The following is a 56,365-nucleotide window of genomic DNA, read 5'->3' on the forward strand; positions in this document are numbered from 1 at the left end:
ACAGGCACAAGGCGGCGCAGATTGTCTAGGAAACGTCCTGCAATTTAAAGCGACCCGGCTTGCTGGCCCTTTAAAAACCATGACCAAATGCCACTAACTCCAATGAAATGCGGTCCATGTGGGAGGGAGCTTGCTCCCGATGGCGGTGGTTCAGGCACTCATGCAGTGACTGACCCACCGCCATCGGGGGCAAGTCGAACCGTCGCACCGCCCCTCCCACATGGGAGAGTGGGGCTCACCGCCGACCCGCCCGCGTACTCACATCCACCCACACCGCCAGCACCAAAATGCTGCCCTTCACAATCATCTGCCAGTAACTGTCCACATCCAGCATCGACATGCCGTTATCCAGGCTGGTAATCACCAGCGCCCCGAGCAGCGCGCCATACACCGTGCCCGAGCCGCCGCGCATGGAGGTGCCGCCGATAAAGCAGGCGGCGATGGCGTCGAGTTCGCCCATGTTGCCCGCCGACGGTGAACCGGCGGCGAGGCGTGCGGTGTTGACCAGGCCGGCGAGGGCGCACATCACGCCCATGATGCCGAAGATCCACAGTTTGACGGCCTGCACGTTGATGCCCGACAGGCGCGTGGCTTCCATGTTGCTGCCCACCGCATACACGCGGCGGCCGAATACGGTCTGGCTGGTGACGTAGCTGAACACGCCGAGCAGCACCAGCAACAGCAGCACCGGCACCGGGATGCCGTCGTAGCTGTTGAGGATGGTGACGAACCCGGCCAGCACCGCGCCGATCACCGCCACGCGCAGCACGTCGCGCATCAATGAGTGTGCGGCCAAGCCATGCAGTGCGCGGTTGCGCCGTTGTTTCCAGGTCAAAAACAGGGTCAGGGCAAACAGCAAAATCCCGAGGCCGATGCCCACCGCATGCGGCAGATAGCCCTGGCCCACGTACACCAGCGACGGCGACACCGGCGCGATGGTGGTGCCGCCGGTGATGCCCAGCAGAATCCCGCGAAACGCCAGCATGCCGCCCAAACCGACGATAAACGACGGGATGCGCAGGTACGCGGTCATGTAGCCGTTGGCCAAACCGATCATCAGCCCGCACAGCGCCACCAGGCTCAGGTTGGCCAGCAGCGGCAGGTGATAGACCACGTCCAGAATCGCCGCGAGCCCGCCCAACAAGCCGAGCAACGAGCCCACCGACAAATCGATCTCGCCGCTGATGATCACCAGCACCATGCCGCACGCCAGAATCCCGGTGATCGACATCTGCCGCAGCAGGTTGGACAGGTTGCGCGGGGTGAGGAAACCGCCCTCGGTCTGCCAACTGAAAAACAACCAGATGAACGCGACGGCGATCACCAACGCGAGCATTTTGTAGCGGGTAAACAGCTGTTTGAGCTGATTCATCTAAGCGGTCTTCCGATCATTATTATTTTGGCTGAGCGCAGCGGCGAGGACCTGTTCCTGGGTGAGGCCTTCGTTGATGAAATCCCCACGCAACTGGCCGTCGCCGATTACCAGCACGCGGTTGGACACGCCGAGCACCTCGGCCAGTTCCGAGGAGACCATGATGATCGCCACGCCTTCGGCCGCCAGCGCGCCCATCAGTTTGTAGATCTCATACTTGGCGCCCACATCCACCCCACGCGTGGGTTCGTCGAGGATCAGCACCTTGGGCTTGGCCATGAGCATTTTCGCCAGCACGGCCTTTTGCTGATTGCCGCCGGACAGGCTGGTGATCGGCAAGAGCGGGCTGGCGGTCTTGAGGTGCATGCGCGCGATCTGCCGGTCGATGCTGCCCAGTTCGGCCTCGGCGTCGATGCGCGTCAGGTGCGCGTAGGTGTCGAGTACCGCCAGGGTGATGTTCTGGCCCACGTCCAAGTCGGGAATGATGCCCTGGCGCTTGCGGTCCTCGGGCACCATGCACAGCCCGGCGCGGATCGATTTGAGCGGCGTGCGCGTGTCGATCAGTTGGCCGTCCAGCCAGACTTGCGCGCTGTAGCGGCCGGGGTAGGCGCCGAACAAGGCCGAGACCAGCTCCGTGCGCCCGGCGCCGACCAGCCCGGCAATGCCGAGGATTTCCCCGCGCCTGAGTACGAAGGAGATGTCGTCCACGCGTTTGCGCTTGGGGTTGTCGACGTCGTAGCAGGTGACATGGCGCGCTTCGAACATCACCTCACCGATCTCATGCGGCTCGGTGGGGTAGAGGTTGCTCATTTCGCGCCCGACCATCTGCGTGATGATCCGGGGGATATCCATGTCGGCCATGGCGCTGGTCGCGATGTGCTGGCCGTCGCGGATCACCGTGATGGTGTCGCACACCGCCGCCACTTCATCGAGCTTGTGGGAGATGTACACGCAGGCCACGCCCTTGGCCTTGAGGCCCTTGATGATCTCCAGCAGCACCTCGATTTCCGAGCGGGTCAGGGCCGAGGAGGGCTCGTCGAGGATCAGCAGGCGCGCCTGTTTATTCAGGGCCTTGGCGATTTCCACCAGTTGCTGGTAGCCGCCGCCGTACTGCGACACCGGCAGCGCGACGTTCATGTCCGGCACCTTCAGCTCGCGCATCAACGCTTCGGCGCGGTGCAGCATCGCCGGGTAGTTCATGCGCCCGCCGGGCAGGGTCAGCTCGTGGCCCATGAAGATGTTCTCGGCCACCGACAGGTCCGGCACCAGGGTCAGTTCCTGGTGAATGATGACGATGCCGGCCGCCTCGGTTTCGCTGATCGACTGGGCCCTGAGCGGCTGGCCGTCCCAGAGGATTTCGCCGTCCCAGGTGCCATGGGGATAAACCGCCGACAGCACCTTCATCAAGGTGGATTTACCGGCACCGTTCTCGCCGCACAGGCCGACACATTCCCCCGGCCGCACCTTGATATCGATGCCGTTGAGCGCGTTGACACCGCCAAAGCGTTTGACGATGCCGTTCATTTGCAGCAGGTAGTGCGACATGGCGATGGCTCACACAAAAGGCCGAAGAAACGCGGTTTCCCGTAGGAGCGAGCTTGCTCGCGAAGAACCCTCAGGCAACGCGCACATCCAGGATGCCCGCGTTATCGTTGACGTTTTTCGCGGGCAAGCCCGCTCCTACAGGCCGATCTGCTCTTTGGTGTAGAAGCCGTCCTTCTCCAACAGGTCGATATTGGCCTTGGTCAGCGGGGTCGGGGTGAGCAGGATGGTGTCGACTTTCTTGCTGCCGTTGTCGTATTGCGAGCTGTAGGTGGGCTTCTCGTTGCGCGCCAGTTGCACCGAGAGCTTGGCGGCTTCGGTGGCGATCAGTTTGAGCGGCTTGTACACGGTCATGGTCTGGGTGCCGTCGATCACGCGCTTGACGGCGGCGAGGTCGGCGTCTTGCCCGGAGATCGGCACCTTGCCCGCCAGTTTCTGCGCGGCCAGGGCCTGGATCGCACCGCCAGCGGTGGCGTCGTTGGAGGCAACGATGGCATCGATCTTATTGTTGTTCCGGGTCAGGGCGTTTTCGACGATGCTCAGGGCTTCGGTCGGGTTCCATTCCTTGACCCACTGCTGGCCGACAATCTTGATGTCGCCCTTGTCGATGGCCGGTTGCAGCACTTTCATCTGGCCTTCGCGCAGGACCTTGGCATTGTTGTCGGTGGGCGCACCGCCGAGCAGGAAATAATTGCCCTTGGGCGCCGCCTGCAGCACGCCATTGGCCTGCATCTCGCCGACCTTTTCGTTATCGAAGGAGATGTAGGCGTCGATATCCGCGTTGAGGATCAGGCGGTCATACGACACCACCTTGATCCCGGCCTTCTTGGCTTCGGCGATGGCGTTGGTCAGCACGGTGGCATTGAACGGCACGATCACGATCACATCGACGCCGCGTGATATCAGGTTTTCGATCTGGGAAATCTGCTTTTGCTCGTTGGCATCGGCCGACTGCACAAACACCTTGGCATCGAGTTTTTCCGCCGCCGCGACGAAGTAGTCACGGTCGCGGGACCAGCGTTCCAGGCGCAGGTCGTCGATGGAAAAACCGATTTTCGGATGGGCCGGATCGGCCATGACCGGCAGGGCGAGCAAGGCCAGGGCAGAGGCGAGCAGGGTGCGTTTAAATGACTTCATGGTGGTGCGTCCTTTTATTGTTGTTGGAAAGACACAGCGTGATGCGGGTAGAACTGTAGAGCGTCCCTCGACGCTCTGTGCATAGATTTGTCGCGCAAATGTCACCGCCGCCCCCTGTGTAGGAGCGAGCTTGCTCGCGAAAAACGTCAACGATGACGCGTGATGCCTGGATAAACGTGTCGAGTTCACGTTTTTCGCGAGCAAGCTCGCTCCTACACAGAGGGCTGCGTGATCAGGTGTAGATAAACCGATTGACCACGCCTTCGAGCATCTCCTGCCGACCACTCACGGCCTGCGGGTTGAGTTCGTGGGCAAACGCATGTTCGGCCAGGGATTCCAGGCTGAATTCGCCCGCCAGTACCGCCTGGCCCAACGGTTGCTGCCAGCCGGCATAGCGCTGGTCCTTGAACTGCTGCAACCGATCGTTCTGCACCATCGCCGCCGCGCGTTCCAGCGCCAGAGCGAGCACATCCATGGCGGCGACGTGGCCGTGGAACAGGTCGATCTCGTCCAGGCTCTGGCGGCGCACCTTGGAATCGAAGTTGTAGCCGCCATTCTTGAAGCCGCCGGCCTTGAGGATTTCATACGTCGCGAGGGTCATCTCCTCGACGCTGTTGGGGAACTGGTCGGTGTCCCAGCCGTTCTGCGGGTCGCCGCGGTTGGCGTCGATGCTGCCGAAAATCCCGAGGGACACCGCGGTGGCGATCTCATGATGAAAGCTGTGCCCGGCCAGGGTCGCGTGGTTGGCCTCGATATTCACCTTGATCTCGTGTTCCAGGCCGTATTCATGCAGGAAGCCGAACACCGTGGCGCTGTCGTAATCGTATTGGTGCTTGGTCGGCTCCTGGGGCTTGGGTTCGATCAGCAGGTCGCCCTTGAAGCCGATCTTGTGCTTGTGCTCCACCACCATGTGCATAAAGCGCCCGAGCTGTTCGCGCTCGCGCTTGAGGTCGGTATTGAGTAGGGTTTCGTAACCTTCGCGGCCGCCCCACAGCACATAATTGGCGCCCTTGAGCCGCAGCGTGGCGTTCATCGCGCTGCACACCTGGGCGGCGGCGTAGGCGAACACCTCCGGGTCCGGGTTACTCGCGGCGCCGGCGGCAAAGCGCGGGTTGCTGAAGCAATTGGCGGTGCCCCACAGCAGTTTGACGCCGGTCTGTTCCTGGTGGCGTTCGAGGTGATCGACCATCTGCGCGAAGTGGTTACGGTATTCCTTGAGCGAGCTGCCTTCCGGCGCCACATCGGTGTCGTGAAAACTGTAGTAGTCGATGCCCAACTTGGAGAAAAACTCAAAGGCCGCCTCGGCCTTGCCGATCGCCACTTCCATCGGCTCGCCGCTGCGCTGCCACGGGCGCTTGAAGGTGCCCATGCCAAACATGTCCGCGCCGGGCCAGACGAAGGTGTGCCAATAACAGGCGGCCATGCGCAGGTGTTCGCGCATCGGTTTGCCGAGGATCAGTTTGTTGGCGTCGTAGTGGCGAAAGGCGAGGGGGGCGTCGCTGGCGGGGCCTTCGAAGCGAACCTTCTCGACACCGGGGAAGTACGTCATGGCGTGTTCCTTATTGTTCTTGGCGGTGTCTGGATACTAGCAACGGCACTGGGCCCGGCGATTATGAAAATCGTCAAGGTGTAGTGCGATTTTGAGTGGTGGGGTCTAACCTGTGGCGACCGGCCTCAGGACAAAAACAATGAAAACCCTACCGCCCGTCCACCGCATCGCCTTGCTGTTCAACGGCAGCAAAATCTATGACCGCGGCATCATCACCGGCATCGGCAATTACCTGAGCAGCACCCGCGCGTCCTGGGATTTGTTCCTGGAGGAAGATTTTTTGTGCCGCCTCAAAGGCATCGAGCGCTGGCAGGGCGACGGCATCATTGCCGACTTCGACGACCCGCTGATCGGCGAGGCACTGGCCGATATCAAGCTGCCGGTGGTGGCGGTGGGCGGTTCCTATGAGGATGCGCGTGCCTACCCCAGGGGCATCCCCTACGTGGCCACCGACAACCATGCGCTGATGAAGCTGGCGTATGAGCATTTGATCGAGGCCGGACTGACCCGGTTTGCCTGTTTCAGCCTGCCGCCAGCCCAGGCCAATCGCTGGGCCCAGGAGCGCGAAAAGGCCTTCAAGCACCTGCTGCAACGCGATGGTTTGCCGGTGGAGGTGTACCGCGGCCTGGGCACCAGCGCGCCGTTGTGGGACAGCGCGGTGGAGCAGCAGATCGCCTGGCTGCAAAGCCTGCCCAAGCCCATCGGCATCATCGCCGTCACCGACGCCCGCGCCCGGCAATTGCTGCAGGCCTGCCTCACTGCCGGTATCGCCGTGCCGGAGGAGGTGGCGTTGATCGGCATCGACAACGACCCGCTGACCCGCACCCTCACGCGGGTGCCGCTGAGTTCGGTGATCCAGGGCACGGAAACCATGGGCCGCACGGCCGCCGCGCTGCTGCATCAGATGCTGCACGGCAAACCCTGCACCGGCACGCAGATCCTGGTGCCACCGGATGCAATCAATGTGCAGGCTTCCAGCTTGCATCAGCCGTTGGGCAATCCGTATGTGATGCAGGCGCTGCTGTTCATCCGCCAGTACGCCTGCCAAGGCATCAAGACCGCCCAGGTCGCGGCGTATGTCGGTGTATCGCGTTCATCCCTGGAATCGCACTTTCGCAAGACACGCGGGTGCAGCGTGCATGACGAGATCCTGCGCTTCAAACTCGCCGCCGCCGCCAAGGGCCTGGAAAACCACGCCCTGGCGATTGCCGATGTGGCGCAGCAGTGCGGCTTCAAGTCGGCGCAGTACCTGCATACGGTGTTTCGCCGTGAGTTTGGCTGTACGCCGCGGGAATACCAGCAAGGCGCGGCCTAGAAAAAAGCCGCCTGCTCCGTGAAGAGGCAAGCGGCTTGGTCATTCACCGATCAACGAAACGCTGGCACGACCTGCTCGATAAACAGCGCCAGGGACTTTTTCTTCTCGGCATGGGGCAGGCTGTTGTCGCACCAGAAGCTGAACTCATCCACGCCCAGTTCCTGGTAGTACTTGATGCGCGGGATGATTTCTGCGGCGGTGCCGATCATCGCGGTCTTGTGCAGGCTGTCCAGCTCGAACTCCGGGCGGCCGGCGAATTTTTCTTCCGGGCTTGGCGCCAGGAAGCCATTGACCGGCACTTCCTTGTTGCCGAACCAGGCATCGAAGGTGCGATAGAACTTGGAGATCGCCTTGGCCCCGACTTTCCAGCCTTCCGGGTCGTCGGCGGCGTGTACGTGGGTGTGGCGCAGTACCATCAATTGCGGGCGCGGCACGCCGGGGTTGTTGTCGAGGGCGGTCTGGAATTTGTGTTTCAGGTCCAGGACTTCTTCGTCGCCTTTCATCAGCGGCGTGACCATCACGTTGCAGCCGTTGGCCACCGCGAAGTTGTGGGAGTCCGGGTCGCGGGCGGCGATCCACATCGGCGGGTTGGGCTTCTGTACGGGCTTGGGCACGCTGGTGGAGGTGGGGAATTTCCAGATATCGCCGTCGTGGGCGTAGTCGCCTTGCCACAACGCGCGCACCACCGGGACCATTTCGCGCAACGCCTGGCCGCCGCTGGCCGCGGGCATGCCGCCGGCCATGCGGTCGAACTCAACCTGGTAGGCGCCACGGGCCAGGCCGACTTCCATGCGGCCGTTGCTGATCACGTCGAGCAAGGCGCATTCACCCGCCACCCGCAGCGGGTGCCAGAACGGCGCGATGATGGTGCCGGCGCCTAGGTGAATGGTGGTGGTCTTGGCCGCGAGGTAAGCCAGCAACGGCATCGGGCTTGGCGAGATGGTGTATTCCATGGCGTGGTGTTCGCCAATCCATACGGTGCTGAAGCCACCGGCTTCGGCCATCAGGGTCAATTCGGTCAAGTCTTCGAACAACTGGCGGTGGCTGATGCTCTCGTCCCAACGTTCCATGTGTACGAACAGGGAAAACTTCATGACGCTTACCTCGGATCTATTGTGATCGGCCTGTCGACCGCGGGCCCTTAAGTGCTCTCGCCGTTGTAACGCTTGCCGGGGATAACGGCTGTTCGGCGGATTGATTGTTGGTATACCATAATATGGAATATCCACAAAACTTTTCTCTCCAACGGTTACACCCTCATCTCACAAGGAAGGCGAGCCCGATGAACATAAAACAAAAACTGATCCTGGCCTTTGCGGTGATTGCCAGCCTACCGGTGATTCTGGTGGCTGTGCTGATCATCCTCAACGTGCATGAGGTTCTTCACCGAGCCGACCATGATCGCGTGGTCTCACGCCACTGGGAGGGGCTGACACCCCGCAATCAAACTGTGGGAGGAGGCTTGCCCCCGATAGCGGTGGGTCAGCTACAGATAAGCTGGCTGTTCCTCCGCCATCGGGGGCAAGCCCCCTCCCACATGATTGGATGTGTGGCTTAAGCCGGCATGGGCAATGCGCCCATCTTGCCGTGGCAATACACCAGTGGTCCGGCGTTCTGTTGGGGCACGATGAGGTTCTCAAACTGTGGGAGGGGGCTTGCCCCCGATAGCGGTGGTTCAGCTACAGATAAGCTGGCTGTTCCTCCGCCATCGGGGGCAAGCCCCCTCCCACATGATTGGATGTGTGGCTTAAGCCGGCATGGGCAATGCGCCCATCTTGCCGTGGCAATACACCAGTGGCGCGGCGTTCTGTTGGGGCACGATGAGGTTCTCAAACTGTGGGAGGGGGCTTGCCCCCGATAGCGGTGGGTCAGCTACAGATAAGCTGGCTGTTCCTCCGCCATCGGGGGCAAGACCCCTCCCACATGATTGGATGTGTGGCTTAGGCCGGCATGGGCAATGCGCCCATCTTGCCGTGGCAATACACCAATGGCGCGGCGTTCTGCTGGGGCACGATGAGGTTCTTCACCGAGCCGACCATGATCGCGTGGTCACCGCCTTCGTACTCGCGCCACAGCTCGCATTCGATCACCGCCGTGGCATTCGCCAGGATCGGGTTGCCCCGCTCGCTGAGCGTCCATTCGAGGCCTTGGGCCTTGTCCTTGCCCTTGCGCGCAAAGGCATACGCTTCGGTTTGCTGGCCGCCGGAAAGCACGTGGATGGCAAAGCGTTTGTTCTTGATCAGCACCGGGTACGAGTCGGAGCTGTAGTTGGGGCAGAACAGCACCAGCGCCGGATCCATCGACAACGAGCTGAAAGCACTGGCGGTCAGCCCGACGATTTGCCCGTCGTCATCGAGCGTGGTGATCACGGTGACCCCGGACGGAAACGAACCCATCACTTGTTTGTAGATAGCGGCATCGATCATGGGACGGTCCTCGGCGGTGGAGCGGTTTTTATAAGCTTGTAGGTATGATGGTATACCGTAATACAAAGCATGCAACTGCTTTTTCAAGCGCCCGATGAACGTCAATTCTTGGTCTTGTATCCAATAAATACTGGGGTAAAGGCGATAAATGGCTATTGGCCATGCGGCACATTAGCAGATCAGATTAGCGCCAGAGCTACGGATCAGTCGTGTGAAAAACTGGGGGGCGTGTGGCGCTGTCGGGCGTGATCCTCATCGATTGCTGCCTGGCGACGCGACAGCACACGCAGGCGGTCAGGGCGGGGCGGTTGGGGTATACCGACTGAGCAGGTTTTTCTGGCGAGAGCGCGGTGTTAATCCTGGCTTACCGCGTCATCGTTAACGACCCTCGCGGGCAAGCTCCGCTCCTACGGTGACGGGGTCATCTGTAGGAGCGAGCTTGCTCGCGAAAAACCTGATGCCGCTGCGTTAATCCTGGCTTACCGCGTCATCGTTAACGACCCTCGCGGGCAAGCTCCGCTCCTACGGTGACGGGGTCATTTGTAGGAGCGAGCTTGCTCGCGAAAAACCCGAGAGCGCCGCGTTGACCCCGGTTTTACGCGCGATCGGCAAGCCCCACCCCGCCAAACTCCTCCAACGCATCCCGCAACGCGCCGTCGAAGTAGTCCTTCGAGGCGCGGTCCCAGAGGATGTGGAACGCTGGCGCGTCCACGCTTCCCGAGTGGATGACGATCACATTGATCCGTGCCGCCGCCGTCTGCGCCACCGCCCCCGGCTTGAACGCCGGAAAACTGAGATCGACGCCGCACAGCTTGGCCATCACCTGGGCAATCACCGCGCCGCTGAGCAGCACGCAAGCATGACTGCCCTGGCGCGGCAGCAGGTAGTGGGCGCGGTGGTCGAGTTCCCAGCGCGCTTCTTCATCGGCGATGCGCTGGCCCTGGTCCGCAGGGCTGCCCAGCAGCAGGTATTCGTTCTGTGACAGGCGCGCCACCCAGCTGCCGTCCGCCTGCGCGGTCGCTCGGTTGGGCGCGTCGGGCAGGGTGAAACCGCGGGCCGTGAGGTACTCGGCGCTGTGTGCGCCGCGAAAGCCGACCCGGGGCAGGTCGGTCTGGTCGATCAGGCGGCAGGGCGGCGTGAGCAATTCGTGGGCTTTCAGACTGGTCATGGCTTAACCCTCCTGGCGTTGGTTGGTGGGGTCGAAGAACGGTAGCTGCACCACTTCGGCCTGGACGACGATGCCGCCTTCGACGCGAATCGGAATGCATTGCCCCGGTGTGCTCTGGTCGATCCCTGCGTAGGCCAGGCCGATGATCCGGCCCAGGCTGGCGGAGTATTCACACGAGGTGACGTTGCCGCTGATGTCCGGGCCGTTGAGCACCAGGTGGCCTTCCAGCGGCTGCACGCTGCCCTTGGGCAAGCTGAAGCCGACCAGTTTGCGTTTCAGCGGCTGGGCTTCGAGGATGTCCACCGAGCGGCGGCCGACGAAGAACGGTTTGTTGCGACTGACCGCCCAGCCCATGTCGATTTCCGCCGGGTGGGTCATGCCATCGGTGTCCTGGCTGATGATCACATGGCCTTTTTCCAGGCGCAGCAGGCGCTGGGTTTCGACGCCGAAGGGGCGAATGTCGAAGGCTTTGCCGGCGGCCATCAACGCATCCCACAATGCCAGGCCATGACGTGCGGCAACGTGGATTTCATAACCCAGTTCGCCGACGAAACCGACCCGCAGCAGCCGCGCCTTGATCCCGGCCACCGTGCCCTGGCGCACGCCCAGGTAAGGGAAGGCCTCGGCGCTCAGGTCGAGGTCGCTGCACAGCTGTTCCAGCACTTTGCGCGAATCCGGCCCGGCCACGTTCACCGCACAGATCGCGGCGGTGACGTTGGCCACATCCACGTCCAGGCGCCATTGCGCGTTCCACTTGAGCATCTGCTGGTAGATGCGGTCGACGCCGCTGGTGGTGGCGGTGACGTAGAAGTGCTTGTCGGCCAGCCGCGCGCACACGCCGTCGTCGATCACCACCCCGTGTTCATTGGTCATCAGCGCATAACGCGAACGGCCCACCGGCTGCTTGAGAAATGCGAAGGTGTACATCCGGTTGAGCAGTTCGGCGGCATCCGGGCCGCGCACGTCCAGGCCGCCGAGGGTGGACACATCGATCAGCCCGACCTTGTTGCGCACATGCAGGGCTTCGGCCTGCATGCAGGCGTCGCGGTCCTCGGCCTTGCCGTAATAGGCCGGGCGCTGCCAGATGCCGGCGGGCATCATCTTCGCCCCGGCCTGCAGGTGCCGCGCATGCATCGGCGTTTGCCGGTAGGGGTCGAAGGCGCGCCCGGCGACGTGGGCGAGTTTCTCCGCCACGAACGGCGGCCGTGCGGTGGTGACCCCGGTTTCGCTGATATTGCGCTGGGTCGCCCAGGCCACCAGGCGCGCGGTCGGCAACGCCGAGTGGCGGCCCTGGGACGGGCCCATGCCGACGGTGGAGTAGCGTTTCACCAACTGCACATCGCGGTAGCCGATGCGGGTGGCGTTGACGATATCCGCCACTTGCAGGTCTTCGTCGAAGTCGACGAAATCCTTGCCCTTGGGGTGCGGGAAGATCGGCCAGTTGAAGTTGACCTGGGCTTCGCTGCGCAGCGGGGTACGCGCTGCGGCAGGGCTCAAGCCGAGGGCGAGGGCGATGTCGTGGGCGGCGTTGCTCGCGTCCGCCAGCACATTGTCCAGTTGGTGCCGACCGTGGACCGAACCGGCCACATTCAGGTTCTGCGGCAGGCCGCTGAGGCTGAACTCCGCACGCGAGTCCTCATAGGCCAATTTGCCGCCGGCCTGGCACAGCAGTTGGTACACCGGCATATAGCCGGCCGACATGCACAGCAGGTCGCAGTCGATCACCTGCCCCTTGTCGCTGACCTGGCCCTGGGCGGTGATCTGGCGCACATCAACACCCTTCACATGGCGCAGGCCTTTTTCATGCAAGGCCTCGAACACCGTGCTGTTAGTCAGGCAACGGATCTTGCGCTGCGCCAGCGCGCCGGCCAGGGCCTGGTCGGCGGGGGCGTGGCGCAGGTCGATCACGGCGGCGACGTCCACGCCCTGGTCATGCAGGTCGAGGGCAGCGAGGTAACCGTCATCGTTGCCGGTGAGCACCACCGCGCGTTTGCCGGGCTTGACGGCGTAGAGCTTGATCAGGCGTTGCGCGGCGCTGGTCAGCATCACCCCGGGCAGGTCGTTGTTGCGAAAGATCACCGGCTGGTCGAACGAGCCGCTGCACACCAGGCACTGCTGCGCGCGCACCTTGTACAGGCGCTTGCCCTGGATCACCGGCAGGTAGTTGTCGGTGAACCAGGCGTTGCAGGTGGCCTCGGTGAGCACCTGGATATTCGCGTGTTGCTGCACCGCGCTGAGCAATTCGCGGCGCAGGCTGTCGGCGCGGGTGCCGGCGATATCGAAGCGCGCATAAGTGAGCGAACCGCCGAGGATCGGCTGCTGCTCGATCAGCAGCACCTTCGCCCCGGCATCCGCGGCGGTCAGCGCCGCCTGCAAGCCGGCGGGGCCGGCGCCGATGACGGCGAGGTCGGTGAACAGGTAGGCCTTGTCGTAGTACTCGGGCTGGAAGTTCAGGTCGAGCACGCCCAGGCCGGCTTTTTTACGGATGATCGGCTCCCACACTTTCCACATGCCCTTGGGCTTGTAGAACGAGCGGTAGTAGAAACCCACCGGCATGAATTTGGAGAACTTGCCCATATAGGCATCGCGGTCGTGGTCCAGCGTGCCGTTGACGTTCTGCGCGGTCACCGCCAGGCCGTTGCTCAGCGCGTGGGCATCGGCCAGCACGTTGGGTTCCTGGGGCAATTGCACCAGGCTGTTGGCGTCCTGGCCGGCCATGCTCAGCGGCCCGCGTGGGCGGTGGTATTTGAACGAGCGCGACATCAGAAAGCGCCCGTTGGCGAGCAGGGCGCTGGCGATGCTGTCGCCCTGCAGGCCCTGGTAGGGGTGGCCGTCGAAACTGAAATCGAGTGGCTGATCGCGTTGGATCAGCAGGCCCATGGGGGCGGGGAGGCGGTTCATCCGGCGATCTCCTGGGGGGTGTTGAAGTCGACGCGGTGGGTGAACAGTTCCTTGGGATCGAAGGTGCGCAGGATCTCGTCGGTGACGGTGTGGCGCTCGGCGAGGAACCAGTAGCTGGACGGCGTGTGCATCCACCATTCACGCACTACACCGGCGAGGTTGTCGGTGTTGAACACGTAGTCGGCCCATTCGGCGTCGCTGCAGTTGACCGGATCGGGCATGGGCTTGAACTCGCCGCCGTAGGTGAACTCGCTGATATTGCGCGGCCCGTTGAGCGGGCACATCATGATTTTCATAGTCCGCTCTCCATCAGTGACTGGCCGCCGTGGCGCCCATCTCATTGACTTGCTGGAAGGTCGAGAAACGTTCGAGGCCAAAGGGTTTGATCAGCTCCGGCACCTTGCCGCCGCTGGCGACCAACTCGGCCATGGTCTTGCCGCAGATCGGCGTGGCCTTGAAACCCCAGGTGCCCCAACCGGCGTCGAGGTAGTAATTCTTCACCGGCGACAGGCCCATGATCGGGCTGTAGTCCGGGGTCATGTCGGTGATCCCGGCCCACTGGCGCATCAACTTGGCGTTGGCCAGGAACGGGAACATCTCGATGGCATGGGCCAGCAGGCTTTCCTTGAGGTCCAGGGTCGAGCGTGTGTTGAACAGCGGGTAGGGGTCGGAACCGCCGCCGAACACCACTTCGCCGCGACTGGTTTGCTGCACGTAGCAGTGCAGGGCCGAGGAACTCACCAGCGGGTCGAGGAACGGCTTGAACGGCTGGGTGACCATGGCCTGCAGCGGGAAGGTCTGGATCGGCGAGCGGATGCCGGCCTTGGCCATCAACAGTGAGCTGTGCCCGGCAATCGCCTGCACCGCGCAGCCGCACCGGATGGTGCCGCGATTGGTTTTCACCGCGGTGATGGCGCCGTTTTCAATGATCAGGTCTTGCACTTCGGTGAGCTGATGGATTTCCACGCCGCGCTTGGCCGCCTGCTTGGCGTAGCCCCAGGCCACGGCATCGTGGCGCGCGGTGGCGCCGTCGATGTGCCAGAGCCCGGCGAGCACCGGCAGGTGGCCGGGGTCGAGGTTGAGGCTGGGCACCAGTTCGCGGATCTGCTGGCGGTCGATCATCTCGGTGCGCCCGCCGAAGTGCTTGTTGACCTCGGCGCGCTGGCGGAACGAACGCACGGTGGCGTCCGTGTGGGCCAGGGTCAGTTGGCCGCGCTCGGAATACATGATGTTGAAATCGAATTCGTTGGACAGCGCCTGGAACATCTTCACTGACTCGGCGTAGAAGCGCACCCCTTCGCTGGTCAGGTAGTTGGAGCGGATCACCGCTGTGTTACGCGCGGTGTTGCCGCCGCCCAGATAGGACTTTTCCAGCACGGCAATGTTGCTGATGCCATGGTACTTGGCCAGGTAGTAGGCGGTCGCCAGGCCGTGGCCGCCGGCGCCGATGATCACCACGTCGTAACTCGACTTGAGTTCTTTGGGCGGCGGCAGATCCACCTCCACCGGGTACTCCGAACTCAGCCCGTATTTCAATAGATTGAATGGCATACGGCCTCCGATTGGCTGCGTAGGGCGTGATGTTGCGCAAGGGCGGCGGTCACGGTGTTTTTCATCAGGAAGGCAATGGTCATCGGGCCGACACCGCCGGGGACCGGGGTGATGGCGGCGACGTGGGGCAGGGCAGCGTCGAAGTCGACATCGCCCACCAGGCGGCTGCGGCCGTCGTCATCGATACGGTTGATGCCGACGTCGATCACCACCGCGCCCGGTTTGAGCCAGTTGGCATCGATCAAGCGTGGGCGGCCCACGGCGGCGATCACGATGTCGGCCTGGCGGCACAGGGCCTGGGCGTTGTGGCTGCGCGAATGCAGCACCGTCACCGAGCAATCGGCCTTGAGCAGCAGCGCCGCCATGGGCTTGCCGACGATGTTCGAGCGGCCGACCACCACCGCGTGTTTACCGCGCAGGTCGCCACAGGTTTGCTCCAGCAGGTATAGGCAACCGCTGGGAGTGCAGGGCGTGAGCACGGCGCGCCCCTGGCTGAGGCCGCCGACGTTCTGGCTGTGGAAACCGTCGACGTCCTTCTGCGGCGCGATGGCTTCCAGGGCGCGCAGTTCGTCCATCTGCTTGGGCAGCGGCAATTGCAGGAGAATGCCGTGGATCGCCGGGTCGGCATTCAACTGGGTGATCAGGATCAACAGTTGTTCGGTGCTGGTGTCGCTGGGCAGCCGATGCTCCACGGAGCGGATGCCCACTTCTTCGGCGCGCAGGATCTTGTTGCGCACATACACCTGGCTGGCGGCGTCGTTGCCCACCAGGATCACCGCCAGGGCCGGTTGAATGGCTTGCTCGTGCAGGCGCGCCACGTCTTCGCGCACTTGCAGCAGTACCCGTGCGGCGGCGGCTTTGCCGTCGATCAGTTTGGGCGCGCTCACCGGAACACCACCGTTCTGTCCTGGTTGAGGAACACCCGATGCTCCAGGTGGTACTTGACCGCCTTGGACAGGGCCACGGTTTCGGTGTCGCGGCCGATGGCGACGAGGTCGTCGGGCTTGTACACGTGGTCCACGCGCTGCACTTCCTGCTCGATGATCGGGCCCTCATCCAGGTCGCTGGTCACATAATGCGCGGTGGCGCCGATCAACTTCACGCCACGCTGATAGGCCTGGTGATAGGGCTTGGCGCCTTTGAAACCGGGCAGGAACGAATGGTGGATATTGATCGCGCGCCCCGACAGTTGCCGGCACAGGTCGTCGGAGAGGATCTGCATGTAGCGCGCCAACACCACCAGTTCGGTGCGGGTGTCGTCGACGATCTTCATCAGCTCGGCTTCCTGCGCGGCTTTGGTGTCCTTGGTCACGGGCAGGTAGATAAAGCGGATGCCCTCGCGCTCGGCCATGGGCCGCAGGTCGAGGTGGTTGGAGACGATGGCGGTGATGGTCATGTCCATCTCGCCCTTGTGGTAGCGGTAGAGCAGGTCGGTGAGGCAGTGGTCGAACTTGCTCACCATCAGCAGCACGCGCATCGGCTCGCGGGTGTCGTACAGCGCCCACTGCATGTCGAAGGCCTGGGCGACGTCGGCGAAACCGGCACGGATCTGTTCCAGGTCGCCGGCGTGCCCATCGTTGAAACGGAACACGGCACGCATGAAGAAGCGACCGCTGAAGTCATCATCGAACTGCGCCATCTCCCCGATGTAGCACGCGTTGTCCGCCAGGTACGTGGTGACGGCAGCGACAATGCCGGACACCGCGGGACAAGTGACCTTGATGATGAAATGGTTTTTTTCGTGTTGCATGACACGTCCTCGGGATGATGGCGGCAGCTCATCGCATAGCGAAAAAACGTCAGAGGACAGCAGGCTCATTCCGTGAGCGCATTTTCTTGTGAGGAATAAAATATTCCTGAAGTGGCTTTATAGGGGAATGGACGCGGGGCGTCTAGGGGTTTTGGGAAAGTTTTTTAACTGAGGGGAAATTTTCCACAGGCCCAGTGGCGTCGAACGCTGTTGAAAATGTGGGAGGGGGCTTGCCCCCCTCCCACAATTGGATCTCTGTGCTTCAGGTGTATCGCGAGTCCGGATTATTCTTTGTCGTTGCCGTAGTTCATGATCGACAGCAGGCGAATCGGCACCCGCACCAATTGCTCCGGCCCATGGGGAATCTCGCCCTCGAACGTCAGGCTGTCGCCGGCTTCCATCCGATACAGCTGATTCCCATGCCGATAAATCAGCTCCCCTTCCAACAAGTGCAGAAACTCGGTCCCAGGGTGGGCAAAGGTCGGGAACTCCTCGCTGGCGTCATCCATGCTGACCATGTACGCCTCGAAGCTCTTCTTCGGCCCCCGGGTATGGTTGAGCAGATGGTAGGTATGCCCCTTTTCCGTCCCCCGGCGCACCACTTCCATGCCTTGGTCGGCCTTGACCAGCAAGGCACTGCCGTCCTGTTGATCGTATTCGGCGAATAATTTCGATAACGGCAGCCCGAGCACATCGCACAGGCGGCTGAGGGTGTCGAGGCTGGTGGAGACCTGGGCGTTTTCGATCTTGCTCAACATGCCCTGGCTGATATCGGCAATCTTCGCCACGTCGGACAGCTTCAGGTCCTGGGCCTGGCGCTGGCGTTTGATCTGCAAACCCAAGTATTGCTCGAGTTTGAGGCGGGGGGCGGTTTCGGTGGACATAGTCATCAGATCCTGCACGCTTTCCGTTCAGTAATATTAGTTTCGCACTAGGAAAGTGCAAGCAGCGGCGCTTGGCGGCCGTGCCCAGGCACGTATTCCCACGGGGAAAACAATTTTCCCATATATACAGCACAAAAGCGCTTTCACCGGCACTTCAATCGGCCGCTCGCGAATCTGGCAAGGGTATTGCATTCCTGTGGAGAAACTAACTTTCTTTTTAGGAATAAAAAGACAGTCCAGGCCCACCCACACGGTTTTGCCTTTCGCGAGGAGTGACACGCAATGTTGCCAGCAGAAACCCAGCGCATCATCGACAAGTACGGCATCAAGTACGTGCTTGCGCAGTTTGTGGATATACATGGTGCGGCCAAGACCAAGTCGGTGCCGATTTGCGGGCTCAAGACGGTGGCCGAAGAGGGCGCCGGGTTTGCCGGGTTTGCCATCAGCGGCATGGGCATGGAACCCCACGGCCCGGACTTCATGGCGCGGGGTGACCTGTCCACGCTGACCCCGGTGCCCTGGCAGCCGGGTTACGGGCGCGTGGTGTGCGTCGGGCATGTCGACGGCAAGCCCCATCCCTTTGATAGCCGCTACGTGCTGCAGCAGCAGGTGCAGCGCCTGCAGGACAAGGGCTGGACGCTGAACACCGGCCTGGAACCCGAATTCAACCTGATGCGCCGCGACGAGCAGGGCAAGCTGCAACTGGTCGACCCCAGCGACAACCTCGACAAGCCCTGCTACGACTACAAGGGCCTGTCGCGCTCGCGGGTATTCCTGGAGCGCCTGACCGAAGCCTTGCAGGCGGTGGATTTCGAGGTCTATCAGATCGACCACGAAGACGCCAACGGCCAGTTCGAGATCAACTACACCTACAGCGACGCCCTGACCTCGGCCGATCGTTTCACCTTCTTCCGCATGGCTGCCGGCGAGATCGCCAATGACCTGGGCATGATCTGTTCCTTCATGCCCAAGCCCGACCCGAAGCGCGCCGGCAACGGCATGCACTTTCATCTGTCGATCAGCAGCGCCGAGAACAAGAACCTGTTCCACGACGCCAGCGACCCGAGCGGCATGGGCCTGTCGAAGCTGGCCTATCACTTCGCCGCCGGCCTGCTCGCCCATGGCCCGGCGCTGTGTGCGTTCGCCGCGCCCACCGTCAACTCCTACAAGCGCCTGGTGGTGGGCCACTCGCTGTCCGGCGCCACCTGGGCCCCGGCCTTTATCGCGTTTGGCGCCAACAACCGTTCGGCCATGGTGCGCGTGCCTTACGGCCGCCTGGAGTTCCGCCTGCCGGATGCCGGCTGCAACCCTTACCTGGTCAGCGCCGCAATCATCGCGGCGGGCCTGGACGGTATCGATCGCCAGCTGGAAATCGACCACGTCTGCAATGAAAACCTCTACAGCCTGAGTCTGGAACAGATCGCCGAGCGCGGCATCAAGACCTTGCCGCAATCCCTCAAGGAAGCCTGCGACGCGCTGGAAGCCGACCCGCTGTTCGCCGAGGTGCTCGGCCCGCAGATCGTGGGTGAGTTCATCAAACTCAAGCGCATGGAGTGGGTGGAATACAGCCGCCATGTGAGCGACTGGGAAGTCCAGCGCTATACCGAATTTTTCTGACACCGTGTGACGGAGACTTGATATGTGTGGAATCGTAGGTCTGTACCTGAAAAACCCCCGGTTGGAACCCCAGCTCGGCCAGCTGTTTGAACCGATGTTGCAGGCCATGACCGACCGTGGCCCGGACAGTGCGGGCTTTGCCATCTACGGTGATGAAGTCGCCGACGGCTGGGTCAAGCTGACCCTGCAAGCGACCACCGAGGCCTTCGACTGGAAAGCCCTGATGGGCGAGCTGGAAGGGCGCCTGGGCTGTTCGCTGGACTGGTTTCAGAACGCCAGTGCCGCCGTGTTGAAGGTCCACGCCGACGAAGCCCCGGTACGCCTGGCCCTGGCCGAACTGGCGCCGAGCGTGCGCGTCATGAGCGCCGGGCAGAGCATCGAGATCCTCAAGGGCATGGGCCTGCCCCAGGAGATTTCCCAGCGCTTCGGCCTGGCGAGCATGCAGGGCAGCCACATCATCGGCCACACCCGCATGGCCACCGAAAGCGCGGTGACCATGGAAGGCAGCCACCCGTTTTCCACCGGTGCCGACCTGTGCCTGGTGCATAACGGTTCGCTGTCGAACCACTTCCGCCTGCGCCAGGAACTCAAGCGCGAAGGCATCCATTTCGAAACCGACAACGACACCGAAGTCGCCGCCGGCTACCTGACCTGGCGCCTGCAACAGGGCGACTCGCTCAAAGACGCGCTGGACCACGCCCTGGAAGACCTCGACGGCTTCTTCACCTTCGCCATCGGCACGCGCAACGGTTTTGCGGTGATCCGCGATCCGATCGCGTGCAAGCCGGCGATCCTCGCCGAGACCGACGACTACGTCGCCATGGCCTCCGAGTACCAGGCGCTGTCGAGCCTGCCAGGCATCGAGAATGCCCGCATCTGGGAGCCCGCACCGGCCACTTTGTACATCTGGGAACGCCAGTCAGCTTAAGGAGCGCACACATGAAAACCATCGACCTTTCCACCGCCACCGTGCGTGACCTCAACCAGGCGCTGCACGCCCAGGCCATCGACAACGAGTGGCGCGTCACCCACTCCAACGGCAAGCACAACCTTGCGGTGGGGGTGAATCAGGCGGTGTCCATCGATATCGAAGGCCACGCCGGCTACTACTGCGCGGGCATGAACCAACAGGCGTCGATCACCGTACACGGCAACGTCGGCGTGGGCTGCGCCGAGAACATGATGTCTGGTTCGGTGCGCGTAAAAGGCAGCGCGTCCCAGGCGGCCGGGGCCACGGCCCATGGCGGCTTGCTGGTGATCGAAGGCGACGCGGGGGCGCGTTGCGGGATTTCCATGAAAGGCATCGACATCGTGGTCGGCGGCAGCATCGGCCACATGAGCTGCTTCATGGGCCAGGCCGGGCGTCTGGTCGTCTGCGGCGATGCCGGCGATGCGCTGGGCGATTCGCTGTACGAGACCCACATCTACGTGAAGGGCACGGTCGAGTCGCTGGGCTCCGATTGCGTCGAAAAAGAGATGCGCAGCGAGCACCTGCAAGAGCTGCAGGAGCTGCTCGATCGCGCCGGTTTCGCCCACCGCGCGGCGGATTTCAAGCGCTACGGCTCGGCCCGCCAGCTGTACAACTTCAAAGTCGATAACGCCTCCGCGTACTGAACCAGGAGCTACACCATGAGTGAAAAAACCCCTCCAGTGTTGCGCGAGTCGGCCACCTTCGACCGCCTGACCATCCAGGAAATCCAGCGTGCCGCCGAAACCGGCATCTACGACATTCGCGGCGGCGGTACCAAGCGCAAGTTGCCGCACTTCGATGACTTGCTGCTGCTGGGCGCCAGCGTGTCGCGTTACCCGCTGGAAGGCTATCGCGAGAAGTGCGGCACCGATGTGATCCTCGGCAACCGCTTCGCCAAGAAGCCGATCCGCCTGAAGATCCCGGTGACCATCGCCGGCATGAGTTTCGGTGCGTTGTCGGCCAACGCCAAGGAAGCCCTGGGCCGTGGTGCGAGTATCGCCGGCACCAGCACCACCACCGGTGACGGCGGCATGACCCCGGAAGAGCGCGGCCAGTCCCGGCACCTGGTGTACCAGTACCTGCCGTCGCGCTACGGCATGAACCCCGATGACCTGCGCAAGGCCGACGCCATCGAGATCGTCCTCGGCCAGGGCGCCAAGCCCGGCGGTGGCGGCATGTTGCTGGGCATGAAGGTCACCGAACGCGTGGCCGGCATGCGTACCTTGCCGATCGGCGTGGACCAGCGCAGCGCCTGCCGCCACCCGGACTGGACCGGCCCGGACGACCTGGCGATCAAGATTGCCGAGTTGCGCGAAATCACCGATTGGGAAAAACCGATCTACGTGAAAATCGGCGCCAGCCGGCCGTATTACGACGTGAAGCTGGCGGTCAAGGCCGGTGCCGATGTGATCGTGCTCGACGGCATGCAGGGTGGCACCGCGGCGACCCAGGAAGTGTTTATCGAACACGTCGGCATCCCGATTTTGTCGGCGATCCCGCAAGCGGTACAGGCTTTGCAAGAGATGGGCATGCACCGCAAGGTCCAGTTGATTGTGTCGGGCGGGATTCGCAACGGCGCCGATGTGGCCAAGGCCATGGCGATGGGCGCGGATGCGGTGGCCATCGGCACGGCGGCGTTGATTGCCCTGGGCGACAACCACCCACGGCTGGACGCGGAACTGAAAAAGATCGGCTCGGCCGCCGGCTTCTACGACGACTGGCAGAACGGCCGCGACCCGGCCGGCATCACCACCCAGGACCCGGAGCTGTCGAAACGCCTGGACCCGGTGGAAGGCGGGCGTCGTTTGGCCAACTACCTGCGGGTGATGGTGCTGGAAGCCCAGACCATGGCCCGTGCGTGCGGCAAGTCGCACCTGCACAACCTCGACCCCGAGGACCTGGTGGCGCTGACGGTGGAGTCGGCCGCCATGGCCCGGGTGCCGTTGGCGGGGACCCGTTGGATACCGGGTTCCGGTTACTGAGTTACGAGCCGGCTTGCCGGCTGCTACGGCGTTCCACCCCTGTAGGAGCGAGCCTGCTCGCGAAGGTCGTTAACGATAACGCGGGCATCCTGGATGACCGCGTTGCCTGGACGTTTTTCGCGAGCAAGAACTAGGCGTCCCCCTCGCTCCTACATGCATCTCCCCTATCTTTTGCAGGAGCTTTGAACATGATCAATCGTCTTCTCGGCAAATCCCTCTTCGGCTTATTGGCCGCCAGTGCCTTCGCCCCCTTGGCCCAGGCCGCCGATGCGCCCACCTTGAACACCGGCAGCACCGCCTGGATGGTCACCGCCGCGGTGCTGGTGCTGTTCATGTGCCTGCCGGGGCTCGCGCTGTTCTACGGCGGGCTGGTTCGGGCGAAAAACATGCTCTCGCTGTTCACCCAGTGTTTTGGCGTCGCCGGGCTGGTGGGCGTGCTGTGGGTGATCTACGGCTACAGCATGGTGGTGGACACCACGGGCATGGTCGAAGGGCAGGTGACCTTCAACAGTTTTGTCGGCGGCCTGAGCCGCGCGTTCCTGGCGGGCATGACCCCCGAGAGCCTGGTGGGGGATATTCCGGAAGGCGGGTTTGTGACCGTCCAGATGACCTTCGCGATCATCACCCCGGCGCTGATCGCCGGCGCCTTCGCCGAACGCATGAAGTTCTCGGCGGCGCTGCTGTTCATGGCCATCTGGTTCACCCTGGTGTATGCCCCGGTGGCGCATATGGTCTGGGGCGGTTCGGGGGCCTTGATGCATAACTGGGGCGTGCTCGACTTTGCCGGCGGCACCGCCGTACACATCAACGCCGGTGTGGCCGCGCTCGCCGCATGCCTGATCCTCGGCAAGCGCAAGGGCTACCAGAACACGCCGATGCCCGCGCACAACCTGAGCCTGACCATGGCCGGTGCGGCGATGCTCTGGGTCGGCTGGTTCGGCTTCAATATCGGCTCCGGCGGCGGCCTCAACGGCACCTCGGGGATTGTCATGCTCAACACCCAACTGGGCGCGTGTGCGGGGATTCTCGGCTGGATGTTCACCGAGTGGTTCAAGGTCGGCAAACCCAGCGCCCTGGGCCTGGCCAGCGGTGCATTGGCCGGTCTGGTGGGGATCACCCCGGCGTGCGCCTATGTCGGCGTCGGCGGCGCGTTGGCCATCGGCTTGCTGTGCGGGGTGTTCTGCTACTTGAGCGTGACCGTGTTGAAGCGGCGCTTCGGCTACGACGACAGCCTCGACGTATTCGGCCTGCACGGCATCGGCGGCATGATCGGCGCGGTGCTCACCGGGGTGTTCTGCGTGCCGTCCATGGGCGGCCTGGTGGAAGGCGTGACCATGGGCGGCCAAGTCGTCGCCCAGATCAAGGGGGTGTTGCTGACTACGGTGTACTGCTTCGTGGTCAGTTGGATCATCCTCAAGGTGGTCAATGCCCTGGTCGGCCTGCGTGCCCATGAGTCGGTGGAAGAGATGGGCCTGGACCTGGCCGCCTACAACCCCTGAGAACCCTGTAGGAGCGAGCTTGCTCGCGAAGGTCGTTAACGATAACGCGGGCATCCTGGATGACCGCGTTGCCTGGACGTTTTTCGCGAGCAAGCTCGCTCCTACAGGTACAGCGCCAGCGCCTGGGGCAGGGCTTTGTTCTTCAGCCTGCGTGCCCATGCGTCGGTGGAAGAGATGGGCCTGGACCTGGCCGCCTACAACCCCTGAGAACCCTGTAGGAGCGAGCTTGCTCGCGAAGGTCGTTAACGATAACGCAGGCATCCTGGATGACCGCGTTGCCTGGACGGTTTTCGCGAGCAAGCTCGCTCCTACAGGTACAGCGCCAGCGCCTGGGACAGGGCTTTGTTCTTCAGCCTGCGTGCCCATGCGTCGGTGGAAGAGATGGGCCTGGACCTGGCCGCCTACAACCCCTGAGAACCCTGTAGGAGCCAGCGCTCGGGGCAGGGCTTTGCGTTGCAACTGGCTCGCCACCAGGGTGTTTTTCAGCCTGCGTGCCCATGAGTCGGGACCTGGCCGCCTACAACCACTGAGAACCCTGTAGGAGCGAGCTTGCTCGCGAAGGTCGTTAACGATAACGCGGGCATCCTGGATGACCGCGTTGCCTGGACGTTTTTCGCGAGCAAGCTCGCTCCTACAGGTGCGGCGCCAGCGCTCGGGGCAGGGCTTTGCGTTGCAACTGGCTCGCCACCAGGGTGTTTTTCAGCAGGTAGGCAATCGTCATCGGTCCCACACCACCCGGCACCGGCGTAATCGCGCTGGCCACGGTGCGTGCGCTGGCGTAGTCCACATCGCCCACCAACCGCGTACCGGTCTCGGTGCTGATGCGGTTGATCCCCACATCGATCACCACCGCGCCAGGCTTGAGCCAGCTGGCATCGATCAACTGCGGCCGCCCGACCGCAGCGACGACGATATCGGCCAAGCGGCACAATGCCTGAGCATCGACGCTGCGTGAATGCACCACGGTGACCGAGCAGTTGGCCTGCAACAGCAGGGTCGCCATCGGTTTGCCGACGATGTTCGAGCGGCCAATCACCACCGCGTGCAAGCCACTCAAATCGCCGCAGGTTTCATGCAGCAGGCGCATGCAGCCGCTGGGCGTGCAAGGCGTGAGCACCTCGATGCCTTGCACCAGGCCGCCGACGTTCTCACGGTGGAAACCGTCCACGTCCTTGATCGGGTCAATCGCATGGATCACGGCCGCCTCGTCGATATGCGCCGGCAACGGCAACTGCACCAGCACGCCGTTGACCGAAACGTCGGCGTTCAACTGGGCCAGCAGGTCGAGCACTTGCGCCTGGCTGGCGTCATCCGGCAGCCGGTATTCAAGGGAGCGAATCCCAACTTCCTTGGCCCGCAGCAGTTTGTTGCGCACATACACTTCGCTGGCCGGGTCGTCGCCCACCAGCACGACAGCCAGGGCCGGGAAGATTTTTTGCGCGGCAAGCAGCAGGACCTCTTCGCGAACCTCGTCGAGAACCTGGGCAGAAATGGCCTTGCCGTCGATATCGCGGGCAAGGGAAGGGAGAGTGCTGGTCAAAAGCGTCACCATTGTCTGGAGAAATAGGGGCGCTGAGGGATAAATCCCTCAGCGATAGGCAGCCCACGGCATTCAGGCTACCAGTTGATGGCAGGCATACACCACCAGCACACCGGCGATCAGTGTGGCGTAGGGCAGCCAGCCGGCGCGGCGTTGGCCGTCATCGGCCTGGATATACAAGTCACTGAGCATGGCCGCGGGGAAGCGGCCTTTGTCCTGCACATAGTGGCGGTAGCAGAACACCGGCAGGATCAACAGCGCCAGCAGCAAGCCGGTGACCAGCGTGCCTGCGCCCCAGATATCCGCACCCAGGCCCATGCACGCCAGGTTGACGAAGCTCAGCACGCCGCCGGCCGCCAGCAGCACGGTGGGGGCTTTGTACGGGCGCACCCAGTCGGGGCGGTCGAGGCGGTGGATCCAGCCGGCGTTGAGGTTGAGGAAGTTGAAAATGATGTAGCTGACGTTGGACGCCGCCAGCACGAACACATAGTCCGACATCAGCAACAACAGCAGGTTGAACGACAGGTCGGTCCACATCGCCGCCGTGGGCGCACCGTGTTCGTTGGTGCGCCCCAGGTATTTGGGCAGCCAGCCGTCCACCGACGCCTGATACAGGGTGCGCGACGAGCCGGACATCGAGGTCATGATCGCCAGCAACGTGGCGAGCACCAGCATGATCAGCACGATATTGGCGACCACCTTGCCGCCGCCGATGCTGTCGGCCATCACCTGGCCAACGCCCATGCCGCTGTAGATCGCCGGCGACAGCAGGCCGCTGTACACCGCCGGAGTCACTACCGCGCCGCTGGCGTCGAGCACCGCCGGGGTCACCAGTTGGCCCAGCCCCAGGCTGCCTTGAAACGCCAGCGGCACCAGGGTGAACACCAGGATGCACAGCAGGCCGGCGTAGAAGATCGCCTTGAAGGTGTCACGCTTGGGGTCCTTGAACTCGCGGGTGTAGCACACCGCCGTTTCGAACCCGTAGGTGGACCACGCGGCCATGAACAGCCCGCCGGCCATCAGCGACCAGCCGGACATATCCCACGGGCCGTCGATGACTTGCCCGGCCGCGTCATGGGCCAGCGGGAACAGCGGCAGGAAGTTGGCCTGGGTCGCGTCCCCGGTGAACAACGGCACCACGCCCACCAGCAACAGTGGGATCAGCGAGGTGACCCCGAGCACCAGCGTCAGCCGCGCCGAGCGCAGGATGCCGCCATGCTGCACGGCAAACACCGTGAGCAGAATCAACAGGCCAATGGCGAACGTCGCGTTGATGCGCAACGACAGGCCGCTCTTGACCCAACCCAGGTCAAGCAGGGTCAGTTGCCAGGTGTTGATCAGCGCATCGGCGGGAAACAGCGCGGTGAGGATATACCCCGCCGCCAGCCCCGAGCCGATGGACAGCACCGGCGACCAGGCCAGCCAGTTGCACCACACCGACACCGGCGCGATCAACTTGCTGTAGCGCACCCAGGCCACCGCGCCGTACACCGAGGCGCCGCCGGACTTGTGCGGGAACAGCCCGGCGATCTCGGCATAGGTGAAGGCCTGGATAAACCCGAACAGGATCGACACGATCCACACGATCCAGGCCGGTTTGCCCACCGTGGCGGCAATCGCGCCGATGGAGAACAGCACCAGCGCGGGCACGCCACTGGCGACCCAGAATGCACCGCGCCAATCGATCTTGCGGTGCAGGCTGCCCACTGAGCGGGCAGCCTGCGGTACAGCCTCGAACGTCGTCGCTTCCATCTTCGTATTCCCATGTCTGAGTAGCGGTTAAGAAGGGCAATCAAAGTGGGCAGTCAAAGTGGGGTGGCACACATCGGTATCGGGACGATCAGCTACGCACGCGGCTCTTGTCCGGGTCATAGAAAATCGCTGCGCTGACCGTGGCGCTGATGCGCTTCTGTAGGCCATCGACTTTGCCAATCTCAAGCAGGGTGCCGGGCTCGGCGCAGCTCACGTCGACCCGGCACAGCGCGATATTGCTGGCCAGCAACGGTGAGCGGCAGGCGCTGGTGATGACCCCGACCTGGGCGCGGCCGTGGTACACCGGGTCGCCGTGGTGGGCCGCCTCGTTGCCGCCGAGGTGCAGGCCGACCAGCTTGTGGCTGGGATGGGCGCTGCGCCGCAACAGGGCGTCGCGGCCGATAAAATCATCGGTCTTGCTCTTGAGTGGCACGCTGAAGCCGATGCCGGCCTCGAACGGGTCGGTCTGGTCGCTGAACTCGTAGCCGGCAAAAATCAGCCCGGCTTCGATGCGCAACAGGTCCAGCGCTTCCAGGCCGAGGGGCACCAGGCCCAAGGGTTGGCCGAGTTGCCAGATGCGGTCCCACACCCGTTCGGCGTCTTCGGGCTGGCACCACACCTCAAAGCCCAGTTCGCCGGTGTAGCCGGTGCGCGAAATCATCAACGGGCAGCCCTCGAAACCGTCCAGCCGGCCGACCAGGAAGCGGAACCAGCCGAGACTGTCCACACTCGGTTGGGTGGGCGGCGTCCAGACCATCTGCTTGAGCAGCTCGCGGCTGAGCGGCCCTTGCACCGCCAGGTTGTGAATTTGCTCGCTGGCGGACTTGACCCACACCTTCATCCCCAGTTTGTGGGCCTGCTCGCGCAGCCACACACCGGCGTAGTCTTCGCCGCAGATCCAGCGGAAGTTGTCCGGGCCCAGGCGCAGCAGGGTGCCGTCGTCGAGCATGCCGCCGTGTTCGTGGCACATCGCCGAATAGACCACTTGGCCCACCGCCAGGCGCCGCGCGTCGCGGGTCAGGCAGTATTGCAACAGGGCTTCGGCGTCGGGGCCGATGATCTCGAATTTGCGCAGGGCGGTCAGGTCCATCACGGCCACGCGTTCGCGGCAGCCGAGGTATTCCTCGGTGGCGCCATAACCGTCGTAGCGCAACGGCAGCCACCAGTTGCGGTAGTCGATGAAGCTGCCGGTGAGGGCGCTGGTGCGTGAGTGGAACGCGGTCTCACGGGTCAGTATCGGGTCGGCATCGGCCGTGGTTCGAGTGCTCATGGCGATGGAAAAACGCTCCTTCTCGCGGTAGATACGGACATGGATATCGGTCGGGTTCCAGCCATTGGCCGGGTCGATGTCATCCGGGCACGAGGTACTGCCGCACACCAGCTCGGTCATGGCCCGCAGCAGTACGTAGTCGCCGGGCCGCGACCACGGCTCATCCAGGGTCATCTGCTGGTGTGCATCAATGCCGGTGTTGAAGAAGAAATTGATCGCCGGCCAGCCGTTGCGCGCTTGCACGCCGTAGGGCGCGAGTACGCGGCTGAGGTTGTCGCTGCAGTTGTCGTGCCCGAAATAGCCATGGGATTCGTAGTAGCGCGCCGCGCAGGCCAGGGCGAAGGCGTCGTGGCGCCCGACGGTGTCCTGCACCACCTCCAGCATCGGCTGCATCCGGCGGTCGAAAAACTTCGAGAACAGCCCCGGCGCCGGGTAGGCGCTGCCGTTCAGCGTGCGCGTCACGGTCTGGTCGAGGTCCAGCTCCACGCCGCGATCCAGGGCGCGGCGGTCGAGGGCGACGAAGTCCGAACACTGGCGGCCGGCGACGTCCAGCACCTGCACGTACTGGCCCTTGGCGACGCTGTAGCCGTGGGCCGTGCCCGCGCGCACGGTGAACTCGTCCAGCACCTCGCCCAATGGCTCGGGCAGGGCAGGCACCAGCAGGGGCGACGGGTTGGCCCGTGTCACCAGCAGGCGCAGTTCGCTGGGCCGGTATTGCCGGTCGACGGCGGTGGGCCCGGCAGGAGCGGCGACGATCACCAGCAGGCGGTCATGGGCGACAAACTGCCGAGTGTGACCGGGCGGGCTGGCGTCGTCCCACAGCGCGGCGGCCAGGGGCAGTGCCTGCGCGTCGATGCCGCGCCGCTTGAGCGCCTGGCCGACACGCGGTGGCACGCGGCAGGCGCTCGAGCCGCTCAGCCCCCAGCTCGCCAGGGCGCTGCGGCCGCTGGCGTCGAGGGCCAGCAGTTCGCAGGTTTGCCGGCCTTCGAGGTCGATCACCTGCAGGCCGTCGCCGGGCTGCAGGTCGACCAGCGTCACACCGCCGGCGGCCACGCGGTAGCGTTCGAGGTTCGGCGCCCGGGCAAACAGCCCGGGTTCTCGCGGGTGGGAAACACGCGGAGCATTCATCATGGGCACCCGCTCAGCCGACTGATTTGATGGGCGTCACGGGCTCGCCCAGGTACGCCGCCATCGAGTCGTCCAGGGCCAGCAGCCACGGGGTGTGGTGCGGCGGCGACTGGGTGCCGGTCATCAGCGAGCGGTAGGACTTGTCGCGATAGCCCATGATGTTTTCGGCCTTGTCGTGCTTCCAGTGCAGAAAGGTCTCGTTGACGGCGGCGATGTCGAAATCCGGGTAGTCGGTGGCGTCCACCAGGTGCTGGATGTAGGCGCCCTGGAACTCGAACATCTGCTGGTTGGTTTCCAGGGTCAGTTCCCGTGCCTGCCATTGCTGGCTGTCGGCGATCATCGCGGCCTGGCTGGGCAATGGGATACGCCCCAGGATCACATCGCGGGCATACCAGGCCTGGGCGTCGAACATGTTGAACGAGTACCACTGGTCCTGCATGCCGAGGTAGATCAGCCGCGGGTTGGGTTCCCAGAACACGCCCTTGTAGAGGTTCATCGGCCACAGGCGGTTGTCGGTCCTGAGGCTCAGCTCATCCGGCAGGAACGGGAAGTGGTGCTTGTAGCCGGTACACAGGATCACCGCGTCGATGTGCTTGCTGCTGCCATCGGCAAAGAACGCACGGTTGTTTTCCAGGCGTTGCAGCAGCGGCTTTTCTTCCCAGTTGTCCGGCCACGCATAGCCCATGGGCGTGGTGCGGTAACAGCTGGTGATGCTGCGCGCGCCATATTTGTAGCATTGCGAGCCGATGTCCTCGGCCGAATAGCTGCTGCCGATGATCAGCAGGTCCTTGTCCTTGAATTCCAGCGCCTCGCGAAAGTCATGGGCATGCAGGATGCGCCCGGCGAACTGCTCGAAGCCTTCGAAGTACGGCACCTTGGGCGTGGAGAAGTGGCCGCAGGCGTTGATCACGTAGTCGAATTCTTCACAGGTCAAGGTGTCGTGGGTGTAGTCGTGGGCGTACACGGTGAAGCGCTGGGTCTGTTCGTCGAAGGTGACCTGGCGCACCACATTGTTGAAGCGGATGTAGTCGCGCACGCCGGCCTTTTCCACCCGGCCCTTGATGTAGTCCCACAACACTTCGCGGGGCGGATAGGAGGCGATGGGCCGGCCGAAATGTTCTTCAAAGGTGTAATCGGCGAACTCCAGGCATTCCTTGGGGCCGTTGGACCACAGGTAGCGGTACATGCTGCCATGCACCGGCTCGCCGTTTTCGTCCAGGCCGGTGCGCCAGGTGTAGTTCCACATGCCGCCCCAGTCCTGCTGTTTCTCGAAGCACACCAGTTCGGGAATGGCGGCGCCCTTGTCGCGGGCCGACTGGAAGGCGCGAAGTTGTGCCAGGCCGCATGGGCCGGCGCCGATGATTGCTACACGTAGAGTCATGAGCGTGCCTCCTGAAGGGTTTCAGCGAAAGATCACTGTCTTGTCGTGGTTGATGAACACCCGGTGTTCCAGGTGGTATTTCAGGGCTTTGGAAAGGGCGACGGTTTCGGTGTCGCGGCCGATGGCGACCAGTGAATCGGGCAAGTGCGTATGGTCGACGCGCTGGATTTCCTGCTCGATGATCGGGCCCTCGTCGAGGTCGCTGGTGACGTAGTGGGCGGTGGCGCCGATCAGCTTCACCCCCCGGTCATAGGCCTGGTGATACGGCTTGGCGCCCTTGAAACCGGGCAGGAACGAGTGGTGGATGTTGATCGCCCGCCCCGACAGTTGCTGGCACAGGCCGTCGGACAGGATCTGCATGTAGCGCGCGAGCACTACCAGATCGGTCTGGGTGTCTTCGACGATACGCATCAGTTCGGCTTCCTGGCCGGCCTTGGTGTCCTTGGTGATGGGCAGGTAGATGAAGCGGATGCCCTCACGCTCGGCCATCGCCCGCAGGTCCAGGTGGTTGGAGACCACGGCGGTGATGGTCATGTCCATTTCGCCTTTACGGTGGCGGTAGAGCAGGTCGGTGAGGCAATGGTCGAACTTGCTGACCATCAGCAGCACGCGGGTCGGCTGGCGTGAGCTGAACAACTGCCACTGCATGTCGAAGCCGCCGGCGAGCTCGCCCAGGCCTTTGCGCAGGTCGCCGATATCACCGCTGACGCCCTTGTTGAAACGGAACACCGCGCGCATGAAAAACTGCCCGGTGAACTCGTCGTCGAATTGCGCCAACTCGCTGATGTAGCACTGCTGCCGGGCCAGGCAGGCGCTGATCGCGGCGACGATCCCGGACGCCGCCGGGCAGGTGATCTTGAGAATGTAATGTTCGCTTGAGGCGTCCATCGAAGGCTCCTGAATGCGGTGAAGGAAGGCTCAGCCCTTGGCCGTGCGCTTGGTTTTTTGCGGGTCGTCGAAGGGCAGGGCGTGGGTGGTGGCGGTGCCTTCGAAGCTGCCGCGCACCTGCAACGGGATGCCGGGTACGGCGCAGGCGACGCTCATGCGCGCGATGGCCATCGAGCGTTTGCTCAGGCGCGAATACATGCCGCAGGTGATCACGCCGACTTGCTGGTTGCCCTGCCACAAGGTGTCGCCAGCCTCGGCCGGGCGCACGCCGTCGAGCAGCACGCCGGTGATCTTGAAGCGCTCCTGGCCGCGCAGGCGCAGGTGTTCTTCGGCGCCTCGGAACGCTTGTTTGCCGGGCGAAACCGTGAAGTCCAGGCCCATTTCCCACAGGGTGTCGCCGGCCTTCTGGTCGGCGAAGGGGTACATCTGCGAGTTGTCGTAGGGGAAAAACATCAGCGAGCTTTCCACTCGCAGCCAGTCCAGGGCGGTGAAGGCGCAGGGAATGATTCCCAGGCTCGCGCCCTGTTCGAGGATGCTGTCCCACAGGAACGGGGCGTCGGCGGCCTTGCAGAAAATCTCGTAGCCGCGCTCGCCGGTGTAGCCGGTGCGGGAGATCATCACCGGGCGCTCGAACAGGCGCGTTTGCAGGTGATGGAAGTACGGCAGCTGGCGGATGCCAGGCACGTGCTCGGCGAGAAAATCCACCGCCAGCGGGCCTTGCAGCGACAGGTCGTGCAGATCGTCGTCGAACAGCACCGCCACTTGCCGGCCCTGGGCCGAGCGCACCAGCATTTCATGCCCGGTGCCGGCGCCATGCACGACCATGAACGCATTGGGCCCGGTGCGGTAGACGATGCAGTCATCGACGAATTTGCCGTCCTCGTCGAGCATCGACGCATACACCGATTTGCCGGGATAGAGCTTGGCGATGTCGCGGGTGGTGGCCCACTGCAACAGGCTTTCGGCGTGCGGACCGACGTAGTGGACTTTTTTCAGGCCCGATACATCCATCAGGCCGGCGCGGGTGCGGATCGCTTCGTGGTGATCGGCCAGCGCGCTGCGGTAGGTCCAGGCGGTGCCCATGCCGTTCCAGTCTTCGAGGTTCGAGCCGAGCGCGCGGTGCCGCTCGGCCAATGCAGAAATACGCCAGGAGTGGGTCATGTGAGATTCCTTGCTGTGAAAAGGAGCACCGGGAAAAGGTTCAGGCGAGTGGATCGAACTGGCTCAGCCACTCGACCAGGGTCTGTCGATAGCGGGTCATGCCCTTGTAGTCGGCGATGGCATCGGGCAGGTCGCGCAGCACGCGGTGCAGGCGGCAGCCCCAGCCGGGGTGGCTGACCAGTTCGTCCAGGCTGATCAGGTAGGTGCGAATGCTGAACATCACTGCGTTGCTGCGCGGCAGGCGCGCCATCACTTGCAGTTCGACCCGCAGATGCACCTGTTGCCCGACGTTCTGCGCGGTGATCCGGCCGCGGTCGGCGCCCCATTGATGGAAGGTTTCCGGCGACGAATCCAGGCGCGGGTTGATGGTCAGGGTCCAGTTCAGGCGCCGGACCGGCTGGCCGGCCTGCAGGTTGAGCAGGTACTTCAGCGCGCGCTCGAACACGCCCATCTGGTGGGCCATGGGCACCGGTGCATGCCACTGCTTGAAACTCATCCCGGCATCGAACGCCAGTGACCAGTCGGCCGGGCTGGTGACCAGGCCGGCGTCCATGTACAGGTCGCCGTCGCGCTGGTCGAGCAGGGCGAAATCCCCTTGCACCTGGCGGCCGATGTATTCCAGCGGTGCGCAGGGCAGGCTGGCGGCATCGCCGAAGATGAACGGTTGATCGATCTGCAGCAGGTGGTTGCGCCAGTGCCAGCGGTCGCCGTCACGCACCAGGCTGAACCACTGCGGGTAGTCGACGGCGAGGTTTTCCATGAGCATTTGCAGCGCATCCCAGGCCGCCGCTTGCATGTGCGGCATCACCAGGTAGCGGCGCGGGTCGTTGTCCAGGATCAGGGCGCGTTCGGCCATTTCCGAGCGGTAGTGCTCGTCGATGTCGAAGGCGTGCTCGTAGACGGAACCCGGGTCGCGGGAGGTGGCCGGTTCGATGTTCACCGAGTACAGGTAGCTGTCCTCGATAAACGGAAACGGGAAGCGACGGATCGCCGCCGGGCTGTTGCGAAAGCTGAAATCGTCGCGATAGCTCAGCACAGGGCTCGATTGCAGGGGCATGGCACTCACTCCTATAGGTCCAGCGAAACGCAGGGGCCGCTGCCGCGTGAGACGCAGGGCATCAGAAATTCGGCCTGCTCGGCCGGGCTGAGGAAACTGTCGCGGTGTTCGATGGCACCGCCTTGATGGCGCGTGATGCACTGGCCGCAGACCCCACCACGGCACAGGTTGGGCACCTGCAACCCCGCGTGCTCCAAGGCTTCGAGCAGGCTCTGCTCGGCCTCCACGCGCAGGGTGCGGCCACTGCGCAGCAGTTGCAGGTCGAACGGCTGGCCCGGTTGCGCGCCTTTGAACGCCTCGGCATGCAGCCGATTGCGCGGCCAACCGAGGCGATCGGCGTGTTGCTCGACCGCCTCGATCAAGGGTTGCGGGCCACAGGTGTAGACGTGGCTGCCCAGCGGCCGGTTGGCGAGGATGCGGCTCAGGTCCGGGCGGCGGTCGTAGGCGTGCAGGCGCGGGCCGAGGCGCTGTTGCAATTCATCGAGGTAGGCGTCGCTGAGGCCTGGCCGGAACAGGTAATGCAGTTCGAAGTCGGCCTGCTGTTGTTCCATCGTGGCGATATAGGCCATGAACGGCGTGATGCCGATGCCGGCGGCGATCAGGATGTGCCGGCGTGCGGTGCCATGGGGCGCGAACAGATTGGCCGGCGGCGAAATCCGCAAGGTGTCGCCGACCTGCACCTGGCGATGCAAGTACTGCGAACCGCCGCGAGACGCGTCCTGCAGGCGCACGGCGATGCGGTAGTGGCGCGTGTGCGCCGGGTCGCTGGTCAGCGAGTAGGCGTTACGCACCGTGCCCTCGGCCAGCGGCAGATGCACCTGTACGTGGCTGCCGGGCGAGAAAGCGGGCAGGGCGCCGTCGCAGGCGGTCAGGGTGAACTCGCGCACCACGGGGGTGAGCATTCTGGCCGCACTGACCTGAACCTTGAGGGCGGCGCTCATGGCTGGAACCCCGCGTAGGGCTGGTCGGGGTTGATGCACACGCCGAGGTAAGCCCCCAGGCGCCGGGAAAAGTGTGCGCGCACTTCCAGCCCGACGTTGCAGCCGATGCAGTTCAACACCGGCTCTGGGCCTGCGGTCTGGGTCAACCCGCAATGGGCGCAATACACCTGGCGCAGGCCGGGCATCGTGCAGGTCACGCTGATCTCGTCGTCTTCCAGGCCGGCGGCTCGGGCTTCGGCGTGAATGCGCCAGACAAAGGCCTCATCGCCCAACAGGTAGAGCCGACAACCCACGGTTGCGCTGGCCAATGCCTGTTGTAAACGCCGGCTGAAGTCGGGTTGTTCGCCGCTCAGCAGCAAAGGCTTGTGCAGGTCGGCGGCAACCGCCATGCCGGCGGTTGCCGATTGCATCACCACGATGGGGCGGTTGTGGGTGTGCGTCATGCGGGCTCTCCAAGGTGCGTTTTGTTTCCTGTTGGGAGAGATCGTTTCCTATGAGGAAAATCTTCTCAATCTGGAAAAAGGGCTATGCCTTTGGAGATAAGCCTTGTCGCACTGGCGTTCGGGGCATGGAAGTTGCTGGTCTTGCACTAATGCTCAGCAACCGGACGGGGAGTTATCGAAGAGTGCGAACGCGACCGAAGAGCTGGCCGCTCTGGTTGGGGCCTGTGCGCCCCGAACAGGCGCGCAGCGTGCGCAGGCTGTTGGCCGGGTTGCCCCTGCACGCTGACGGTGCCTTGTCGGGTTTTCTGGACCGTTTCGACGCACTGCTGCCCGCCGCCAGGCTCAACCTGATCCTGGGCGGCGAAGACCTGGGCCCGACGCGACGTGGCTTGATCGAGGGCTGCCAGAACGTGGCGCGCTGCCCCTGGCGCGACGCGAGTGCGATGGACACGCCCCAGGCCTGCGGCCCTTGCCGGCAACGCGGGGTACACCGATTGGTGTGCGCCTTGCCCGAGGGTGAAAAAGGCGCGTTACTGCTCGACACCCCCCGACGGGCCGGTGCCAGTTGGCGCCAGTTGCTGGAGGAAGCAGCGCAAGCCGTGGCGGTCAGCGTGCGTCTGCGCAGCGACAACCGTGAGCAGCAGCGCAGGCAGGCAACGTCGCGCCACGGCGCGCTGGCCCGTGAGCTGCACGATTCGGTGGCGCAACAGTTGGGTTACCTGGCGTTCCAGGCCCACGGCTTGCAGTCACAGCTGGGCGCGCCTGCCCTGCAGGACCTGTGCGCCGGCCTCAGCCAGTTGCAACGCCAGGTGCGCGAGCTGATCACCAGCGCACGCCTGACCATGGACGGACGCTCACTGCGCCAGGCCCTGGCCGACTCCGTCGCGGAGTTTTCGCGGCGTTGCATCATCGTGTTCGAGTTGGATAACCGCCTGGCCGACGATGCCCTGAGCCCGGAAACCGAATTGCAGATCCTGCAAATTGTTCGCGAGGCCCTGGCCAATGCGGTGCGCCATTCCCACGCGCGGCATGTGCGTATTGAACTGCGCCAGACCCAGGACGGCGATGCCTCGGTGTCGGTGGAGGACGATGGCATCGGCTTGAGCCCGGCTTGCGATGAGCATAACCATTTCGGCCTGGCGATTATCCGCGAGCGCGCCGCCAGCATCGGCGCGCGACTGAGCATTGAAGCGATCCGCCCGCACGGCGTGCGCGTGCATCTTGGCCTGCGCCGCCACCACGACCTGCCACACGGGAGTCTCGATGGACTGCACGACCTTATTACTGATCGATGATCACCCACTGTTTCGCAAAGGCCTGGCGCAACTGTTCGATGCCAGCGACGACTTTGAAGTGGTGGGGCAGGCGGCCAGTGGCCGGGAGGGCATCAACCTGGCCGTGAGCCTGACGCCGCAGCAGGTGTTGCTGGATCTGCACATGCCTGGCCTGAGCGGCCTGCAGGTGCTGGACGAGCTGCGCCAATTGCGCCTGGACTGCCAGGTGGTGGTGCTCACCGCTTCGATGGACCGCGCCGAACTGCTCAGCGCCCTGCGCCTGGGCGCCAGCGGTTATGTGCTCAAGGAAACCGAGCCCGAGGCGTTGCTGGCGTATATGCGCAACTGCCACAAGGGCGCGATCATGCTCGACTCAACCCTGATCGCCTTGCTCGCCGACCCGGCCGAGCCCAGGCCACACGGTGAGACGCCGGGCGGTGAAAACCTCACCGAACGCGAAGGCCAGACCCTGGCGCTGATCGCCGCCGGCATGAGCAATAAACAGATCGGCAGGGAGCTGGGGATCAGCGACGGCACGGTGAAAATCTATGTGCGCAGCCTGTTGCAGAAACTCAATCTGCATTCGCGCCTGGAGCTGGCCGCCCGGGTACACAGCGGCGCCTTGCTCAAACACGAGGAGCGTCACTAGATGAGGGAAAGCTCTGACGCTTGGGTGCAGACATCGCCCGCGCACCTGATGGATTGTTTTCCCGCCGCCTTGCTGCACCTGCGCGACAACGGCCAGATCGCCCACTTCAACCTGGCCTGGGCCGAGTTGATGGGCGCGCCGGGCGCGGAGCGCAACGTCGTCGACTACGTCCACCAGGAAGACCGCCCGCTGTGGCGCCAGGCCTTGCATGAGCTGCGCCGGCGTCCCGAGACCTCGTTCAACCAACGCCTGCGCTTCGTGCATCCGTGCGGCGAGCTGCGCTGGTTCGAGGTCAGTCTCAAGCGCGGCCCGCAGGGCTTCTACCTGGTGGCCGGAGATATCACCGCGCACAAGCGCCGCGAAATCGCCCTGCAGGCCAGCCAACGCAGCAGCATGAGTTTGCTCGACAGCATGCCTGGGCTGATCTATCGCGGCCGTAACAACCGCGACTGGACCATGGAATTCGTCAGTGCCGGCTGCCTGCAATTGACCGGCTACCCCGCCGAGCGGTTGGTGGACAACCATGAGTTCACCTACAACAGCCTGATCCTCGCCGAGGATGCCGACTACGTATGGCGCGAGGTGCAATATGCGTTGTCGCGCCAGGAACCGTTCGAACTCAATTACCAGATTCGTTGCGCCGACCAGTCGATCAAGCACGTATGGGAGAAGGGCGTGGGGATCTATGCCGATACCTGCGAGGTGCTGGGCATCGAGGGCGCGATTTTCGAGCGCAGAGTTCTATAGGAGCCGGCTTGCCGGCGATGGTCGTTAACGATGACGCGGGAAGCCTGGATGCCCGCGGTGGCTGTGGTTTTTTCGCTGGCAAGCCAGCTCCTACCGTGGGGGCATAACCCTGTAGGAGCCGGCTTGCCGGCGATGGTCGTCAACGATGACGGGGGAAGCCTGGATGCCCGCGGTGGTTGTGGGTTTTTCGCTGGCAAGCCAGCTCCTACCATGGGGCATAACCCTGTAGGAGCCGGCTTGCCGGCGATGGTCGTTAACGATGACGCGGGAAGCCTGGATGCCTGCGGTGGCTGTGGGTTTTTCGCTGGCAAGCCAGCTCCTACCGTGGGGGCATAACCCTGTAGGAGCCGGCTTGCCGGCGATGGTCGTTAACGATGACGTGGGACGCCTGGATGTCCGCGGCGGCTGTGGTTTTTTCGCTGGCAAGCCAGCTCCTACAGGGGATGGTTCAGCTTTTTGTTTGGCTTAATGGGCGCCGGCGGCTTTGTTCAGATCGCTTTCGGCCCATTCGGTGTACACGCAGGCATCCGCCGTGGCCCAGCGCACGCGCACCGGGTCGCCGGCCTTGAGCGGCATGCCGGCGGCGGACAATGCCTTGACCGTCATCGAGGTGCCGCCCAGGGTTTTCACGCTGCAGGTCTGGCTTTCACCGAGAAACAGCACTTCGCCGACGATGGCCGACACTTCGTTCCAGCCTGCGGCCAATGGTTGCCCGGCGGCCTGTTCGACGCTCAGCGCGAGGGCTTTTTCCGGGCGCACCATCAGCAGCACGTCCTGCTCGCTGCGCAGGCCGCCGATCAGGCGGATCGACAGGGATTGGCCTTCGAACGACGCCGCCGCGTTGCCCTGGGCCTTGAGCTTGAGGAAGTTGGAGTTGCCCAGGAATGAGGCGACAAACGCATTCGGCGGGTTCTGGTACAGGTCGAAACCGCTGCCCAGGCCGACGATCTTGCCGTGGCTGAAAATCGCGATGCGCTGGGACAGGCGCATGGCTTCTTCCTGATCGTGGGTCACGTAGACGATGGTGATGCCCAGGCGCCGATGCAACTGGCGCAGCTCGTCCTGCAAGTCCTCACGCAGCTTCTTGTCGAGGGCGCCGAGCGGTTCGTCCATCAGCAGGATACGCGGCTCGTACACCAGCGCCCGGGCGATGGCGACGCGCTGTTGCTGGCCGCCAGACAGTTGCGACGGGCGGCGATGGGCGAACTGTTCCAGTTGCACCAGCTTGAGCATGGCGTCGACGCGCTTCTCGCGCTCGTCACTGGCCAGTTTGCGGATCGCCAGGGGGAAGGCGATGTTGTCGCGTACCGACAGGTGCGGGAACAGCGAGTAGCGTTGGAACACCATGCCGATGTCGCGCTTGTGCGGCGGTACGTTGACCAGCGATTGGCCGCTCACCAGGATCTCGCCGCTGCTCGGCGTTTCAAAGCCGGCGAGCATCGACAGGGTGGTGCTTTTGCCCGAGCCGCTGGAGCCGAGGAAGGTGAGGAACTCGCCGTCCTTGATGTCCAGCGAGATGTTGTCCACGGCGGCGAATTCGCCATAGAACTTGTTCAGGTTGCGCAGGCTGACCAGAGGTTGGCCAGGGTTCTGCGCGGCATCTTGGATCACTGCACTCATGTTCTGCTCCTGGGCGCTCAAGCGCGGGTTTCTGTGCGCCGGCGAACGGCGGCGGCGATGACCATGACCAGCACCGAGAGGCCGATCAGCAGCGTCGAGGCGACGGCGATCACGGGTGTCAGGTCCTGACGCAGGGTGGTCCACATTTTCACGGGAAGGGTTTGCAGGGTCGGGCTGGCCATCATCACGCTGAGCACCACTTCGTCCCATGACACGAGAAAGGCGAACAGCGCACCGGCCACCATCCCCGGGCGAATCGCCGGGAAGGTCACCTTGAACACCGCCTGCAGGCGCGACGCACCGCAGATCACCGCGGCGTCTTCAATCGACTGATCGAACAGTTTCAGCGAGTTGATGATCGAGATGATGGTGAACGGCAACGCGACAATCACGTGGCTGACCACAAAGGCGAACATCGTGCCGGTGTAGCCGAGCTTGAGGAACAGCGCGTACACCGCCACGGCGATGATCACCAGTGGCACGATCATCGGCAGGGTGAACAGGCCATAGAGCAGTTCGCGGCCGGGGAAGCGCCCGCGCACCAGGGCAAATGCGCTGGGCAGGCCCAGCGCCACGGCGAACACGGTGGTCAGCACGGCGACCTTGAGGCTGGCCAGCGCCGCGTTCATCCAGTCGGCGTTGGAGAAGAACTGGCCGTACCATTTCAGCGTCCAGCCCGGTGGCGGGAACACCAGCCATTGCGACGAGCCGAACGACAGCAGCACGATAAACACGATCGGCAGCAGCAGGAACAGCCCAATCAAACCGGTGGTGGCGTAGAGGCCCAGACGCATCCTGCGGCTCATGGCATTCGGAGTCAGCAGCATGACGGCTTACCTCGCATGGCTGGCGCCAACCGGGGATTCCGGCTGAAGCTTCAGGTAGAAGTAGAACAGCACCAGCGTGATGAAGATCAGCAACGCGGCACCGGCACTGGCCAGGCCCCAATTGAGGAACGACTGCACCTGCTGGATGATGAACTCGGGCAGCATCATGTTCTGCGCACCGCCGAGCAGCGCCGGGGTGACGTAGTAACCGAGGGACATCACGAACACCATCAAGCCGCCGGAAAACAACCCCGGCCGGCACAGCGGCAGGAACACCCGGAAGAAGTTGGTCCACGGGCTCGCGCCACAGATGGAGCCGGCCTGCAGGATCATCGGGTCGATGGCCTGCATGGTCGCCTGCAACGGCAGCACGATGAACGGAATCATGATGTAGCTCATGCCGATCACCACGCCCGTCAGGTTGTGCACCATCTCCAGGGGCACATCGATGATGCCCATGGCCAGCAGCGCCTTGTTGATCACCCCCGAGGCTTGCAGCAGCACCAGCCAGGAATAGGTGCGGGCCAGCAGGCTGGTCCACATCGACAGCAGCACGATATTCAGCATCCAGCGGCCCCAGCCGCGTGGCACCAGGGTAATCGCCCAGGCCAGCGGGAAGCCCAGCAACAGGCTGAACAGGGTCACCAGGCCCGCCACCGAAAAGGTGTTGAGCAGCACGCGGGCGTAGGCCGAGTTGGCGAACAGCTGTTCATAGTTGCCCAGGCCCGGCACGGGCTCCAGCACGCCGCGCAGCAACAGCCCGATCAGCGGTGCGAGGAAGAACAGGCCGAGGAACAGCAGGGCCGGGATCAGGTTGCCCGCCCCGCGCCAGCGCTGGGCCAGGGGCGGCGATACGGCTTTGCTGCAAACCGCGCCGGCAGCGCCGAGGGCGCTCCCGGTCGGTGTGGTTGCCGTCATTTTCATTTGACTAGCCATTCATTCCACCGTGTCGCAATGGCCGGACCGTTCTTGGCCCAGTAGGCGAAATCGAGGGTGATCTGGTCCTTGGCATACGCCGTCGGCAGGTTGGGCGCCAGGACTGAATCCAGGCGCTGCACGCTGTCGATATTCACCGGTGCATAAGCGGTCAGGTTGGAGAAATCGGCCTGGCCCTTGGCGCTGCTGGCACTGGCCAGGAACTTCATCGCGGCGGCTTTGTTTTTGGTGCCCTTAGGCACGACGAGGATGTCGGCCATGACCAGGTTCTGCTTCCAGCTGACGCCCACCGGTGCGCCATCTTCCTGCAGGGCGTGGATGCGACCGTTCCAGAACTGGCCCATGCTGACTTCGCCGGAGGCCAGCAGTTGCTGCGATTGCGCGCCGCCGCCCCACCAGATGATGTCTTTTTTGATGGTGTCGAGTTTCTTGAAGGCGCGGTCCAGGTCCAGGGGGTAGAGTTTGTCGGCGGGCACGCCGTCGGCGAGCAGGGCCAGTTCGAGCACGCCAGGGCTGGGCCATTTGTAGAGGGCGCGTTTGCCGGGGTAGGTCTTGGTGTCGAACAGCGCGGTCCAATCCTGGGGCTTGGCGGCGCCGAGTTTGCTTTCGTTGTAGCCGAGCACGAAGGAGAAGAAGAACGAACCGACGCCATGGTCGGAGACGAAGCGCGGGTCGATCTTGTCGCGCTGGATCACCGAGAAGTCCAGGGGTTCGAGCAGGCCTTCGGCGGCGGCGCGCAAGGCGAAGTCGGCCTCGACGTCTACCACGTCCCACTGCACGTTGCCGCTTTCGACCATGGCCTTGAGCTTGCCGTAGTCGGTCGGGCCGTCTTGCACCACGGTGATGCCGCTGGCCTTGCTAAAAGGGTCGGCCCACGCCTGCTTCTGCGCATCCTGGGTGCTACCGCCCCAGCTCACGAAATTCACGCTTTCGGCCGCCAGGGCCGCGTGAGTGACCGTAGCCAATAAACCCGCGAACAGCACTGCGGTTGCACGTTTGTTCAACACCATTTTCACGCCCTCATTTGTTGTGTTTTTGAGCGGGCTTGGTAATGCCCGCCTATCGGGAGCAGTAGGTCCATCGGAGCCTCTAATCGAGGCCCAAAAGGCGACCGTGCCAAGGGCTGTTATTGGTGCTGTCCCTGGCGGGCGCACTTGGCGAAAGCGTTCGGTCTATGGAATATCATATTATGGTATTCCAAACTTTGTGCAAGCATTTTGCCTTACCGGTTATCCGTCACTCGGTGAAGGGAATGCTCTCGACCACCTCCAGGTCGTAGCCAGTCAGCCCGGCGTATTTCAGGGGCGGGCCGAGGTGACGCAGCTTGCCGACGCCCAGGTCCTGCAATATCTGCGCCCCGGTGCCGACTTCCGAATAAATCCGCGATTGCGAACGGTTGAACTGGCGCGGCGCCTGGGTCAGTTGCGGTACGCGCTCCAGCAGCGCCTGGGACGATTCATGATTGGCCAGCACCACCACCACGCCACGACCTTCGGCCGCGACGCGTTGCAGGGCGGCCCACAGCGTCCAGTTGGACGGACCGCTGTAGTCGGCACCGACCAGGTCGCGCAGCGGGTCGATCACATGCACGCGCACCAGCGTAGGTTCATCGCGGCGCAACGGGCCCATCACCATGGCCATGTGTACACCACCGTCGATGCGGTCTTCAAAGGTGATCAGGCGGAACGTGCCATGCACCGTGGGCAGGTCGCGTTCGCCAATGCGCGCCACGGTGCGTTCGGTGCTGAGGCGGTAGTGAATCAGGTCGGCGATAGTGCCGATCTTGATCCCGTGCTTGCGCGCGAAGATCTCCAGCTCAGGTCGGCGGGCCATGGTGCCATCGTCGTTCATCACTTCGACGATCACCGAGGCTGGCGTATGCCCGGCCAGGCGTGCCAGGTCACAGCCGGCTTCGGTGTGGCCGGCGCGGGTCAGCACGCCGCCGTCTTTGGCGCGCAACGGAAAGATGTGCCCGGGCTGCACGATATCGGCCGGCCCGGCATTCACGTCCACGGCTGCCGCCACCGTGCGTGCGCGGTCGGCGGCAGAGATACCGGTGGTCACACCGCTGGCCGCTTCGATGGACACGGTAAACGCGGTGCTGAACGCGCTGCCATTGCTCGGTACCATCTGCTCCAGGCCCAGGCGCTGGCAGTGTTCGTCGGTGAGGGTCAGGCAGATCAGACCACGGGCTTCACGGGCCATGAAACTGATAGCCTCGGCACTGCAGCACGCCGCAGGCAGCAGCAGGTCGCCTTCGTTTTCCCGGTCTTCGTCGTCTACCAGGAGCACCATCTTGCCTTGGCGGTAGTCTTCGATGATGTCTGCGCTGCTGTTGAAGGACATGTTGGGTGCTCGATTTGTTGGTTGTATGTATTATGGTATACCACAAAAATCAAGCAAGAGGATGTCGCGATGAAGGCCTACTGGATTGCCCATGTAGATGTGTCCGATGCAGAGCAGTACACGCAGTACACCCAACGCGCGCCGGCGGCGTTTGTGCAGTTTGGCGGGCGGTTTCTGGCCAGGGGCGGGCGCAGCGAAGCGATGGAAGGCGGGCCGGCGCGGCAGCGTAATGTGGTGATTGAGTTCGATAGCTATGAGCAGGCGGTGGCGTGTTACGAATCCGCCGAGTATCAGGCGGCGAAGGCCCACCGTGAGGGCGTGGGACAGGCGCAGATCATCATCGTGGAAGGCCTGGCGCCTTAGGTATATCAGTCCAAGTATTGTTCCCAATGTGGGAGGAGGCTTGCCCCCGATGGCAGTGGTTCAGTCACCTCATTCAGTGGCTGACACACCGCTATCGGGGGCAAGCCCCCTCCCACATTGGGTTCGGTGGTGTGGAATAGGATGCGTTGCAGCGCCCTGGTTTCGACGATGAGCAGGGTTGATTCACGCGCTTCAAACTGTGGGAGGGGGCTTGCCCCCGATAGCGGTGTGTCAGCCAACGACGATGTTGAATATGCCACTGCCATCGGGAGCAAGCCCTCTCCCACATTTGAACCGAGTTCAGCTTGAAGATCAGCGGATGAAGTGGATCTTGCCGCTGTCGTCATTCCCGATGTAGATGCCATACACCCCGGCCTGGCGTTCCTCGATGTAGCGTTCGAGGATCTGCCGGATCGCCGGGTAGTAGATGCTGTCCCAGGGAATGTCCTCGGGCGCGAAGAATTGATAGTCGAGGGTTTCCGGCCCGAACTGGCCGGTGATCTCCAGCGCGATGGCGCGGAAGATGATGTACACCTCGCTGATCTTCGGCACGCTGAAGATCGAGTAGGGCGAGACGATCTCGGCGCGCACGCCGCTTTCTTCCCAGACTTCGCGCAACGCGGCCTGTTCGGTGGTCTCGCCGCCTTCCATGAAACCGGCCGGCAGGGTCCAGGTGCCGGGGCGCGGTGGGATCGCCCGTTGGCACAGCAGGTACTTGCCGTCCTGCTCGATGATGCAGCCGGCGATGATCTTGGGATTGATGTAGTGGATATAGCCGCAACCGCGGCACATCAGGCGCTCATGCGTATCGCCCGGAGGCAACTGGTGACCGAGGTCACTGCCGCCGCATTTGGGGCAAAAGCTTGGCCTGAACACGGTCAGTGACCTATACGCGGTTCTTTGAGGGCGATGGGCAGGGTGATCTCGGGGATCTTGCCGGTCTCTTCCTGTTTGCGCTTGAGGTAATCCAGGGCCACGGCCGCCGCCGCGCGCACGTGGTCGACGCAGGCCTGGTGGGCGGCGAGCGGGTCGCCGCTCTTGATCGCCTGGACCATGCGTTCCATTTCCTGATTGCTGGTGCCGCGACGGTTTTCCTGGGACACCGACGTGGCGCGCAGGTAGCTGATGCGCGCCTGCAATTGACGCAACTGGGTGGCGGCCACGCGGTTGCCGGAGCCTTCAAGCAACACGTCGTAGAAACCCTGTACCGAATCGATGACCTGTTGCAGTTCGCCGTCCTTGAGGGCCTTGCGGTTTTCCTCCAGGGCCTTTTCCAGGGCCTTGATGTCCTTGGCCTTGGCGCGCAGGGTGAACAGCTGCACGATCAAACCTTCGAGCACGCAACGCAGTTCATAGATGTCGACGGCATCGGCCAGGGTGATGATCGCCACCTGGGGGCCCTTGGCATCGGCGAATTCCACCAGGCCTTCGGACTCCAGGTGACGCAAGGCTTCGCGCACCGAGGTACGGCTGACGCCGAGGCGATCGCACAGGTCGCGCTCCACCAGGCGATCACCCGGCAGCAGCTGGAAGTTCATGATGGCGCTGCGCAGTTTCTCCAGCACGATTTCGCGCAGGGTGACCGGGTTGTGATTGACCTTGAAGCTGTCGTCGAGGGGCAGGCGTTTCATGGGGGCTGCTCTGAATGGGGCGGTTAACGGGATGCCTCGGCATCGGCTTCGGCGAAGGCTTCCCGGGCCAGCCGGAAGCTGTCCACGGCGGCGGGAACCCCGCAATAGATGCCGACCTGAAGCAGAATTTCGCGTATTTGTTCACGACTCAGGCCGTTACGCAAGGCGCCGCGCACATGCAGCTTGAGCTCGTGAGGCCGATTGAGGGCCGAAATCATTGCCAAGTTTATCATGCTGCGTTCTTTAAGCGACAAACCCTCCCGGCCCCACACATGGCCCCAGCAGTATTCGGTGACCATCTCTTGCAGGGGGCGGGTGAAGTCGTCGGCGTTCTCGATCGAGCGCTGCACATAGGCTTCGCCCAGCACCTGGGTGCGGATCTTCAGCCCCTGCTCATACTTTTCGTTGCTCATTGCACACAGCTCCTCAAGCCAGGGTGGGCAGCGGGCCCAGCTTGCCTTTGTGATAGATCATCGGCGTGACCGGTTGCTCGGGCAGGATCAGGTTCTTCACGGCGCCGACGATGATCGCGTGATCGCCGCCGTCGTATTCGCGCCACAGCTCGCACTCGATGATCGCCGTGGCCTTGGCCAGCAGCGGGTTGCCCAATTCGCTCAGGTGCCACTCGATGCCCTTGGCTTTTTCCTTGCCTTTGCTGGCGAAGGCATAGGCTTCGGCGGTCTGGTCGGCGGACAGCAAGTGGATCGCAAAGCGCTTGCTGTCACGCAGGATCGGGTACGTGTCCGACGCATAGTTGGGGCAGAACAGCACCAGGGCCGGGTCGATCGACAGCGCGCTGAACGCGCTGGCGGTGATGCCGACGATGCCGCCGTCCGGGTCGAGGGTGGTGACCACCGTGACCCCGGACGGGAACGAGCTCATGACGTCTTTGTAAATGCCGGGTTCGATCATGGTTGTGGACTCTTAACGCATCACAAAAGGATCAGGCATGGGCGCCTGGGAGAGGTTGATCCACACCGTCTTCAGCTCGGTGTAGGCCAGCACCGAATCGATGCCGCTTTCGCGTCCGTAGCCGCTGTTCTTGAAGCCGCCGATGGGCGCCATGGCCGAGACCGCGCGGTAGGTGTTGACCCAGATGATCCCCGAGCGCACATCGCGCGCCAGGCGGTGGGCGCGCCCGAGGTCGCGGGTCCAGATACCGGCAGCGAGGCCGAACTGCGAGTCGTTGGCGATGGCCAGTGCTTCGGCTTCGTCCTTGAAACGGATGACCGAGGCCACCGGCCCGAATACTTCCTCTTGCATGATCTTCATCGAGTTGCGGTCGCACTCGAACAGCGTCGGCTCATAGAACCAGCCTTCGCCGAGGTTCTGCGGGCGCTTGCCGCCGGTGCGCAGGCGTGCCCCTTCGGCGATGGCGTCCGCCACCAGGCCTTCGACCACGGCCAGTTGCTGCGCGGTGGCCATGGGGCCCATTTCGCTGGCGTCGTCTTGCGGGTTGCCGATGCGGATGCGTTGGGCGCGCGCTACCAGGCGCTCGACGAATTCGTCGTAGATAGCGTCCTGCACCAGCAGGCGCGAACCGGAGACGCAACTCTGCCCGGACGCCGCGTAGATGCCGGCGATTGCACCATTGATGGCGCTGTCGAGGTCGGCGTCGGCAAAAATGATATTCGGCGACTTGCCGCCCAGTTCCAGGGAGAGTTTGGCGAAGTTCTCCGCGCTGCTGCGCACCACATGCCTTGCCGTGGCCGCGCCGCCGGTAAAGGCGATCTTGCGCACCAGCGGGTGGCGGGTGAGGGCGGCGCCGGTGCTGGGGCCAAAGCCTGTGACCACGTTGACCACGCCCGCTGGAATGCCGGCTTCGAGGGCCAGGCGCGCCAGTTCCAGGACGGTCGCCGAGGCATGTTCCGACGGCTTGATCACGATGGTATTGCCCGCCGCCAGGGCCGGCGCGAGTTTGATCGCGGTCAGGTACAGCGGGCTGTTCCACGGAATGATCGCAACGACTACGCCCATGGCTTCATGCACGGTGTAGGCGAACAGGTCGGGCTTGTCCAACGGCAGGGTGCCGCCTTCGAGCTTGTCGGCCAGGCCGGCGGTATAGTGGAAAAACTCCGGCAGGTAGCTGACCTGGCCACGGGTTTCGCGGATCAGCTTGCCGTTGTCACGGCTTTCCAGCTGGGCCAGGTGTTCCTTGTTCGCGGCGATCAGGTCACCCAGGCGGCGCAGCAGTTTGCCCCGTGCGGTGGCGGTGAGGCCGCGCCAGGCCGGGCTGTCGAAGGCGCTTTGCGCGGCCTGCACGGCGCGCTCCACGTCGGCTTCGTCGGCGTCGGGCAATTGCGCCCAGGGTTCGGCCAGGGCCGGGTTGAGGCTGTCGAAGGTCTTGCCGGAGAGGGCATCGACCCATTCACCGCCGATGCACATCTGGAAGCGTGCGAGTGTCATGCAACGATCCCCTTGATAGGAGTGTTTTGGGCGTACACCGTGTCGAGGAACCCCAGCAGCAACTGGTTGACCAGGCGCGGCGATTCTACCGGCATCATATGCCGTTGCTCGGCCAGCACCGCAACGCTGGCGCCGGGAATGCGATCGGCCAGTTGCCGGGCCATTTCCGGGGTCGAGCCAGGGTCGAGTTCGCCGGTGGCGACCAGGGTCGGTGCGCGCAACCCCGGGAGGTCGTCGGCACGGTACATGTCCTGGGTCGCAAACAGTTCATAGGTGGTCAGGTAACCCTGGGGGTCGTTGCCCGCCAGGGTTTCACGCAGCGCGGCGATCTGCGCCGGGTTGGCCGCCTGGTATTCACGGCTGAACCAGCGCGACAGTGCGGCTTCGGCATTCGCGTCGGGGCCGTGTTCGGCGGCCTGGGCGGTACGTGCGATGACTCCGGCACGCTGTTCAGGGCTGCGGTTGAACACACTGTTGAGCACCACCAGGCCCTTCAGGCGCTCGGGGTAATGCAAGGCAAACGCCCGCGCGACCAGGCCGCCCATGGAAAACCCGATCACCGTGGCCTGGGGCAGTTGCAGGTGGTCGAGCAGTTCCAGCAACTGGTCGGCATAGCCGAGCAGCGGGGTGTCGGCGGCCGGGCGCGGGCTGGCGCCATGGCCGAGCATGTCATAGGTGATCACGCGGTAGTTCGTGGCCAGGCCAACGACTTGCCCGCCCCACATTTCTTTATTCAGGCCCACGCCGTGGATCAAAACCACAGGCTGGCCTTGGCCGGTCGCCAGATAACTGGTGCCAGCCGGGGTGCGTTCAGCGGTGAGCCGAATCATGGAGCGCTCCTGCATGCTTTTTGTTGGGGTGGCCGGTCTTGCTTACTGGGCTTTTTCAGCCGCCAGCTCTTCCAGGTCGATATAACGGTTGCCGATGCGCGGATGCAGGCGGCCGCCATCGGCGCAACCCAGGACCACGACGATTTCGTCGGCACGCGGCGCATCTTCGATCTGCATCTCCAGGGTGATGTAGTGCGAACGCAGGCCTTCGTCGTCCTTGTGCATCATCGGGATCTGGATCGACGTGCCCGGGCCGCCGCGCTTGTTGGTAAAACTCAGGTAGCTCTTGGCCTTGACCGCCTCACGGTAGTGGTTGCCGAAGCGCAGGGTGTGGATGATCGCGCTGGCATGTTCGATCTCGCCGTCGGCACCGACCACTGCGGCCTTGCCGTAGGCCTCGATTTTTTCCGCGCCGCCGATGATGCCCACCAGGCGCTCGACCATCAGCGCGCCGAGGTCGGAGCAATTGGCACGGATCTCAGGCTTGAGGTCTTCGACGAAACCGCGACCCAGCCAAGGGTTTTTCAGCACCACGGCCAGGCCGACCATGGTCACGGGAGTGTCCGCGGCTTTACCGCCTTCGATAAAGGTTTCTTCTACGTAGCTGACGATCTTGCGGATTTCGAAACTCATGGGCTGCTCCGTCTGATGTGAGAGGTCTGCGTATGATGGTATACCATAATACGAGAATCGCAATAGACGTCAGCACGTTCGAATGATCGGCGGTTGCGCGCCAGCCTTATCCGCGGATGCGGACAGTGACGCCGAGGTCGGCGGGAGGTATTGGCGTGTGAATGCACCTCAAGGCGACCGGTTGCGCGGTCGGGCTCAAGGTAGAGGCTGGCGTGGGGTAAAACAGCAGAGGCGGTGAGTGGCTCACCGCCTTGCATTGGCGGGGGTTAGAACTTGAAGCGGCCGACCAGGCCTTTGAGCTGCCCGGAGATATCCGTCAAACGGCCAGAGGCGGTCTGCGCCGAGTGGGCAAAGTCTTCCACCAGTTGGGCATCGGCGTGGATTTGCGCGATGTGCTGGTTGATCTGTTCGGCGACCTGGTGCTGTTCCTCGGCGGCGGTGGCGATCTGGGTGTTCTGGTCGCGGATCGAGTCCACCGAGCCTTGGATCTTGTCGAAGCTGTCGCGGGCCTGCTGGATGCGTTCCACACTGGTTTGCGACACCTGCAGGCTGCCTTGCATCTGCAGGGTGACTTCCTGGGTGCGGCGCGCGAGGTTGCCGAGCAGGCTGTCGATCTCGCCGGTGGAGTCGGCGGTGCGGCGGGCCAGGGCGCGCACTTCGTCGGCGACCACCGCGAAGCCGCGGCCCTGGTCACCGGCGCGCGCGGCTTCAATCGCCGCGTTGAGCGCCAGCAGGTTGGTCTGCTCGGCAATCGAGCGGATCGTGTCGAGGATGGTGTTGATGTTTTTGCTGTCCTGCTCCAACTGCTGCATGGTCTGGGTCGACTTTTGCAGGTCTTCGCTCAGTTTGAGCACGCTGCCGGTGGCTTCGCCGATATGCTGCTGGCCGTCGTGTACATCGCGGTAGCCTGCGTCGGCGCTGGACGCGGCGGCGCTGCAGGAGCGGGCGACTTCGTTGGCGGTGGCCACCATTTCGTTGAATGCGGTACTCACCAGCTCCACGGCTTCACGTTGGCGACCGGCGGCCTGGTTCAGGTTGTTGGCCACTTCGCGGGTGTCGGCGGCGGCGCTTTGCAGGTCGGAGGATGCGCTGCCGATGCGCTGTACCAGTTGGGCGATCATGCCCAGGAACTGGTTGAACCAGCCGGCCAGGCTGGCGGTTTCGTCCTTGCCTTGCACCTTGAGTTGGCGGGTGAGGTCGCCTTCACCTTCGGCGATTTCTTGCAGGCCGTCGGCGACCCCGCGAATCGGGCGCACGATCATGCTGGCGAAGCTCGCGCCGACAATCGCGAAGACCACGGCGAGTACCGCTGCGATGGCTGCGATCAGCCAGGTCAGGCGGGTGGCGTCGGCCATGACTTCGTCGCGCTTGATCAAGCCGATAAAGCGCCAGCCCAGGTCTTTGGAGCTGACCACGTTGGCCATGTAGGCCACGCCATCGATATCCACTTGGGTCACGCCGTCGCCGCGCTTGGCCAGTTCGGCGTAGTTGGCGCCAAGTTCGGCCATCGGCTTGAAGTTGTGCTTGGCGTCGCTGGGGTCCACCAGCACGTTGCCGTTGGCTTCCACCAGCATCAGGTAGCCGCTGTCGCCCAGCTTGATGTTGCGCACCAGTTCGGTGAGCTGCTTGAGCGAGACGTCCAGGCCGACCACGCCGAGCAGGGTGCCGCTGGCGTCGACCACGGTGTGGACCGTGCCGATCAGCACCACATCGTCCGGCGCCCAGTAATAGGCCCCGGTCCGCACGGTGGCGCCCGGAGCGGCCACGGCGGCTTTGTACCAGGGGCGTACACGCGGGTCGTAGTTGTTCAGTTTGGTGTCGTCAGGCCAGCTCGCATAACCGCCGTCGCTCAGGCCCAGGGACAGGTAGGCGGTGCTTGGATGGCTTTTGGCGAACTGCTCGAATATCGCCAGCAGCTCTTTATTCGTTGGTGTCAGCGGGATTTGTGCGGCGTCGGCACCGGCGTAGTTCTTCAGCTCCTTGGCCGCGACAACGCGAGGGTCTTTGGCCACGTACTCGACGTTCTGGCTGATGCCGTCGAAGAACTGCTTCATGCCGTTATCGATCTGACGGATCTCGCGGCCGCTGCTGTCGAGGAAATTGGCCACAGCCGCCTCGCGCAGGTTCAGCACCACCAGCACCGCCACCAGGATAACCGGCACGCACGCGATGGCCGCAAACGCCCAGGTCAGCTTTTGCTTGATATTCATGACTTCTCCCGCGGGTATTTATAGTTTTGGCAAGGGGAAAACAGTAGCGTCGCATGTATTGTTATGAGGGGTGCGCCCATGCGTACCCCTTATATCGACCGTCGGGGCACGCACTTGAGGCCGTGGGGGCGTTCAGCCGATACGGTTGCCGCCCAGCGCATCGCGCTGCATCGACTGCAGGTTGTTCTCGATGGTTTCGCAGATGGTTTCCATCTGGATCTGATGTTCGCTGGAATGAAACGGGCTTTGCAGGTCGGTGCCGATGCGCTCGATGGCCAGCAGCATGAAGCCCACCACCGTGGAGGCCAGCGGGGTGAACCAGCCCAGGGATTCGACCAGGCCCACCGGCACGATCAGGCAGAACAACGAAATGAACAGGCGCGGGAAGTACACGTAAGGGTAGGGCAGCGGGGTATTGGCGATGCGTTCCATGCCGCCCTGGGCGTTGGACAAATCCACCAGCGTCGACTCCAGCCGCGCCAGGCGGATGCTGTCCAGGTGCCCGGCCTTGTATTCCCTGGCCAACAGCGCCGCCGAGCCGGTGAGGATGTCATTGGCGAAATTGTTGGTGGCGCCGTTGCGCGCAAATTCCTCGGCCGGAATAAATGCCCGCACCTCGTCCGGGCACGGCCGGCCCTTGAGATGGGCGGCCAGGCAGTTCACATAGGCCACATGGCGGCGCAACAGGGTGGCCTTTACCGGGTTCACGTCGTTGCCGAGGTCATCCAATAGCGTCAGCACCTGCCGCGCGAAACTGCGCGAATTGTTGACCATCGCGCCCCATAAGGTGCGCGCTTCCCACCAGCGGTTGTAGGCGCTGCTGTTACGAAAACTGATCAGCACCACCAGCGCTGAACCGAGTAAGGTCAGCGGCATCAGCGGCAGGTTGATCTTGGTGGTGAGAAACAGCATGAAGTCCACGGTGACGGCGACGTCCCACAGCAACAGCCAGAACAGGGCCCAACCGACATAGCCCATGGTTTTGATGATCAGGCGGTATTTTTTGACGATGGCGGCTTTCAAACGGAGACCTCGCGGCGAGCGGTAAGCAACAGTGCCTAAGCTCGGACGTTGGTTTGCCGTGAAAGGTTCGGTGAAGGAGGGCGGTACACCGGATCAAATCAATGATTGCGCCCGTCGAGCTGGGTAGAGAGCAAGGACCACCACCATGCTATGCTCGAAAAGCTAACAGAGGGATTCCAAATGACGAGTACAACCGATGTCAGTATTGCCAGCAAAGTGCGCAGGCTGGCTAAAGCGCATCATGTCACCGCTGAACGTGACAGCATCAGCCGAATGGCGGTTGCCATCACCGGACTGGCTGGTGATGCGGTCGAATTGGATGGCGTGGAACAGTTATTGGTCAACCTTAAGCGCAAGGGTATTTTGAGCAAGTCGGAAACCCTTGCACTTCAAGGCAGTTATCTTCAGGAGAAGCGCCGCGCCAAGAAGAAACTCAGCGCATGAGTTTTGATCCTTTCGGAGATTTTGATACCGCTGGATATCTTCAAAACGCGTTACAGCTTAAAGATCCTATGGAGGTCAAGGAGTCCGAGCATCTGTCCTTTGAGTTGAGCGTGGAAGATGCACTGGGTTATTTGGCCAAGAAAAAACCGATTGATTACAAGTCGGTCCTCAAAGTACACGAAATCTTGTTTTCTGATTTCTATCACTGGGCGGGTAAAGATCGAAATGATCTGGTGCCGCATCTTGCCGTATTCAAGGGTTCCCACGACGATCCTTGGCATACTGTCTTTGAACATCCTGGCTCGATCAAGCGCTCCATTGACTATGCGCTTGAACTGGCGTCGAACAAGAAGCGCTTCAGAGAGCGTCCTGGCGATGTGATGGGGCAACTAGCATTTGCGCACCCTTTTCTTGATGGTAATGGGCGCACGATTCTGCTTGTTTTCATGGAACTTTGTTATCGCGCCAAGTTCGCCATTGAGTGGTCGAAAACGAACAAGGACGATTATCTTCGGGCACTTAGCGAAGAGCTCAGGGCACCGTTCAAGGGGCATCTTAATAATTACTTGAAACCCTTTGTCGTCGATATCGCCCACCGTGATGAATGGCCGGGCATGATAGGTGGCATCAAGGGATTGGATGGCCTGGATAAAGAAGGGATAACTTACGAAAATCTGGACGATCCTGAGGTTCAACAGATCTACAAAACCTATCGAGCACAACTGATCGATACACCCCCGTCCGCAAAATAGAGCAGTGACGTAATACGCTCGGATCGCTGTCCTGATCCTATCGTTTACCGCTGAGCCAGAACACTCGCCAGCAACCCGGGAAAACGCGCCTCAAGCACATCCGCGCGCAACGAATTCAGATGCGTGGTGCCGACGCTGCGGGTGTGGACCAGCCCGGCATCGCGCAGCACGCGGAAGTGGTGGGACATGCTGGATTTCGGCCGTCCGCCGTCCAGTTCGCCGCAGGTGGCCTCGGGCACGTCGGCCAGGTAGCGGATGATTTCCAGGCGCACCGGGTCGCTCAAGGCGTAGAGCACGCGTTCGAGTGTCAGGTCTTGCAGGGCGGGGTGTTTGAAGGCTCGCATAAAACAAATGATAACAGGGCTGGTGTTGAATACCATAGTTCGAATACCATCGAACTATCGAATCAATCACTCGCTCCTGGAGGTGCCTGATGGCTGCCTTGTTTGAACCCTACAAACTCAAAGACGTGACCTTGCGCAATCGCATCGCGATCCCGCCGATGTGCCAGTACATGGCCAACGACGGCATCGTCAACGACTGGCACCACGTTCACCTGGCCAGCATGGCCCGTGGCGGCGCCGGTTTGCTGGTGGTCGAAGCCACCGCGGTGTCCCCTGAAGGCCGTATCACTCCTGGTTGTGCGGGTATCTGGAGCGATGCCCACGCTCAGGCGTTCGTGCCGATGGTCAAGGCCATCAAGGCTGCTGGCGCGGTGCCAGGCATTCAGATCGCCCACGCCGGTCGCAAGGCCAGTGCCAACCGCCCATGGGAAGGCGACGACCATATCCCCGCTTCCGATGCGCGCAGCTGGGAAACCATTGCGCCTTCGGCCATTGCGTTCGGCGCCAACCTGCCTAACGTGCCGCGCGCCATGACCCTGGACGACATCGCCCGCGTGCGCCAGGACTTCGTCGACGCCGCCCGCCGTGCCCGCGACGCCGGTTTTGAATGGATCGAACTGCACTTCGCCCACGGCTACCTGGGCCAGAGCTTTTTCTCCGAACATTCCAACCAGCGCACCGACGCCTACGGCGGCAGCTTCGACAATCGCAGCCGTTTCCTCCTGGAAACCCTGGCCGCTGTGCGCGAAGTCTGGCCGGAAAACCTGCCGTTGACCGCGCGTTTCGGCGTGATCGAATACGACGGCCGTGACGAGCAGACGCTGACCGAATCCATCGAACTGGCCCGTCGCTTCAAGGCCGGTGGCCTCGACCTGCTGAGCGTCAGCGTCGGCTTCACCATTGCTGACACCCAGATCCCGTGGGGCCCGGCGTTCCTGGGGCCGATCGCTGAGCGCGTGCGTCGCGAAGCCGGCATCCCGGTCACTTCGGCCTGGGGGTTTGGCACGCCGCAATTGGCGGAAGGTGCGTTGCAGGCCGGGCAGGTGGATTTGGTCTCGGTGGGGCGCGCGCATCTGGCTGATCCGCATTGGGCGTACTTTGCCGCCAAGGAACTGGGGGTAGAGAACGCCTCCTGGACCTTGCCTGCGCCGTATGCCTATTGGTTGGAACGCTATCGCTGAGGCGGCCGCTCAGTAAGACCTGTGGGAGATGTCGAGCCCCAGCGAGGCCGCGATAGCGGTGGGTCAGGCAGCAACAATGCTGGCAGAACCACCGTCATCGAAGCCTCGCTGGGGCTCGACATCTCCCACATTTGATCTCCAGGGCTGACAGAAAGTGTTCTTGCGCCCCGCCTTGCGGGTGCCGTCGAGCCTCACGGTTGTCGAGCGAGGGTGGGGCTTATAACGGCGTCAGCACATTCATCACCGTATCCAGCGCCACCCGCGTGTCGTCCAGTTGCACCAGCGAGGCATGCCGGGCGCCGAGGGCGTCGCGGTTCTGGATCGCGGTGAGGATCGCCTTGTGCCGGGGCAGGCTCAGGCCCTGGATATCCGGGCGGCGGTTGGTGATGTTGATCGACTCGCGCAGCGGCAGCGACAGCATGTTGCACATATACGCCAGCAGGTCGTTGCGTGTAGCGTCGGCAATCGCACGGTGGAAGTCCAGGTCGGCCTGTAGCAGCGCGTCGTGGGTCTGCGCGGTTTCCATGCCGAGGTAGGCTTTTTCGATGGTGGCGATGTCTTCAGCGGTCGCGGTGGTCGCGGCCATGGCGGCGATTTCCGGTTCGAGGATGCGCCGCACGCCAGCCAGGGTGTTGAAGAACTCGCTATGGGGGGTGGACTGCATCAACCAGGACAGTACGTCCGGGTCGAGCAGGTGCCACTTCACCCGCGGCCGCACCACCGCGCCCACCCGTGGCTTGGAATACACCAGGCCCTTGGCGCTGAGCACCCGGGTCGCCTCGCGCAATACCGAGCGGCTGACCTTGTACTCCTCACACAGCGTGGCCTCCATGGGCAGTCGTTCTTCTGGTTTGAAGCGACCGGAAACGATGTGCATGCCCAAGTCCTGGACGATCTGGGCATGCATGCTCTTGCGCGGCTTGGA

General features: G+C 63.2%; 51 protein-coding genes and 3 pseudogenes (1 of these 54 cut by a window edge). 14 read left to right on the top strand and 40 right to left on the bottom strand.

Going from position 1 to position 56,365, the window contains the following annotated elements:
* Window positions 1-235 precede the first annotated feature (235 nt).
* The 4 genes from INT12_RS22140 to xylA form a co-directional block, all read right to left on the bottom strand.
* A complete protein-coding gene (locus INT12_RS22140) occupies window positions 236-1,372 on the bottom strand; it encodes a sugar ABC transporter permease (protein WP_017847902.1) in 1,137 nt (378 codons plus the stop codon).
* Window positions 1,373-2,917, bottom strand: a complete 1,545-nt coding sequence (xylG, locus tag INT12_RS22145) for a D-xylose ABC transporter ATP-binding protein (RefSeq protein WP_193040525.1) — start codon at window positions 2,915-2,917, stop codon at window positions 1,373-1,375.
* Window positions 2,918-3,052: 135 nt separating this feature from the next.
* Complete coding sequence (gene xylF, locus INT12_RS22150) at window positions 3,053-4,051, bottom strand: D-xylose ABC transporter substrate-binding protein (RefSeq protein WP_017847900.1); 999 nt, start codon at window positions 4,049-4,051, stop codon at window positions 3,053-3,055.
* A gap of 232 nt (window positions 4,052-4,283) precedes the next feature.
* Complete coding sequence (gene xylA, locus INT12_RS22155) at window positions 4,284-5,600, bottom strand: xylose isomerase (protein ID WP_046383928.1); 1,317 nt, start codon at window positions 5,598-5,600, stop codon at window positions 4,284-4,286.
* 139 nt (window positions 5,601-5,739) lie between these two features.
* Between xylA and INT12_RS22160 the strand changes: the two genes are divergently transcribed.
* On the top strand, window positions 5,740-6,915 hold the full coding sequence (locus tag INT12_RS22160) for a XylR family transcriptional regulator (protein WP_126587217.1): 1,176 nt from the start codon (window positions 5,740-5,742) through the stop codon (window positions 6,913-6,915).
* A gap of 50 nt (window positions 6,916-6,965) precedes the next feature.
* On the opposite strand, the gene INT12_RS22165 is transcribed toward INT12_RS22160, so the two are convergent.
* Entirely contained in the window at window positions 6,966-8,009 is a 1,044-nt protein-coding gene (locus INT12_RS22165; protein ID WP_193059017.1) for an LLM class flavin-dependent oxidoreductase, read from the bottom strand.
* Between the two features lie 188 nt (window positions 8,010-8,197).
* Here INT12_RS22165 and INT12_RS22170 point away from each other — a divergent pair, with 188 nt between their 5' ends.
* Window positions 8,198-8,473, top strand: coding sequence for a hypothetical protein (locus INT12_RS22170; RefSeq protein WP_104903465.1), 276 nt, complete (start codon window positions 8,198-8,200; stop codon window positions 8,471-8,473).
* Here the strand turns inward: INT12_RS22170 and INT12_RS31390 are convergent.
* From INT12_RS31390 to INT12_RS22210, 9 genes and pseudogenes are all read right to left on the bottom strand, one after another.
* A pseudogene (locus INT12_RS31390) lies at window positions 8,470-8,553 on the bottom strand (flavin reductase); the annotation flags it as partial. The gene INT12_RS22170 and the pseudogene INT12_RS31390 overlap by 4 nt on opposite strands.
* A 302-nt stretch (window positions 8,554-8,855) precedes the next feature.
* Window positions 8,856-9,341: a flavin reductase family protein gene (locus INT12_RS22175; protein ID WP_057005908.1), complete on the bottom strand. Its 486-nt coding sequence runs from the start codon at window positions 9,339-9,341 to the stop codon at window positions 8,856-8,858.
* Between the two features lie 595 nt (window positions 9,342-9,936).
* Window positions 9,937-10,509, bottom strand: a complete 573-nt coding sequence (locus tag INT12_RS22180; RefSeq protein ID WP_193039796.1) for a sarcosine oxidase subunit gamma — start codon at window positions 10,507-10,509, stop codon at window positions 9,937-9,939.
* Between the two features lie 3 nt (window positions 10,510-10,512).
* Window positions 10,513-13,410 carry a 2Fe-2S iron-sulfur cluster-binding protein gene (locus tag INT12_RS22185; protein WP_193039795.1) on the bottom strand — a complete coding sequence of 966 codons (2,898 nt, stop codon included), beginning with the start codon at window positions 13,408-13,410 and terminating at the stop codon, window positions 10,513-10,515.
* The gene (locus INT12_RS22190) at window positions 13,407-13,706 is read right to left on the bottom strand and encodes a sarcosine oxidase subunit delta (RefSeq protein WP_057005905.1); all 300 of its coding nucleotides are present in this window, start codon (window positions 13,704-13,706) and stop codon (window positions 13,407-13,409) included. Before INT12_RS22190 ends, INT12_RS22185 begins: the two co-directional genes overlap by 4 nt.
* Before the next feature lie 13 nt (window positions 13,707-13,719).
* Window positions 13,720-14,961, bottom strand: a complete 1,242-nt coding sequence (locus INT12_RS22195) for an FAD-dependent oxidoreductase (protein ID WP_046383920.1) — start codon at window positions 14,959-14,961, stop codon at window positions 13,720-13,722.
* Window positions 14,943-15,848 (bottom strand): bifunctional methylenetetrahydrofolate dehydrogenase/methenyltetrahydrofolate cyclohydrolase FolD, encoded by a 906-nt coding sequence (gene folD, locus INT12_RS22200; RefSeq protein ID WP_193039793.1) that lies wholly within the window; start codon window positions 15,846-15,848, stop codon window positions 14,943-14,945. Before folD (INT12_RS22200) ends, INT12_RS22195 begins: the two co-directional genes overlap by 19 nt.
* Window positions 15,845-16,711 carry a formyltetrahydrofolate deformylase gene (gene purU / locus INT12_RS22205; protein ID WP_046383918.1) on the bottom strand — a complete coding sequence of 289 codons (867 nt, stop codon included), beginning with the start codon at window positions 16,709-16,711 and terminating at the stop codon, window positions 15,845-15,847. The genes folD (INT12_RS22200) and purU (INT12_RS22205) overlap by 4 nt, the downstream gene beginning before the upstream one ends.
* Before the next feature lie 284 nt (window positions 16,712-16,995).
* On the bottom strand, window positions 16,996-17,595 hold the full coding sequence (locus INT12_RS22210; RefSeq protein WP_078834999.1) for a helix-turn-helix domain-containing protein: 600 nt from the start codon (window positions 17,593-17,595) through the stop codon (window positions 16,996-16,998).
* A gap of 282 nt (window positions 17,596-17,877) precedes the next feature.
* Between INT12_RS22210 and glnT the strand changes: the two genes are divergently transcribed.
* The 5 genes from glnT to INT12_RS22235 all read left to right on the top strand — a co-directional run bounded on the left by glnT (window position 17,878) and on the right by INT12_RS22235 (window position 23,663).
* Entirely contained in the window at window positions 17,878-19,212 is a 1,335-nt protein-coding gene (gene glnT, locus INT12_RS22215; RefSeq protein ID WP_057005902.1) for a type III glutamate--ammonia ligase, read from the top strand.
* Between the two features lie 22 nt (window positions 19,213-19,234).
* The gene (locus INT12_RS22220; protein ID WP_046383915.1) at window positions 19,235-20,140 is read left to right on the top strand and encodes a class II glutamine amidotransferase; all 906 of its coding nucleotides are present in this window, start codon (window positions 19,235-19,237) and stop codon (window positions 20,138-20,140) included.
* An 11-nt stretch (window positions 20,141-20,151) separates the two neighbouring features.
* Window positions 20,152-20,826, top strand: coding sequence for a protein glxC (locus INT12_RS22225; RefSeq protein ID WP_046383914.1), 675 nt, complete (start codon window positions 20,152-20,154; stop codon window positions 20,824-20,826).
* Between the two features lie 15 nt (window positions 20,827-20,841).
* Window positions 20,842-22,164: an FMN-binding glutamate synthase family protein gene (locus INT12_RS22230; RefSeq protein WP_193039792.1), complete on the top strand. Its 1,323-nt coding sequence runs from the start codon at window positions 20,842-20,844 to the stop codon at window positions 22,162-22,164.
* Between the two features lie 188 nt (window positions 22,165-22,352).
* Window positions 22,353-23,663, top strand: coding sequence for an ammonium transporter (locus INT12_RS22235; RefSeq protein ID WP_193059018.1), 1,311 nt, complete (start codon window positions 22,353-22,355; stop codon window positions 23,661-23,663).
* 631 nt (window positions 23,664-24,294) lie between these two features.
* Here the strand turns inward: INT12_RS22235 and folD (INT12_RS22240) are convergent.
* From folD (INT12_RS22240) to INT12_RS22280, 9 genes are all read right to left on the bottom strand, one after another.
* Window positions 24,295-25,212 (bottom strand): bifunctional methylenetetrahydrofolate dehydrogenase/methenyltetrahydrofolate cyclohydrolase FolD, encoded by a 918-nt coding sequence (gene folD, locus INT12_RS22240; protein ID WP_082107777.1) that lies wholly within the window; start codon window positions 25,210-25,212, stop codon window positions 24,295-24,297.
* A 63-nt stretch (window positions 25,213-25,275) separates the two neighbouring features.
* The gene (locus tag INT12_RS22245) at window positions 25,276-26,955 is read right to left on the bottom strand and encodes an APC family permease (protein WP_102618267.1); all 1,680 of its coding nucleotides are present in this window, start codon (window positions 26,953-26,955) and stop codon (window positions 25,276-25,278) included.
* Between the two features lie 88 nt (window positions 26,956-27,043).
* The gene (locus tag INT12_RS22250; RefSeq protein WP_193039790.1) at window positions 27,044-29,353 is read right to left on the bottom strand and encodes a DUF1989 domain-containing protein; all 2,310 of its coding nucleotides are present in this window, start codon (window positions 29,351-29,353) and stop codon (window positions 27,044-27,046) included.
* Between the two features lie 13 nt (window positions 29,354-29,366).
* The gene (locus INT12_RS22255) at window positions 29,367-30,734 is read right to left on the bottom strand and encodes an NAD(P)-binding domain-containing protein (protein ID WP_046383909.1); all 1,368 of its coding nucleotides are present in this window, start codon (window positions 30,732-30,734) and stop codon (window positions 29,367-29,369) included.
* Between the two features lie 21 nt (window positions 30,735-30,755).
* Complete coding sequence (gene purU, locus INT12_RS22260; protein ID WP_046383908.1) at window positions 30,756-31,622, bottom strand: formyltetrahydrofolate deformylase; 867 nt, start codon at window positions 31,620-31,622, stop codon at window positions 30,756-30,758.
* 30 nt (window positions 31,623-31,652) lie between these two features.
* Window positions 31,653-32,783, bottom strand: coding sequence for an aminomethyltransferase family protein (locus tag INT12_RS22265; protein ID WP_193039789.1), 1,131 nt, complete (start codon window positions 32,781-32,783; stop codon window positions 31,653-31,655).
* Window positions 32,784-32,823: 40 nt separating this feature from the next.
* A complete protein-coding gene (locus INT12_RS22270; RefSeq protein WP_102618264.1) occupies window positions 32,824-33,840 on the bottom strand; it encodes a heme-dependent oxidative N-demethylase family protein in 1,017 nt (338 codons plus the stop codon).
* A gap of 11 nt (window positions 33,841-33,851) precedes the next feature.
* Entirely contained in the window at window positions 33,852-34,781 is a 930-nt protein-coding gene (locus INT12_RS22275; protein ID WP_046383905.1) for a PDR/VanB family oxidoreductase, read from the bottom strand.
* Complete coding sequence (locus tag INT12_RS22280) at window positions 34,778-35,224, bottom strand: dimethylamine monooxygenase subunit DmmA family protein (RefSeq protein WP_046383904.1); 447 nt, start codon at window positions 35,222-35,224, stop codon at window positions 34,778-34,780. The genes INT12_RS22275 and INT12_RS22280 overlap by 4 nt, the downstream gene beginning before the upstream one ends.
* Window positions 35,225-35,406: 182 nt before the next feature.
* On the opposite strand from INT12_RS22280, the gene INT12_RS22285 reads away from it, so the two are divergent.
* The 3 genes from INT12_RS22285 to INT12_RS22295 are packed head-to-tail and all read left to right on the top strand — an operon-like array spanning window position 35,407 to window position 37,894.
* The gene (locus INT12_RS22285) at window positions 35,407-36,519 is read left to right on the top strand and encodes a sensor histidine kinase (RefSeq protein ID WP_232591586.1); all 1,113 of its coding nucleotides are present in this window, start codon (window positions 35,407-35,409) and stop codon (window positions 36,517-36,519) included.
* On the top strand, window positions 36,488-37,147 hold the full coding sequence (locus INT12_RS22290) for a response regulator (protein ID WP_046383903.1): 660 nt from the start codon (window positions 36,488-36,490) through the stop codon (window positions 37,145-37,147). The genes INT12_RS22285 and INT12_RS22290 overlap by 32 nt, the downstream gene beginning before the upstream one ends.
* Window positions 37,148-37,894, top strand: a complete 747-nt coding sequence (locus INT12_RS22295) for a PAS domain-containing protein (RefSeq protein ID WP_057006014.1) — start codon at window positions 37,148-37,150, stop codon at window positions 37,892-37,894. It begins immediately after the preceding gene.
* A gap of 465 nt (window positions 37,895-38,359) precedes the next feature.
* On the opposite strand, the gene INT12_RS22300 is transcribed toward INT12_RS22295, so the two are convergent.
* The 5 genes from INT12_RS22300 to ribBA all read right to left on the bottom strand — a co-directional run bounded on the left by INT12_RS22300 (window position 38,360) and on the right by ribBA (window position 43,623).
* A complete protein-coding gene (locus INT12_RS22300) occupies window positions 38,360-39,514 on the bottom strand; it encodes an ABC transporter ATP-binding protein (protein WP_193039788.1) in 1,155 nt (384 codons plus the stop codon).
* Between the two features lie 17 nt (window positions 39,515-39,531).
* Window positions 39,532-40,341, bottom strand: coding sequence for an ABC transporter permease (locus tag INT12_RS22305; RefSeq protein WP_046383898.1), 810 nt, complete (start codon window positions 40,339-40,341; stop codon window positions 39,532-39,534).
* Window positions 40,342-40,347: 6 nt separating this feature from the next.
* The gene (locus INT12_RS22310; protein WP_046383897.1) at window positions 40,348-41,265 is read right to left on the bottom strand and encodes an ABC transporter permease; all 918 of its coding nucleotides are present in this window, start codon (window positions 41,263-41,265) and stop codon (window positions 40,348-40,350) included.
* Complete coding sequence (locus INT12_RS22315) at window positions 41,262-42,287, bottom strand: ABC transporter substrate-binding protein (protein WP_193039787.1); 1,026 nt, start codon at window positions 42,285-42,287, stop codon at window positions 41,262-41,264. Before INT12_RS22315 ends, INT12_RS22310 begins: the two co-directional genes overlap by 4 nt.
* A 226-nt stretch (window positions 42,288-42,513) precedes the next feature.
* The gene (gene ribBA / locus INT12_RS22320) at window positions 42,514-43,623 is read right to left on the bottom strand and encodes a bifunctional 3,4-dihydroxy-2-butanone-4-phosphate synthase/GTP cyclohydrolase II (RefSeq protein ID WP_193059019.1); all 1,110 of its coding nucleotides are present in this window, start codon (window positions 43,621-43,623) and stop codon (window positions 42,514-42,516) included.
* Between the two features lie 69 nt (window positions 43,624-43,692).
* Between ribBA and INT12_RS22325 the strand changes: the two genes are divergently transcribed.
* A complete protein-coding gene (locus INT12_RS22325) occupies window positions 43,693-43,986 on the top strand; it encodes a DUF1330 domain-containing protein (protein ID WP_193039786.1) in 294 nt (97 codons plus the stop codon).
* Between the two features lie 312 nt (window positions 43,987-44,298).
* Here INT12_RS22325 and INT12_RS22330 read toward each other — a convergent pair whose 3' ends face one another.
* The 10 genes and pseudogenes from INT12_RS22330 to INT12_RS22370 all read right to left on the bottom strand — a co-directional run bounded on the left by INT12_RS22330 (window position 44,299) and on the right by INT12_RS22370 (window position 52,719).
* Window positions 44,299-44,862 carry an NUDIX hydrolase gene (locus INT12_RS22330; RefSeq protein WP_046383893.1) on the bottom strand — a complete coding sequence of 188 codons (564 nt, stop codon included), beginning with the start codon at window positions 44,860-44,862 and terminating at the stop codon, window positions 44,299-44,301.
* A gap of 2 nt (window positions 44,863-44,864) precedes the next feature.
* Window positions 44,865-45,617 carry a GntR family transcriptional regulator gene (locus tag INT12_RS22335; protein ID WP_104903449.1) on the bottom strand — a complete coding sequence of 251 codons (753 nt, stop codon included), beginning with the start codon at window positions 45,615-45,617 and terminating at the stop codon, window positions 44,865-44,867.
* A gap of 23 nt (window positions 45,618-45,640) precedes the next feature.
* The gene (locus tag INT12_RS22340) at window positions 45,641-46,030 is read right to left on the bottom strand and encodes a carboxymuconolactone decarboxylase family protein (RefSeq protein ID WP_046383892.1); all 390 of its coding nucleotides are present in this window, start codon (window positions 46,028-46,030) and stop codon (window positions 45,641-45,643) included.
* A 13-nt stretch (window positions 46,031-46,043) separates the two neighbouring features.
* A complete protein-coding gene (locus tag INT12_RS22345) occupies window positions 46,044-46,529 on the bottom strand; it encodes a flavin reductase family protein (RefSeq protein ID WP_010567340.1) in 486 nt (161 codons plus the stop codon).
* A gap of 12 nt (window positions 46,530-46,541) precedes the next feature.
* On the bottom strand, window positions 46,542-48,023 hold the full coding sequence (locus INT12_RS22350; protein WP_193039785.1) for an aldehyde dehydrogenase: 1,482 nt from the start codon (window positions 48,021-48,023) through the stop codon (window positions 46,542-46,544).
* Window positions 48,020-48,853, bottom strand: coding sequence for an alpha/beta fold hydrolase (locus INT12_RS22355; RefSeq protein ID WP_046383890.1), 834 nt, complete (start codon window positions 48,851-48,853; stop codon window positions 48,020-48,022). Before INT12_RS22355 ends, INT12_RS22350 begins: the two co-directional genes overlap by 4 nt.
* A gap of 42 nt (window positions 48,854-48,895) precedes the next feature.
* Window positions 48,896-49,486 (bottom strand): amino acid synthesis family protein, encoded by a 591-nt coding sequence (locus INT12_RS22360; RefSeq protein WP_046383889.1) that lies wholly within the window; start codon window positions 49,484-49,486, stop codon window positions 48,896-48,898.
* 266 nt (window positions 49,487-49,752) lie between these two features.
* Window positions 49,753-50,295: pseudogene (locus tag INT12_RS32065) on the bottom strand (methyl-accepting chemotaxis protein); the annotation flags it as partial.
* A 318-nt stretch (window positions 50,296-50,613) separates the two neighbouring features.
* Window positions 50,614-51,696: pseudogene (locus tag INT12_RS32070) on the bottom strand (cache domain-containing protein); the annotation flags it as partial.
* 132 nt (window positions 51,697-51,828) lie between these two features.
* A complete protein-coding gene (locus tag INT12_RS22370; RefSeq protein WP_017847896.1) occupies window positions 51,829-52,719 on the bottom strand; it encodes a bestrophin family protein in 891 nt (296 codons plus the stop codon).
* 180 nt (window positions 52,720-52,899) lie between these two features.
* Here INT12_RS22370 and INT12_RS22375 point away from each other — a divergent pair, with 180 nt between their 5' ends.
* On the top strand, window positions 52,900-53,163 hold the full coding sequence (locus INT12_RS22375) for a hypothetical protein (RefSeq protein WP_017847895.1): 264 nt from the start codon (window positions 52,900-52,902) through the stop codon (window positions 53,161-53,163).
* Window positions 53,160-53,915, top strand: coding sequence for a Fic/DOC family protein (locus INT12_RS22380; protein WP_169884001.1), 756 nt, complete (start codon window positions 53,160-53,162; stop codon window positions 53,913-53,915). Before INT12_RS22375 ends, INT12_RS22380 begins: the two co-directional genes overlap by 4 nt.
* Window positions 53,916-53,959: 44 nt before the next feature.
* Here INT12_RS22380 and INT12_RS22385 read toward each other — a convergent pair whose 3' ends face one another.
* Window positions 53,960-54,259, bottom strand: coding sequence for an ArsR/SmtB family transcription factor (locus tag INT12_RS22385; RefSeq protein ID WP_032804674.1), 300 nt, complete (start codon window positions 54,257-54,259; stop codon window positions 53,960-53,962).
* An 89-nt stretch (window positions 54,260-54,348) separates the two neighbouring features.
* Between INT12_RS22385 and INT12_RS22390 the strand changes: the two genes are divergently transcribed.
* A complete protein-coding gene (locus INT12_RS22390; RefSeq protein ID WP_046383887.1) occupies window positions 54,349-55,440 on the top strand; it encodes an NADH:flavin oxidoreductase/NADH oxidase in 1,092 nt (363 codons plus the stop codon).
* Window positions 55,441-55,657: 217 nt separating this feature from the next.
* Here the strand turns inward: INT12_RS22390 and INT12_RS22395 are convergent, their stop codons facing one another.
* A protein-coding gene (locus INT12_RS22395; RefSeq protein WP_017847891.1) for a FadR/GntR family transcriptional regulator crosses the window boundary here: on the bottom strand, window positions 55,658-56,365 show its 3' portion. The gene runs 15 nt beyond the window's last position; only the last 708 of its 723 coding nucleotides appear in the window; its start codon lies beyond the right edge, outside the window; its stop codon occupies window positions 55,658-55,660.

The sequence above is a fragment of the Pseudomonas sp. K8 genome (assembly GCF_014889455.1).
Classification (GTDB): domain Bacteria; phylum Pseudomonadota; class Gammaproteobacteria; order Pseudomonadales; family Pseudomonadaceae; genus Aquipseudomonas; species Aquipseudomonas veronii.

Excerpts from the sequence above, each read along its gene's own strand:
- INT12_RS22290 (WP_046383903.1), top strand. The coding sequence starts at position 36,488 with ATGGACTGCACGACCTTATTACTGATCGATGATCACCCACTGTTTCGC.
- xylG (WP_193040525.1), bottom strand. The coding sequence starts at position 2,917 with ATGTCGCACTACCTGCTGCAAATGAACGGCATCGTCAAACGCTTTGGC.
- INT12_RS22140 (WP_017847902.1), bottom strand. The coding sequence starts at position 1,372 with ATGAATCAGCTCAAACAGCTGTTTACCCGCTACAAAATGCTCGCGTTG.
- INT12_RS22210 (WP_078834999.1), bottom strand. The coding sequence starts at position 17,595 with ATGTCCACCGAAACCGCCCCCCGCCTCAAACTCGAGCAATACTTGGGT.
- INT12_RS22390 (WP_046383887.1), top strand. The coding sequence starts at position 54,349 with ATGGCTGCCTTGTTTGAACCCTACAAACTCAAAGACGTGACCTTGCGC.
- INT12_RS22300 (WP_193039788.1), bottom strand. The coding sequence starts at position 39,514 with ATGAGTGCAGTGATCCAAGATGCCGCGCAGAACCCTGGCCAACCTCTG.
- INT12_RS22235 (WP_193059018.1), top strand. The coding sequence starts at position 22,353 with ATGATCAATCGTCTTCTCGGCAAATCCCTCTTCGGCTTATTGGCCGCC.
- INT12_RS22250 (WP_193039790.1), bottom strand. The coding sequence starts at position 29,353 with ATGAATGCTCCGCGTGTTTCCCACCCGCGAGAACCCGGGCTGTTTGCC.
- INT12_RS22355 (WP_046383890.1), bottom strand. The coding sequence starts at position 48,853 with ATGATTCGGCTCACCGCTGAACGCACCCCGGCTGGCACCAGTTATCTG.
- INT12_RS22295 (WP_057006014.1), top strand. The coding sequence starts at position 37,148 with ATGAGGGAAAGCTCTGACGCTTGGGTGCAGACATCGCCCGCGCACCTG.
- INT12_RS22245 (WP_102618267.1), bottom strand. The coding sequence starts at position 26,955 with ATGGAAGCGACGACGTTCGAGGCTGTACCGCAGGCTGCCCGCTCAGTG.
- INT12_RS22340 (WP_046383892.1), bottom strand. The coding sequence starts at position 46,030 with ATGAGCAACGAAAAGTATGAGCAGGGGCTGAAGATCCGCACCCAGGTG.
- INT12_RS22380 (WP_169884001.1), top strand. The coding sequence starts at position 53,160 with ATGAGTTTTGATCCTTTCGGAGATTTTGATACCGCTGGATATCTTCAA.
- ribBA (WP_193059019.1), bottom strand. The coding sequence starts at position 43,623 with ATGTCCTTCAACAGCAGCGCAGACATCATCGAAGACTACCGCCAAGGC.
- purU (WP_046383908.1), bottom strand. The coding sequence starts at position 31,622 with ATGGACGCCTCAAGCGAACATTACATTCTCAAGATCACCTGCCCGGCG.
- INT12_RS22160 (WP_126587217.1), top strand. The coding sequence starts at position 5,740 with ATGAAAACCCTACCGCCCGTCCACCGCATCGCCTTGCTGTTCAACGGC.
- INT12_RS22180 (WP_193039796.1), bottom strand. The coding sequence starts at position 10,509 with ATGACCAGTCTGAAAGCCCACGAATTGCTCACGCCGCCCTGCCGCCTG.
- INT12_RS22175 (WP_057005908.1), bottom strand. The coding sequence starts at position 9,341 with ATGATCGATGCCGCTATCTACAAACAAGTGATGGGTTCGTTTCCGTCC.
- INT12_RS22325 (WP_193039786.1), top strand. The coding sequence starts at position 43,693 with ATGAAGGCCTACTGGATTGCCCATGTAGATGTGTCCGATGCAGAGCAG.
- INT12_RS22315 (WP_193039787.1), bottom strand. The coding sequence starts at position 42,287 with ATGGTGTTGAACAAACGTGCAACCGCAGTGCTGTTCGCGGGTTTATTG.
- INT12_RS22170 (WP_104903465.1), top strand. The coding sequence starts at position 8,198 with ATGAACATAAAACAAAAACTGATCCTGGCCTTTGCGGTGATTGCCAGC.
- INT12_RS22265 (WP_193039789.1), bottom strand. The coding sequence starts at position 32,783 with ATGACCCACTCCTGGCGTATTTCTGCATTGGCCGAGCGGCACCGCGCG.
- INT12_RS22275 (WP_046383905.1), bottom strand. The coding sequence starts at position 34,781 with ATGAGCGCCGCCCTCAAGGTTCAGGTCAGTGCGGCCAGAATGCTCACC.
- xylA (WP_046383928.1), bottom strand. The coding sequence starts at position 5,600 with ATGACGTACTTCCCCGGTGTCGAGAAGGTTCGCTTCGAAGGCCCCGCC.
- purU (WP_046383918.1), bottom strand. The coding sequence starts at position 16,711 with ATGCAACACGAAAAAAACCATTTCATCATCAAGGTCACTTGTCCCGCG.
- INT12_RS22350 (WP_193039785.1), bottom strand. The coding sequence starts at position 48,023 with ATGACACTCGCACGCTTCCAGATGTGCATCGGCGGTGAATGGGTCGAT.
- INT12_RS22190 (WP_057005905.1), bottom strand. The coding sequence starts at position 13,706 with ATGAAAATCATGATGTGCCCGCTCAACGGGCCGCGCAATATCAGCGAG.
- INT12_RS22375 (WP_017847895.1), top strand. The coding sequence starts at position 52,900 with ATGACGAGTACAACCGATGTCAGTATTGCCAGCAAAGTGCGCAGGCTG.
- xylF (WP_017847900.1), bottom strand. The coding sequence starts at position 4,051 with ATGAAGTCATTTAAACGCACCCTGCTCGCCTCTGCCCTGGCCTTGCTC.
- INT12_RS22230 (WP_193039792.1), top strand. The coding sequence starts at position 20,842 with ATGAGTGAAAAAACCCCTCCAGTGTTGCGCGAGTCGGCCACCTTCGAC.
- INT12_RS22185 (WP_193039795.1), bottom strand. The coding sequence starts at position 13,410 with ATGAACCGCCTCCCCGCCCCCATGGGCCTGCTGATCCAACGCGATCAG.
- INT12_RS22305 (WP_046383898.1), bottom strand. The coding sequence starts at position 40,341 with ATGCTGCTGACTCCGAATGCCATGAGCCGCAGGATGCGTCTGGGCCTC.
- INT12_RS22220 (WP_046383915.1), top strand. The coding sequence starts at position 19,235 with ATGTGTGGAATCGTAGGTCTGTACCTGAAAAACCCCCGGTTGGAACCC.
- INT12_RS22385 (WP_032804674.1), bottom strand. The coding sequence starts at position 54,259 with ATGCGAGCCTTCAAACACCCCGCCCTGCAAGACCTGACACTCGAACGC.
- INT12_RS22360 (WP_046383889.1), bottom strand. The coding sequence starts at position 49,486 with ATGAGTTTCGAAATCCGCAAGATCGTCAGCTACGTAGAAGAAACCTTT.
- INT12_RS22310 (WP_046383897.1), bottom strand. The coding sequence starts at position 41,265 with ATGAAAATGACGGCAACCACACCGACCGGGAGCGCCCTCGGCGCTGCC.
- INT12_RS22165 (WP_193059017.1), bottom strand. The coding sequence starts at position 8,009 with ATGAAGTTTTCCCTGTTCGTACACATGGAACGTTGGGACGAGAGCATC.
- INT12_RS22270 (WP_102618264.1), bottom strand. The coding sequence starts at position 33,840 with ATGCCCCTGCAATCGAGCCCTGTGCTGAGCTATCGCGACGATTTCAGC.
- glnT (WP_057005902.1), top strand. The coding sequence starts at position 17,878 with ATGTTGCCAGCAGAAACCCAGCGCATCATCGACAAGTACGGCATCAAG.
- INT12_RS22335 (WP_104903449.1), bottom strand. The coding sequence starts at position 45,617 with ATGAAACGCCTGCCCCTCGACGACAGCTTCAAGGTCAATCACAACCCG.
- INT12_RS22280 (WP_046383904.1), bottom strand. The coding sequence starts at position 35,224 with ATGACGCACACCCACAACCGCCCCATCGTGGTGATGCAATCGGCAACC.
- INT12_RS22195 (WP_046383920.1), bottom strand. The coding sequence starts at position 14,961 with ATGCCATTCAATCTATTGAAATACGGGCTGAGTTCGGAGTACCCGGTG.
- INT12_RS22225 (WP_046383914.1), top strand. The coding sequence starts at position 20,152 with ATGAAAACCATCGACCTTTCCACCGCCACCGTGCGTGACCTCAACCAG.
- INT12_RS22255 (WP_046383909.1), bottom strand. The coding sequence starts at position 30,734 with ATGACTCTACGTGTAGCAATCATCGGCGCCGGCCCATGCGGCCTGGCA.
- INT12_RS22345 (WP_010567340.1), bottom strand. The coding sequence starts at position 46,529 with ATGATCGAACCCGGCATTTACAAAGACGTCATGAGCTCGTTCCCGTCC.